Origin of the sequence: Mycobacterium sp. 1164985.4 (assembly GCF_001668575.1) — a bacterium.
Lineage (GTDB): Bacteria > Actinomycetota > Actinomycetes > Mycobacteriales > Mycobacteriaceae > Mycobacterium.
Genome location: NZ_LZMD01000046.1, coordinates 224,269 through 279,004 on the forward strand (window position 1 = coordinate 224,269; position 54,736 = coordinate 279,004).

A 54,736-nucleotide genomic window follows, 5' to 3' on the forward strand; every position below is an offset into this window, starting at 1 on the left:
CGCCCTGGTCGCGTGGAGTTCCGTCGCGCCGCGCGTGCGGTTCCACCCGGTGTGGAACGCCGCCCTGGGGGCCGTCCTCTACGCGCTCGTGCGTCCCCCGCTGGGGCTGCGACCTCCGGCCCTGTGGTCCGGCTTGCGCTACGGCCTCGCCGCTGCGGCTCCGATCGCGCTCGGAGTGGCCGTCGCGACGGCGATCCCGCCGGTACGACAGGGAATGGCCGCGCGTGACCTGCCCGACCATCCCCTGCGATGGATGGCGTGCGACATCCCGATCGGCACCGTCTGGCCCGAAGAGGTCGCCTACCGGGCGTTGTTGGGTCACGCCGCCGAGTCCGCGTTCCCGCCCGTCGGCGGACGGCTGCTGCAGTCGGTGGCGTTCGGCTTGTGGCACATCATGGACGCCCGCATCACCCGCAACCCGGTATTGGGCACGGTCGTGTTCACCGGTGTCGCAGGATGGATGTTCGGGTGGCTGCACGCGCGGTCGGGCAGCGTGATCGCACCGATGTTGGCGCACCTGGCCGCCAACGAAGCCGCGGCATTGGCGGCCCTGACCGTTCAGCGGCGCATAGAGTCCCAAGCATGAGCACATCCGGACGCGCCCATTCGCGAACTTTCGTCGTGACCGGTGCGGCATCGGGCATCGGCATGGCCACCGTGCAGCGGTTGCTGGCCGAGGGCGGCACCGTGATCGGTGCGGACGTGGCCGAGCCGCACGAGAACCCCGGCGACGGTTTCGAGTTCATCCGTACCGACGTCACCGACGAGGCCGCAGTGGGTTCGTTGTTCGCCGTCGTGGGTGGGCGCCTCGACGGTGTCGTACACGCTGCGGGGGTGGCGGGCGGCGGGCCGGTACACCTGCTCGACCGCGCCGAGTGGGACCGCGTCATCGGGGTCAACCTCACCGGGACGTTCCTGGTGGCCAAGGCCGCGCTGGCCAAGATGATCGAGCAGCCGCGGGTGGACGGTGAACGCGGGTCGATCGTCACCCTGGCCAGCATCGAGGGGCTGGAGGGCACGGCAGGAGGCAGCAGTTACAACGCGGCGAAGGGCGGCGTCGTGCTACTGACCAAGAACATCGCACTCGATTACGGTCCCAGCGGTATCCGGGCGAACGCCATCTGCCCCGGCTTCGTCGACACCCCGATGCTGCACAGCGTGATGGGTCTCGAGGGCATGGAAGGGCCGCTGCAGTCGATCACCGAGGAGCATGCGCTGCAGCGCCGCGGCAGGCCCGACGAGATCGCCTCGGTGGCAGCATTTCTCGTATCACCCGATGCGTCGTTCGTGACCGGCCAGGCGATCGCGGTCGACGGCGGCTACACCGCCGGACGCGACCACGGCGTGGTGAAGCTGTTCGGCTTCCCTGACTGAGGTGCTCACGGGTTGATCGTGAGCTCGCCGATCTGGCGGCCCCACACGTACTCGATGAACAGCGGCTGGCCGAATTCGAGGTGGTTGTACGGGGCGATGCTGGCGCCGGTGTCCATCACCAGATACGGCGCCGGATACAGGTCGCGGGTGATGTCCTGCCAGCACCCCGGTCGGCCCTCCGGCCCACCCGTCGCGTTGACCCGCGGCAGGTTGTCGGGGTAGATGTACGGATTGCCTGCGCCGGCCAGGATGCCGCCACCGCCGGTCAGCGAGAATCCGTTGCCCCCCAGGGTTTTCGCGACTTTGGGCTGCACCTCGGCGTACTTGCGGATCGAGCAGAGGATCGCGGGGCTGTGGTAGTCGAGAAGTTCCGAGGTCGGCACCAGGTCGGCGGCGCCGCGCACGAGGTACGGTCCGGCGCGTTCGAAGGTATCGGCCGCCTCGTCGGCGAAGCCGAGCGCCGCGATCAGGGCGGCGTCGAGTTCGGCCTGGTGTTCGTTCAACGTGCGCGCCGACGTCACCGCGTCGCGCAAGCCGTCGAACAGGTCGCCAGAGGCCTCGGCGTACATCTCGGCGAGATCGGCCAACAGGCGGGTGTCGGTGCGAAGCGGCTGCATGCGCGGGTTGAGATCGTCGAGGATCCGGTTGCCGTTGATGAGCGACTCGCCGAAGGCGTCGCCACCCACGCCGTTGAGCGCCGCCGCCGTCGCCGCCAACGTCTGGTTCAACTTGATCGGGTCCACCTTCTCGGCGAGCGCGATCACCGTCTCGAACACGGTGTTGAACTCCGTCGTCACCGCCGATACCTCGATGACATCACCCGGCGAGATATGATGGGGGGAAGCGTCTTTGGGTGACTCGAGCGAGATGTACTTGTTGCCGAACACCGTGGTGGCCCGAATCTCGGCCGTCACGTTCGCCGGAATGCGTTCCAGGTAGCGCGGATTGACGTCCAACGACAGCTGCGCCCGCTGACCGTCGGTGGTGTCGACGTGGGTGATTGCGCCGACGCGCCCGATCTCGACGCCGTTGTAGGTCACCTTCGCTCCCCGCTCGACGACGAGGCCTGCGCGAGGTGAAAGCAACAGCAGCTGCGTCTTACGGCTCAGGTCACCGCGGAACTGAAGGTAGAGAAGCGTCGCCGCCACCGTGGCGACGACCAGCAGCACCGCACCGGCCACCTTGTACGGCGGCTTGTTGCGGTCGACAAACACTTTGAGACAGTAGATTATGGCCACCACTCGAAGGGCCCGTACGGCCGATCCGGTGAAGACCCGTGCCGCGGTCGCGAAGCTGGTCGCATGGTTGCGCGACGAGTCTCAGGCTGAACCGTCACGCACCGAGGTCGCCGAAGCGGTGCGGTTGACCGCGCGCTCCCTCGCGGCGGTGGCGCCGGGCTCGAGCGTGGAGGTCCGTGTCCCGCCGTTCGTCGCTGTGCAGTGCATCGAGGGTCCGGCGCACCGCCGCGGTAACCCGCCCAACGTCGTGGAAACCGATCCGCGGACGTGGCTCTTATTGGCCACCGGCCTGACGACCATGACCGACGCCGCGGCGAGCGCAGCGCTGGTTCTGTCGGGCTCGCGCGCCGGCGAGATCGGCGACTGGCTGCCGCTCGTCGACCCGGGGCCGGCGCCGGTCATCGAAAGTACGGATAGTCCTGAACCCAGTTGAAGCCACGGGTGCGCAGGGGGAAGACGTTCAGATCCATCCGCTGCAACGACATGACGACCGGCCTGCCGTCGAGGCGACCGTCGAGACGCAGCTGGTCCTGGTTGAGCCGTTCGACGCTGAACGTGGCCGTCCCGGGCAGTTCGAGCTTGAGCGTCGTGTTGTCGAAAAGTGCTGGTGCCGAAACCAACTCGCCGTCCATCCGCTGATACGTCAGTATCTCGGGCTCGTCGAAAACCACGCGCTGCCACCCTAGCTCGTCGGTGATCATCGGTGCCCGCGGCTTTTTGTCGAGCCGGAACTCGGTGACCGACCAGATGCCGTACGCATCGTGCTTGGCGCGTCCACCGCCGTAGGACTGCCAGCCATGCCAGCTCAACATCACGCAACCGATCAGCACCCAGATTCCCAGCAGCGCCTGCACCTTCGCTGCGATCCGGTTGGCTCGTGGCGCATCGAACAACGACGGATATGTGACGGGCTCCACGCCCAGGAAGATTTCGTACGGGTAGGAACTGCCGACCTGAAGCCACAGCACCGAGGCGGGGCTGTGGTCACCGTACGGCTGTAGCAGGGCCGACAGCGACGGTGCCGGCATCTGCGTCGGGCCGCTTGGTCGCCACTGCCTGAGTCCACATGCACCACCGCGTCCACCCCGAACACGTGCCGGCCGACCCACTGTGCAATCGGCGCGGAAGGCGATGCGAGTGCCCAGGTGCCACGGGCGCCGCTCAGCGTCGTCGGTGTGCTGGAGGCTCCCGCATCCGCCAACGGCCCCCTTGGTCGCGGTCACGGTCTGTCCACCCATCGTTGGCTCGGATGTTCGAGCCGCCACGATAGGGGTTGGGTCCAGGGCCGGAAAGCGAATAACCCGGCGACGTCGGCAGCAGCGTGTCCCACGACACGCTCCGCGGCTTCGTTTCCGGTCGCCGATACCCGTAGACTCGTGGCATCAGCCGTCCTCCCCCCGGAGCAGCCATATCGTGACCGGCGAACAGACCGATCCAGAACCCCGCGAAGAGTGTGGCGTATTCGGCGTCTGGGCGCCGGGTGAAGAAGTCGCCAAGCTCACCTACTACGGCTTGTACGCCCTGCAGCACCGCGGACAAGAAGCGGCGGGTATCGCTGTGGCCGACGGATCGCAGGTCCTGGTCTTCAAGGATCTGGGCCTGGTCAGCCAGGTGTTCGACGAGCAGACACTGGCCGCGATGGAGGGCCACGTCGCGATCGGGCACTGCCGCTACTCCACCACCGGTTCGACAACCTGGGAGAACGCCCAGCCGGTGTTCCGCAACACCTCGGCCGGTACGGGCGTCGCGCTCGGGCACAACGGCAACCTCGTCAATGCGGCCGAACTGGCGGCCCGAGCGCGTGAGGCCGGACTGCTCGACACCCGTGGGGCTCCCGCGGCGACCACCGACTCCGACATCCTCGGCGCGCTGTTGGCCCACGGTGCAGCCGATTCGACGCTCGAGCAGGCAGCGCTGGAACTACTGCCCACCGTGCGCGGCGCGTTCTGCCTGACGTGGATGGACGAGAACACCCTGTACGCGGCCCGCGACCCGTACGGGGTGCGGCCGTTGGCGCTGGGGCGGTTGGACCGGGGCTGGGTCGTGGCGTCGGAGACCGCGGCGCTCGACATCGTCGGCGCCTCCTTCGTCCGCGACATCGAGCCCGGCGAGCTGCTCGCGATCGACGCGGACGGGGTGCGTTCCACCCGCTTCGCCAGCCCCGAGCCCAAAGGCTGCGTCTTCGAATACGTCTATCTCGCACGGCCGGACAGCACCCTGGCGGGCCGATCGGTACATGCGACGCGCGTCGACATCGGGCGGCGGCTGGCCAGGGAGATGCCGGTCGAGGCCGACCTCGTGATCGGCGTCCCGGAGTCGGGCACACCCGCCGCGGTGGGCTATGCGCAGGAGTCCGGAATTCCCTACGGCCAGGGCCTGATGAAGAACGCCTATGTCGGGCGCACGTTCATCCAGCCGTCGCAGACCATCCGCCAACTCGGCATCCGGCTCAAGCTCAACCCGCTCAAGGAAGTGATTCGCGGTAAGCGCCTGATCGTCGTCGACGACTCGATCGTGCGCGGCAATACCCAGCGCGCGCTGGTCCGGATGTTGCGGGAGGCCGGAGCGGTCGAGGTGCACGTCCGCATCGCATCCCCGCCCGTCAAGTGGCCGTGCTTCTACGGCATCGACTTCGCCACACCGGCGGAGCTCATCGCCAACGCCGTCGACGACGAGGACGAGATGCTCGAGGCGGTGCGTCACGCCATCGGCGCCGACACGCTCGGATACATCTCGAAGCAGGGCATGATCGCGGCCACCGAACAACCCGCGTCGCGCTTGTGCAGCGCGTGCTTCGACGGCAAGTACCCGATCGAGTTGCCAGGCGAATCGGCGTTGGGCAAGAACGTGATCGAGCACATGCTCTCGACCGCCGCCAAGAGCGGCATTCCGCTGCAGTCCGACAACGACAACGTCTCGGCGCTGCGCCGGCCCTGACTACCGCCCGACGTGCGCCCAGTGTGGGTCGGTCGGTAACGGACCCCGCTGCAACGCCCGCGCGACGGCGTCGCGGTAACCGGTGAGGCCGCCTGCCGGCGGGGCGATGACATCGTCGATGTCGTTGCCGGCCATCACTGCGTCGCATTCGAGCGACTCCACCAGCGGCCGCGCCAACCCCCCGGGCAGCGGTGTCACCAACCCGATCCACCAGCTCGCGATCGTCGGTGTGAGCCAAGGCAGTACGACCATGACGCGCCGTCGCCGCCCCGACACCTCGGCGTACACCTGCATGGCCTCGCCGTACTCCATCACGTCGGGGCCACCGATGTCCCAGGTGCGCGACGTCGGCACCGACGCCGTGGCGGCCTCCGCGAGATAGTGCAGAGCGTCGTCGATCGCGATCGGCTGGATTTTGTTGTGCACCCACTTCGGCGTGGTCATCGCCGGGAGGCGGTTGGTCAGGTGGCGGATCATCTCGAACGACGCCGAACCCGCGCCGATCACGATTCCGGCCTGCAGGACCACGGTCTCGATGCCCGACCCGATCAGGATCTCGCCGACCTCAGTGCGCGATTGCAGGTGCGGGGAGAGGTCGACTCCCGAGGGGTGCAGCCCGCCCAGGTACACCACGCGCTTGACGCCCGCGTCGCGGGCGGCTTCGACGACGTTGCGGGCCGAGCGCGCCTCCTCTTCGACGAAGTTCGGGGAGGTGCCCATCGAGTGCACGAGGTAGTAGACGACATCGATGTCGGCGAACGCCTTACGCAGCGAGTCGGTGTCGCCGAGATCGCCGCGTGTCACCTCGACGCGGTCGCGCCAGGGCACGCCGTCGAGTTTGTCGGGGTTGCGGGCCAGCGCGCGCACGGCGTGACCCCGGTCGAGCAGTGCGGGCACCAGACGTCCGCCGATGTAGCCGGTCGCTCCCGTCACCAAGCAGCGAATATGGTCAGTCACCCCGCCGGGATCACCGGTTTCGGTGTCAGGCAAACCCGCAACCGGGATCGGGCATGTCCACCGACAGCGGAGTGCCCGCCGGTTTGATGAAGAGCACCCACATCACCAACGGCGTGGGCCCGAGGTTGCGGCCGATGTGCACGTTGCCCGGCCCGCTGGCCTCGGTGATGGGCGCCCCGGGCGGATAGACGCCGTCGGGCGCGCAACCGGCCGCGGCGTCGTGGGTCAGCGTGCCCTCGCGGATCAGCCCGTACACCCGGCCGTCGTGATAGTGCCAGCCGGTGCTGCCGCCGGGGGCGATGGTGATCTCGCGGGTGACGTAGTCGACCCCGTCGACCGTCGACTCGGCAAGCGTCCTGGCCTCGACCCCAGACGACGGTGTCGCGGACGCGCTGGCCGATCCGAGCACCGCCAGCGCGAGCGCCGCGGACGCGCATATCGCCGTCGCGTCGCGGCGAACTGCTGTCATGAGCGGTCAGATTGTCACACTGCCGGGGCTCGCGCGACATCTCAGCTGGAGTGATACCTTCCGAGGCGGTTACCGCGGCGCGGCGAACACCGGTAGCCTTTACCGCGATGACCGAACGCGCCGAACCTGCCGGCATCTCCTACGCGTCGGCCGGGGTCGACATCGAAGCCGGTGACCGCGCCGTCGAACTCCTCAAACCGCTCGCCGAGAAGGCGACCAGGCCCGAGGTGCGCGGCGGCATCGGCGGATTTGCCGGACTGTTCGCGCTGCGCGGCGGCTACCGGGAGCCGGTGCTCGCCTCCTCCACCGACGGAGTCGGCACCAAGCTGGCCGTGGCGCAGGCCATGGACAAACACGACACGGTCGGGATCGACCTGGTCGCGATGGTGGTCGACGACCTCGTCGTCTGCGGCGCCGAACCGCTGTTCCTGCAGGACTACATCGCCGTCGGCCGCACGGTCCCCGAACGGATCAGCGAGCTCGTGGCCGGCATCGCCAACGGATGCCTTCAGGCCGGTTGCGCGCTGCTCGGCGGTGAGACGGCCGAACATCCCGGTCTGATGGCTCCAGACCACTACGACATCTCGGCCACGGGCGTCGGCGTGGTGGAGGCCGACGACGTGCTCGGCCCGGATCGGGTCAAACCCGGCGACGTGCTGATCGCGATGGCCTCGACCGGTTTGCACTCCAACGGCTACTCGCTGGCGCGGAAGGTGTTGCTGGAGATCGACCGGATGAACCTGGCAGGCCACGTCGAGGAGTTCGGCCGCACGCTGGGCGAGGAGTTATTGGAGCCGACCCGCATCTATGCCAAGGATTGCTTGGCGCTGGCGGCCGAGACGCAGGTGCGGACGTTCTGCCACGTCACCGGCGGCGGGTTGGCCGGCAACCTCGAACGCGTGGTCCCGCACGGCCTGGTCGCCGAGATCGACCGCGGCACGTGGACTCCCGCGCCCGTGTTCGCGATGATCGGGCAGCGTGGCCGGGTCGAGCGCGCAGAGATGGAGCGGACCTTCAACATGGGTGTCGGCATGGTCGCGGTGGTCGCACCCGAGGACACCGACCGCGCGTTGGCGATCCTGACCGCGCGCCACCTGAACTGCTGGACGCTGGGAACGGTCAAAAAGGGCGGTAAGGACGGCCCACGAGCCAGGCTCGTCGGGCAGCACCCGCGCTTCTAGAGGTCAGCGACGCCAGTCGTCCTCTTCGACCCAGTCGTCGGCCACCGCGTCGGTGCCCGCCAGGTCGTTATCGGAAGCGCCCGACAGCTCGCGCTGAAGCCGCTCGAAGTCGGTCTGCGGTGAGCTGTATTTGAGCTCACGAGCAACCTTGGTCTGCTTTGCCTTTGCCCGGCCGCGGCCCATGGGGGGACCCCCTCGCGCAATAACGGAGCGGCCCGATTAGCAGGCGGCTCCGATCTGATCTGTCTTTTATCGTCCTGCCAACACTTTACCGTGCCTGGCTGCGGTCTGCTGCCAGGCCCTCGGCGATCAGCGGGTTCCGCCCCGCAGCTGTTCGACCGCGCGACGCCCCGCACCTGCGACGTCAGGCGGTGGCATCGAATCGGCGTCGATACCGGCGGGCACGCCGTCAACGGTCAATTCGGTGTCCGCAGGCAGCCCGCGCTTGAGTAGCGCCAGCGCGATCGGCCCTTCGTCGACGTGGTCGACCACGGTGCCGAGGCGGCCGACCACCCGTCCGCCGGCGAGCACTTGGGCGCCGGTCGTCGGCCGGTCGGTCGATCCGTCGAGGTGCAGCAGGACCAGCATCCGGGGTGGTTTTCCCAGGTTGTGCACCCGCGCGACCGTCTCCTGGCCCCGGTAGCAGCCCTTGTCCAGGTGCACGGCGGGGCCGATCCAGCCCACCTCGTGCGGGATGGTCCGCTCATCGGTGTCCACGCCGAGGCGCGGTCGCACGGCGGCCACGCGGTGGGCTTCGTACGCCCAGACTCCGGCGGGCCGCACCGCGGCGTCAGTGAGCCGGCGCAGCCACGACTGCACCTGGTCGCGCGGAACGACGAGGTCGAGCTCGATCCCGTCGGTGTCGAGACGACGCACGAACCCGCCGTCGGGGAGCGCGACCGCGGTCCGTTCGGCCGGTAGCGAACCGATGCCGAGCGCCTCGAGCACGGCGGGCTCGCCCGACCGCGGCCCGACCAGCGACAGCACCGCCAGGTCTGCCGGTGTTACCGCGACATCGGACCAGAACACCATCTTGCGCAAGTAGGTCACCAGCGGCTCGCCGCGCGAGGGTTCGGTGTCGAGATAGGTGACGTCGCCGAGTTCTGTTTGTACCCAGTGATCTTCGACACGACCCTGCCCGTCGAGGCTGAGATTCTCGGTGACGGCGCCGTCGGGAAGCTCACTCACGTGCTGGGTGGTGAGGCTGTGCAGCCACGTCTTGCGGTCAGCGCCCGTCAACGTGAGGACGGCGCGATGGGAACGGTCCACGACGACGGCCTCGTCGGCGGCCGCCCGCTGTTCGCCGAGCGGGTCGCCGTAATGCCAGACTGCGCCGGCGTCGGGTCCGGTGTCGGGGGCAGGCACAGCAGTCCCAGAGGGTGTCACAGGTCAACTCTACGTTCGGCGCCCGGCGGCCCCGCGGCTACGCTTTGGGCCCATGGCTGGCGAACCCGGCGTCGTGGTGACGCTCGACGGGCAACTGCACGACCCGACGGCGCCCCTGCTACACGCCGACGACCTTGCGGCCGTCCGCGGCGACGGTGTCTTCGAGACGCTGTTGATCCGCGACGGGCGGCCATGCCTCCTCGAGGCGCACCTGTCCCGGCTCACGCAGTCCGCGCGGATGGTCGACCTCCCTGACCCCGACCTGCCGCGCTGGCGCTCGGCGGTGTCCGTCGCGGTGACGCAGTGGACCGCGACGACGCGGGAGGAAGGCGTGCTGCGGTTGGTCTACAGCCGCGGGCGGGAAAGCGGTTCGCCACCGACGGCGTTCGCCACGATCGGCGCACTGCCCGGGCGAGTGGGTGAAGTGCGTCGCAACGGCCTTGCGGCATTGACATTGGCGCGCGGGCTCTCCGCCGACGGCATCGACGCGATGCCGTGGCTGCTGGCCGGTGCGAAGACGTTGTCCTATGCGGTGAACATGGCCGCGCTGCGGCACGCCGAGCGAAACGGGGCCGGTGACGTGATCTTCGTCGGCTCCGACGGTTTCATCCTCGAAGGGCCGCGTTCGACGGTGGTGATCGCGGCGGAGTCCGAGCCGGGCGCGGGCGACATCGCGTTCTTCACCCCTCCGCCGTGGTTTCCGATCTTACGCGGCACCACGCAGCAGGCGCTGTTCGAGGTCGCCAGGGACAAAGGATACGACTGCGATTACCGAGCGCTGCGGCCGGCGGATCTGATTACCGCGCAAGGTGTTTGGTTGGTGTCGAGCATCACACTGGCTGCGCGGGTGCACACCCTCGACGGGAAGCCGCTGTCGGCGAGCCCGTTGGCGGCCGAGTTCTCCGAACTCGTCGACGCCGCGATCGTGTGTGATCGCTGAACGCTGAACCGCCGGCAATTCGGTTGTCGCCTCTTGCGCGCGCGAGTACCGTCGCTCGTACACAGGAGAGGAGGTGGTCCGAGATTTTGAGTGACTTATGGACTTGTGAGGTGGCTGCGAGCTAGCAGCGCCGGGGATGAGCTGACGGCTCTTCGCGTACTGCGCGCGCTGGCGAATTCCCCGCAGCCACCCGGCCCCCGAGCCCCTCGGTTTTGTCCGCCAGGAACACACGGCTCGGGGGCCGTTCCATGTCCGGTGGTCGATATCAAATGGCGGAATCGGTAGCGAACCGTTGCACGCCCGGACTGGCGCGTCACTGGTGCGCCGGGCGATGATGCGCCCCATGCGCATCGTCAGGAAGCTCGGCGTGCTGCTGGTCGCCCTCGCGACCGTGACGGCCTGCGCACCCACCGCCGAGCCCTACAGCGCGCCGCGCCCCCAGGACTGTCAGAGGGACAGGCTGGCGACCCTCTACAAGGGCGTGTTCACCTTCGGTACCGACCAGCCGGTGTACCCGCCGTGGTACATGGGCGACGACCCGGCCAGCGGCGAGGGGTTCGAATCCGCGCTTGCCTACGCCATCGCCGATCGGCTCGGCTACGCCCAGAGCGACGTGCGTTGGGTGCGGGTGCCGTTCAGTGAGGCCATCGCATCGGGCCCGAAGACGTTCGACGCCAACCTGAACCAGTTCTCCATCACCGAACAGCGCAGGGCCGCCGTCGACTTCACGACTCCCTACTTCGATGTGAACCAGGCCGTCGTCACCGTCAGGGACTCACCCGCGGCGGGGGCGAAAAGCCTGGATGACCTCAAGGCACTACGGCTGGGCGCGCAGGTCGGCAGCACCAGCCACACTGCGGCGTTGGCAGTCGGGGGACAGAAGACGGTCGAGGTGTACAACACGACCGGCGATGCGAAGCTCGCGCTGAGCACCGGCGAGATCGACGCGCTGGTCGCCGATTTACCGACGGCGTTCACGGTCGCCAGCGAGCTGCGCAACGGAATGATGGTCGGCCAGTTGCCTGCCGACAACGACGCCGCGGAGCAGTTCGGTGTGGTGCTCGCCAAGCGCAGCGGGCTCACGGCCTGTGTGTCCTCGGCCGTCGACGCGCTGCGCGATGACGGCACGTTGGCGCAGTTGCGCAGCGAGTGGTTGGCCGAGGCGGGCAAGGCCCCGCAGCTGGCTTAGCCGTCTAGCCGGCGGGGCCCGGAGCGAACGTGGCGCACGCCTGCATGGCCTCGTTCCAGACGCCGGGGTCGACACCGGCGGGCGGCCCGGCTGGACCGGGCGCGGCGGGGACGCCGTGGTCGGTCAGACACTGCGCCAGCGACCCGTGGCCGGACGGCGTCTCCGGCGCGGTGGGCTGGGCGGGGGCCTCGGTGGTGTTGGTGGTGGTCTGCGCCGGCGTTCCCGTCGCCGTGGTCGGCTCCTCGGCAGGCGGTTCGGACGAGCAACCCGCCAGGGTTGCGGCCGCGGCGAGTCCCGCGGCGAACACGATCGCGCGCATCAGCCGACGAACCTCGACAGTCGGGCGGACAGGTGGGGGACGAGGCCGCCGTCGGCGTCGACGCGTTCCTCGACGTAGGCGAGATCGCCACCCTCGATGATGCCGTACAGCCGTTTGGCGCCGCCGACCAGCATCCCGGACTTGCTGCGCGCCAACGCGTCGGTGACCAGCTCCCACGACGACTGGGTGAGGGGCCGGCCGTAGAACAGCTCGATGTATCCCGCGGAATGAGCCAGGAGCAGCTCGATGGCCTGCGACTCAGACGGGTCTGCGGGGTCGTTGACGAAGCGCCAGTAGCCCGACTCGCGCAGTGACGGCTGTTCGTAGTCGCCGGACTCGGTCAGCCGCCAGGAGCGAGCTTCCCAGATCAGGTAGTCCCCGCCGTCGTGCGAGACGACGATCTGTTGGCCGAAGCGGTAATCGCCGTCGCTTCCGCGGCCCTCGCCCTCACCGCGCCACACGCCGACCAGCGGCAGCAGGGCGAGCAGCGCGTCGTGGAGGTTCACCCCTTCGCGGAGATTGGCGGTATCGGCAGGTGCAGGCAGGTCGCCGAATACCGGAATGTTGCGCGCCGCGGTCGTTTTCGCGCGTTCAGCCGCGGCCGCTACAGCGTCGTCGCCGGATGTCACGACTCGTCGGTGATCAGCCGGTACAGCGCGTACAACGCGAACCAAGTGATCACCACGACGGCTGCCACCAGCAGGATCTCGTAGAACAACACCACGGCCACGAGTCTAGTCGGCCGCGGAACGCCGAGCGCACCAGCCTCTGCATGGCCTCACGCACGGCCTCATGCACCGAACGTGAGCTTGTGGGGGAGATGTGCGCGGATCATCGAGCACAAGCTCACGTTCGAGCCAGCGGGTCTCAGGCGACCTTGACGTCGACCTCGTGGATACCGGCACCGGACGGCGCGACGACGGCGTCGCCGTTGCCGACCTTCGACAGCGCGCGCAGCGTCCACGTGCCCGGCGCCGCGAAGAACCGGAAGTCGCCGGTGGCCGACGCGACCACCTCGGCGGTGAATTCGTCGGAGCTGTCCAGCAGGCGCACGAACGCGCCGCCGACGGCCTGGCCCGATCCGTCAAGGACGCGGCCGGTGATCACCGTCTCCTTCTCGAGGTCGACGCTGGCGGGCAACGTCAGGCCTTGTTTCGGTGCAGAGCACATATCAACTTCCCAACTCGATCGGGGCACCCACGAGGGAGCCGTATTCCGTCCAACTGCCGTCATAGTTCTTGACGTTCTTGTGTCCGAGCAGTTCCTGCAGCACGAACCAGGTGTGCGACGAGCGTTCTCCGATGCGGCAGTACGCGATGGTCTCCTTCTCGCCGTCGAGACCGGCCTCGGCGTACAGCTTCGCCAGATCCTCGTCCGACTTGAAGGTCCCGTCGTCGTTGGCCGCCTTGCTCCACGGAACGTTGATGGCGCCGGGGATGTGCCCGGGCCGCTGGCTCTGCTCCTGGGGGAGGTGGGCCGGCGCGAGGATCTTTCCGGAGAACTCGTCGGGGGAGCGCACGTCGACGAGGTTCTTGTTGTTGATCGCCGCGATCACCTCGTCGCGGAAGGCGCGGATGCTGTTGTCGGGCGCCTTGGCCGTGTAGCTGGTCGCGGGTCGCTTGACCTCGTCGGTCGACAGCGGGCGCCCGTCGAGCTCCCACTTCTTGCGGCCGCCGTCGAGCAGCTTCACGTCCTGATGCCCGTACAGCTTGAAGTACCAGTAGGCGTATGCGGCGAACCAGTTGTTGTTGCCGCCGTAGAGCACCACAGTGTCGTCGTTGCTGATGCCACGTTCGCTCAGCAGTTTCGAAAACTGTTGCTGGTCAACGAAATCACGACGGACCGGATCCTGCAGGTCAGTCTTCCAGTCGATCTTCACGGCGCCCTCGATGTGGCCGCCGTCGTAGGCGCTGGTGTCCTCGTCAACCTCGACGAACACGATGTTCGGCGCGTTGAGATTGCTCTCGGCCCAGTCGGCCGTGACCAGGACGTCGGAGCGTGCCATTGATCAAAGTCCTTTCGTTGCTTCGGTTTTGAAGTTTTATGCGGGTGAGGATGCGCGCGCGCCCTTGCGGAAGCGCGCGACGAGCGGATAGAGCTGGCAGCCCAGGCAGATGCCGAAGGCCGCGTTCAGGAAGGCCGCCACCAGCGCGAACGCGGTGGCGATCAGTCCAACGAGAGACAGGCCGGCCGCGAAGCCGACCACACCGAGCACCGCGAACACGAGGCCGACGAGCTGGGCGAACTGCAGGGGCGCCACCGGTTCCTTCTCGGTGACTGGCCCCAGGCGTGGGGCGATGAGGCGCGCGAAGATCAGGCCGTAGGGATGGGAGCGCGGACCGCGCCAGGCTCCGACGGCGAAGACCATGGCCTGCGCGCCCAGCACGACCGCCGCGGCGACCGGGCTCACCGGCCACACCAGCAGCGTCGCCACCAGGACGGCGGTTGTCAGCCAGGCGGCGAATCGTGGGCCGCGCACATCCACCTGGTCGGCCGTCTTGTTCTGGGTTCTCGACATATTTGTCGTTGACATTCATGTGCTCCTGTTGCGGTCATCGGGTCGGGCTGGGCTGAGAAAGGAAAGACCACAGGGGGCCGTTCCCGAGTGCGGCGCGAAGAAAAGGCGCGGCTACTCAGCAGCTACAACAACAACAGCAGCAACCCGCGACGCGGCACAGATCGACTGCGCGGCGCTTGGTGAGCATCGGCTCGAGGCGGGCGGACACGCCGGACAGCTTACCAATCGACACGGTGATCAAGCCAACAGCGGTTCCAGCGCCGAGCGCAGGTCAGCGGCCTTGGGAACGCCGTGGGTCCGGTAGCGGGGCCGACCGTCGCGGTCGAACACGATGGTCGTGGGAAGCGACAGCACCGAAAGCCGCCGCGCGGCTTGCGGGTTGGCGTCCATGTCGATCTCGACGTGCGCCACCGCGGGCAATTCCGCGCAGACCTCGTCGACAACCCTGCGCACCGCGCCGCAGGGGCCACACCACTCGGCGGAGAAGTGCACGACGGTCGGTCCGGTCGACGACAAGCCGAGATCGCTGGTGTCGACATTGGCCGCGTCCTCACTCGCCTTGAGCAGGCCTGATCGGAGCGCGAGCAGCCGACCGATCACGTACGCCACGCCCAGCGCGGCGACGAGCACAGTAATCACCAACACCCATGAAGAGCTCATGACAGGTGGAACTCATCCAGCGCGACGGATACTCCCTCGGCGATGCCTTCGATGATGATGTCGGAGCCGCGCGCACCCTGCGCCGTCGGCGCCAGCCGGAACGGCAGCTTCTGACCGGGCACGATCCCGGTGAACGCGGCCAGCACGGCGTCCCTCTTGTCCCCGGGAACCTCCTGGTCGGCGGTGCCGGGGCCGGTCAGGACGCCGGTGGCCGTCATCACCAGCGTCGTCTGCTCCGGCCCGGCCATCTCGAGGTCCACCGCGATACTCACCCTGTCGTGGAAATCGGCTTTGGCGGGCGTCCCGGTGAACACCACGCCCTTGTTACTGGAGATACCCGATTCCGTGGTGCCGCCGGTCGCGTCGTTGCTCTCCCGCGTCGGGGCCTCGACCAGCAGGTCCGGGATGTCCAGGTAGCGGCCCAGATGCGTCGAATCGACGATGATCCGACTCTCGGCCTTGCCGACCCGCAGCGTGGCGTCGGGCTGGACCAGCCACGAATCGCCGGGCAGGTCGATGTCGTGCAGGGTCGCTTCCAGCGAGGCCTTACCCACCACCCGGTTGTCGACGCCGTTAGCCCGGATCTCCACCTCGTCGTAGCGACTGTCTGCGGCCTGGGTGATGAACGGGAACCCGAGGATCGCCACCGAGGGATCGTTCTGCAGGTCAGCGGCGGTGCGCACGCTTCTGGCCAGCCTGTATTCGGCGTAGATCGCCGCGCCGAAGTCGGCCCCGACGGCGCAAACGGCCACCGCGAGCACCGTCGCCAACACCCCGATCAGCAGCTTGCGCACCCGCACATTCTGGCCCACGGCGGGGCCGTCGTACCGTTCGGCGCAGCTCTGGGGCGGGTTGCGGGTTATCGTTAGAAAACCATCGGCCCGGTAACGGGCGTATGTCGAGCATGAATCTGGGAAGTCACCGACCGACAAAGATGTCCAGGCGTGGTCCCTATGGCTGTTGGAGGGCCAGTTGGATCTACTGCTACTGACAGTCGACCCACACCCTGAGTCTGTGCTGCCATCGTTGTCGCTGCTCGCTCATACCGTGCGGACCGCGCCGACCGAGGTCTCGTCCCTTCTGGAGGCCGGTAGCGCCGACGTCGCGATCGTCGACGCCCGAACCGACCTCGCCGCGGCCCGCGGGCTGTGCCGGCTGCTGGGCACCACCGGAACCTCGGTCCCCGTGGTCGCCGTCGTCAACGAGGGCGGCCTGGTGGCCGTGAACGTCGAGTGGGGCCTCGACGAGATCCTGCTGCCCAGCACCGGGCCGGCCGAGATCGATGCGCGGCTGCGCCTACTCGTCGGCCGCCGCGGCGGGGTGGCGAACCAGGAGAACGTCGGCAAGATCAGCCTTGGCGAGCTGGTGATCGACGAGGGCACCTACACCGCGCGGCTTCGGGGCCGACCGCTGGACCTGACGTACAAGGAATTCGAGCTGCTCAAGTACCTCGCTCAGCACGCGGGCCGGGTGTTCACCCGCGCTCAGCTGCTGCAGGAGGTCTGGGGCTACGACTTCTTCGGCGGCACCCGCACCGTCGATGTGCACGTGCGACGGCTGCGCGCCAAGCTCGGTCCGGAGTACGAATCGCTGATCGGCACCGTGCGCAACGTCGGCTACAAAGCGGTCCGCCCGGCGCGCGGCCGGCCATCCGCCACGGACGCGGCGGCGGTGCCCGACGACATCGACAGCCCGGACTACGAGGCGCCCGACGGTATCGCCGAAGCGCTGGCCGACCCGCTGCGAAGTCCGTGACGGACCTTTCCTGGCGCACCGGACTGTCCGGCGACCAACAGCGTCGCATCCGCGAACTCATCGAAGCCGCCACAGCGGCCGACGGTGTCGCCCCGGTGGGCGAGCAGGTGCTGCGGGAGCTGGCCCACGACCGCACCCGCCATCTGGTTGCCCATGAGGACGGGGGCATCGTCGGCTATCTGAACCTCGCCGCCGACGAGGAGTCCGCGATGGCGGAGGCGGTGGTGCACCCGGGGTCCCGGCGACGCGGGATCGGTGCGGCGCTGGTGCGCGAGGGCCTCGCCCAGGGCGGCGACGACGCCAGGGTGTGGGCGCACGGCAACCTGGAGGCGGCGCGCGCCACCGCGGCCTCGCTCGGGCTGACCGTCGTGCGTGAACTGCTCCAGATGCGACGTCCCCTCACCGATCTGCCGCCGACGCCGGCGCCCGATGGTATCCGCGTCACGACCTATTCCGGTCCCGCCCACGACGCCGAGCTGCTGCGCGTCAACAACGCGGCCTTCGCCTGGCACCCCGAACAGGGTGGGTGGACAGACTCCGACATCGCCGAACGTCGGGGCGAGGCGTGGTTCGACCCCGAAGGGCTGTTCCTCGCGGTCGACGAGGACACCGGTGGACTGCTCGGATTCCACTGGACGAAGATCCACGGCCCCGATCTGGGCGAGGTCTACGTCGTGGGCGTCGATCCCGCGGCGCAGGGCCGTGGGCTGGGCGGCCTGCTGACCTTGACCGGCCTGCACCACCTCGCCGAGCGGCTGTCGTCGAGCTCGGCGCCCGTCGTGATGTTGTACGTGGAGGCCGACAACGCCGCAGCGGTGAAGACGTACCGCAAGCTCGGTTTCGAGGTCGCCTCCGTCGACGCCGCCTACGCGCGGAGTGCCCCGAGCTGACTGGGAAACCGCGGTGAACCAACTGAACGTGTTCACCGGTCGTTCACCTGTCATCCGCGATCCGTTGACCGGCGCCGCATACCTTGCCTGGAGTTCAGGCGCTCCGATGCGAAAGTGGGATCAGTGAACCTCAACCTCGGCAAGTCGACGTTTCTGACCACGTTGTCGGTGGGCGCGATCGCGGTGCTGACGCTGTCCGGGTGCGGAAGCGACAACAACGTCGCCGTGCCGTCCGGCGACGGCTCGGCGTCCGCGGAATGTGGTGGTAAGAACTCCGTCACCGCCGAGGGTTCGACGGCCCAGCAGAACGCGATCGGCGAGTTCAACAAGGTCTGGGGTCAGCGATGCCCGGGCAAGAACCTGTCGTACAACCCCACCGGTTCGGGCGCGGGCCGCGAGCAGTTCATCGCCGGTCAGGTCGACTTCGCCGGGTCGGACTCCGCACTCTCGGGTCAACAGATCCAGCAGGCCGCACAGCGGTGCGAGGGCAACCCGGCGTGGAACCTGCCGCTGGTGTTCGGTCCGGTCGCCCTGGCCTACAACCTCGAGGGCGTCGACACACTGGTGCTCAACGCCGACCTGCTCGCCAAGATCTACCAGGGGCAGATCACCAGATGGAACGACCCCGCGGTCGCGGCGCTCAACACCGGCACCCAGCTTCCCGATCTCGCCATCACGCCGATCTACCGCTCGGACTCCTCGGGCACCACCGACAACTTCCAGAAGTACCTCGCGGCCGCGGCGCCTCAGAGTTGGACCAAGGACGCCGGCAGCGAATTCCAGGGCGGCGCGGGTGAAGGCGCGCAGAAGTCCGCAGGAGTCATCCAGGCCGTGCAGGCCACCGACGGTGCGATCGGCTACGTGGAGAAGGGATTCGCCGATCAGGCCGCAATCCCGTTCGCCCAAATCGACAGCGGCGCAGGCGCGGTCGAGTTGACCGACGAGTCGGCCAGAAAGGCCATCGACGCCGCTGAATTCGCCGCAGCAGGCAACGACTTGGCGCTGAACCTGGATTCGTTGTACGGAACGAAGCAACCCGGTGCCTATCCGTTGGTGCTCGCCACATACGAAATCGTCTGCTCGAAGGGCTATGACCCCCAAACCTCCGCCGCCGTCAAATCGTTTCTCACCATTGCCGCGAACGACGGCCAGCAGAACCTCTCGTCGGCGGGTTATGTGCCGCTCCCGGACCGCTTCAAGCAACGACTCCTGACATCCATCCAGGCGATTGCCTAGTTTCATGGCGCGCCGGCGCGGATACGGTGAGGATGGGTCCTGGGACCGATGACCGATAGGCTCGAATTGACAATCCCCAATCCGTCCGACGCGGGATCGGGTGAAGCGCTCGCTTCCCCCTTTCCCGAGCCGACGCCGATCTCCATCAACCCGTCGAGGAACGCCAAAGAGCGTGTCGGCGACCGCATCTTCCGCGGGTTGGCGCAGGGCTCGGGTGCCTTCATCGTCGCTCTGATCGCGGCGATCGGGGCGTTCCTGCTGTGGCGCGCGATTCCGGCGCTGGCGCGCAACCAGGAGAACTTCTTCCTCTACGGCGGCACGTGGAAGACCACCGACACGTCGGCGATGCATTTCGGCATCCTCGACCTGCTGCAGGTGACCGTGTTCGTGTCGATCTTCGCGCTCATCCTGGCGATGCCTGTGGCGCTTGGCATCGCGATCTTCTTGACTCAGTACGCCCCGCGACGGGTCGCCGGACCGCTGGCCTACATGGTCGACCTGCTGGCAGCCGTCCCGTCGATCATCTACGGCGTGTGGGGTCTGTACGTCCTCGCCCCGGTGCTGAAGCCGATTGCGTTGTGGCTGAACGAGAATCTCGGTTGGCTCTTCCTGTTCAAGACGGGAACGGCCTCGGTGTCGGGTGGTGGCACGATCTTCACCGCGGGAATCGTGCTTGCGGTCATGATCCTGCCGATCATCACAGCCGTCACCCGTGAGGTGTTCGTTCAGACACCGCGAGGTCAGGTCGAGGCGGCACTCGCGTTGGGCGCCACTCGTTGGGAGGTGGTGCGCACGACCGTGCTGCCGTTCGGCATGTCCGGCTACATCAGCGGCGCCATGCTCGGCCTCGGCCGCGCGCTGGGTGAGACGATCGCGCTGCTGATCATTTTGCGCGGAACGCAGCAGGCGTTCGGATGGTCGCTGTTCGACGGCGGGTATACGTTCGCTAGCCTGATCGCCGCTACGGCAAGCGAATTCAACGACCAGTACAAGGCGGGCGCCTACATCGCGGCCGGCCTGGTGCTGTTCGTCCTGACGTTCGTGGTGAATTCGCTGGCGCGTGCCGCGGTGGCCGGGAAGGCGCAGAAATGACGTCGACGCTGGACCGTCCCGTCAAGGCGACCACCTTCCAAGGGGTGAGCCTACGGCGCAAGATGGCCGACAAACTCGCGACGGTTCTGGTCACGCTCAGCGTCCTCGTTGCGCTGGTGCCCTTGTTGTGGGTGCTGTACTCGGTGATCGTCAAGGGATTCCAAGCCCTGACGTCGCCGCAATGGTTCTGGCATTCACAAGCGGGCATGACGGCCTTTGCGGCCGGCGGCGGTGCGTACCACGCGATCGTGGGAACCCTGCTGCAGGGCCTGGTGTGCGCGGCGATCTCGATACCGATCGGAGTGTTCGTCGGGATCTACCTCGTCGAGTACGGCGGTGGTACGCGTTTCGGCAAGATCACGACGTTCATGGTCGACATCCTCACCGGCGTACCGTCGATCGTCGCCGCGCTGTTCATCTACGCGCTGTGGGTGGCGACGTTCGGGTTCCCCCGATCGGGCTTCGCGGTGTCGCTGGCCCTCGTGCTGCTGATGATTCCGGTCATCGTGCGCGCTACCGAGGAGATGCTGCGCATCGTCCCGATGGATCTGCGGGAGGCCAGCTATGCGCTCGGTGTGCCGAAGTGGAAAACCATTGTCCGCATTGTGATTCCGACGGCGTTGTCCGGCATCGTCACCGGGATCATGCTGGCGTTGGCGCGTGTCATGGGCGAAACGGCGCCGCTGCTGGTTTTGGTCGGTTACTCGCAGGCGATGAACTTCGACATGTTCGACGGCTTCATGGGTTCGCTGCCGGGCATGATGTACGACCAGACCTCGGCTGGTGCGGGCGCGAATCCCGTTCCCACCGACCGGCTATGGGGCGCCGCACTGACCCTGATCCTGCTGATCGCCGTGCTCAACGTCGGGGCGCGGTTTCTCGCGAAGATCTTCGCCCCCAAGAAGGTTTAGGAGCTTTCGATGGCCAAGCGCTTGGATCTCAAGGACGTCAACATCTTCTACGGTGCGTTCCACGCCGTGGCCGATGTATCGCTGGCGGTTCCGCCCCGCAACGTGACCGCCTTCATCGGTCCGTCAGGCTGCGGGAAGTCGACGGTTTTGCGGACGCTCAATCGCATGCACGAGGTCATTCCGGGCGCGCGAGTCGAGGGCTCGGTGTTACTCGACGGTGAAGACATCTACGGTGCGGGGGTGGATCCCGTCGGCGTGCGCAAGACCATCGGGATGGTCTTCCAGCGGCCGAATCCGTTCCCCACCATGTCGATTCGCGACAACGTGGTCGCCGGTCTCAAGCTGCAGGGTGTGCGCAACAAGAAGACGCTCGACGAGGTGGCTGAACGCTCGCTGCGCGGCGCCAACCTGTGGAAAGAGGTCAAGGACCGGCTCGACAAGCCCGGCGGCGGCCTCTCCGGTGGTCAGCAGCAGCGCCTCTGCATCGCCCGCGCGATCGCGGTACAACCCGATGTGCTGCTGATGGACGAGCCGTGCTCCGCGCTCGACCCGATCTCCACGCTGGCCATCGAGGACCTGATCGCGACCCTGAAGCAGGACTTCACGATCGTCATCGTCACCCACAACATGCAGCAGGCGGCGCGGGTCAGCGATCAGACGGCATTCTTCAACCTCGAGGCGACGGGAAAACCTGGTCGGCTCATCGAGATCGACGACACCGAGAAAATCTTCTCCAACCCGTCTCAGAAGGCCACGGAGGACTACATCTCCGGACGCTTCGGCTGAGGCTTTCACTCGCGCTGGGTCAGCGCGGCGCGGGGATGTCCTCCTCGGCGGGATGCTTGCCGGTGACCTGGAAGATCACCCGGCGAGCGACCTCGACCGCATGGTCGGCGAAGCGTTCGTAGAAGCGGCCGAGCAGCGTCACGTCGACCGCGGCGGCCACGCCGTGCTTCCACTCGCGGTCCATCAGGACGGTGAACAGGTGCCGATGTAGGTCGTCCATCGCGTCGTCCTCTTCGCCGATCCTGGCGGCCTTCTCCGGATCCCTGGTCACCAGCACTTCCTGCGCGCTGTTACCGAGTTCGACCGCGAGACGGCCCATTTCGGCGAAGTATCCGTTCACCTCTTCGGGCAGCGCGTGCTGCGGATGGCGCCGTCGCGCGATTTTAGCGACGTGCAATGCAAGCGCGCCCATTCTGTCGACATCGGCGACGATCTGGATCGAACCGACAATCGCCCGGAGGTCGCCCGCCACCGGCGCCTGCAGCGCGAGCAGGACGAACGCCGCCTCCTCGGCCCGTCCGCTCATCGCGGCGATCTGTTCGTGGTCGGTGATGACCTGTTCGGCCAACACCAAATCGGCCTGCAGCAGGGCCTGAGTCGCGCGCTCCATCGCCGCGCCCGCCAACCCGCACATCTCGCCGAGCTGGTTGGTCAAGGCCTCCAGCTGCTCGTGGTACGCAGTACGCATACATCCACCCTACGGGCATCGTCACCGAAACGGCATGAAGCGAGCGGTGAACGAAAGGTGAACCTCACCTGCCCAAACGCTGTGCTCGGCGGGCCTACTCGCAGGTGACGTCGGCGGCGTTGGTGACCGACAGGTCCTCCGGGAGTTCGGTCGGCGTGCTCTTGGTGCCGCGCACGACGTGTACTTGGACCGGGGATCCGCTCGGCTCGGGAGGCGTCACGTTGTGAAAGTCGCTACCCAAGACGACGCGGACGGTGTCGCCCATGCCCGAGATGCGCTCGATCTTGGCGTTGGCGAAGGAGGAGGCAACCGTCGCGGCCGCTTTTTCGTTGCCGGGCGAGAAGAACACCGTCGTCGAATCCAGCGGACCCGGGTAATCGTCGGGCGACGTGACGTTGAAGCCGTGGGTCTGCAGTTCGCTGGCTGCGGTCGCGGCGAGACCGTCCTCACCGGTGGAGTTCGAGACCTGGACCGTGATGTCGGCGGGGTCGGTGGTGATCGCGTCCACGAGCTCACCCGAGGGTGCCGAATCGTGGGTCGGCGCGGCCGACTCGGGCTCGGTGGTCGACGACTCGGGTGTGCCGGGCACGGGGGTGTTGTCGGCGTTCTTCTCCTCAGGCAGAGGATCATCGTTGATGATCGCGTCGAAGATCGCCCGGGTGTCGTCCTCGCGGAGGTGCTCATTGCCGTACTCGTCCATGTAGCCCGTCGTCGGCACCGTCAGGAACGTGATGCGGCCCGCCGCGATGCCCTGGACCGACTGGCCCAACGTCACCAGATCCTTGGTGTCCATGTTGTCGACGAAACTGTCGTTGATGAACATGTTGACCACGTTGTTGAGCTTCGACAGCGAGAAGAAGACTTCCTTGGAGATCATCGACCGCAGCAGCGACGACAAGAACAGCTGCTGGCGCTTGATGCGGCCGTAGTCGCCGTTGGTCTCGGTGGTCACCTGGCGGGCGCGCACATACTGAAGTGCGGTGTGCCCGTCGACGATCTGACGGCCCGCCTGGGGCAGCACCGTGCCGAGTTCGTAATCCTCCAGCGGGGTGGTGCTGCACACCTCGACGCCGCCGAGGGCGTCGACCATCTTCGAGAAACCTGCGAAATCGACTGCCATGAACCGGTTTATCGACAGCCCGGACATCTTCTGGATTACCTTGACCAGGCACTTGGGGCCGCCGACCGCATAGGCCGAGTTCAGCTTGTACTCGGTGTAGACCTCGTCGGCACCGTACATCGGCGAATCGGGGTCGGTGATCGGGCCGTAGTTGCCGGTCTGCGGGTCCCACGGTTCGCACTTCATCGGCTCGATGGCGAGGTCACGCGGAAACGACACGGCGACAACACGTTCGCGATTCGCAGGGATGTTGACCAGCATCACGGTGTCCGACCGCGCGCCCGCGGCATCGTCGGTGGTGCCCGCGCCCATGTCGCTGTTCTCGCCGATGCGGCTGTCGACGCCGACGATCAGGAAGTTCTCGTCACCGAACTGCGCGTTGGGGTCGAGGATGTCGCGGGAATCGGGGTCCAGCGCCGAGATCCGGTTCAGCATGTTGTTCTTGGCCGACTGCCACTGCCAGGCCCCGCCGGTCAGCGCGAGCGCCAACACGGCGATCAGCGCGGCGACCGCGCGCCCGGCGATCAGCGTTCTGCGCCGGCGACGCCGGGAGGGTGCAGGCTTGCGCACGGTCGTCGAGTGCGCGGCGGGCACCCGGCTCGGCCTGCGGATGAGCGCGAGGTCGGGCAGCTCCGCATCGGCGTGCGCGACCGGCAGAACCTCGGTGTCGAAGTCGTTGGCGGCGCCGTCGGCGGAGATCTCCGGCTCGTCAGGGAGCTCCGATTCGGCGAACGTCGCGTCGTCCGGAATTGCCGGGTCGTCCGGCACCGGTGGTTCGTCCGGCACCGCCGCAATGATCTCCGTGGGCGGTGCGGGCGGCTCTGGCGGCGGGACGGGTTCTGCGGGCTCGCGGCGGCGCCGTCGGCGCGGTTGCGGGGGTGCCGCGGTGTCGCCGTGCAGTTTGGCGATCAGGTCGGCGACGGTGACGCCGTCGGTGTGGTTACCGGTGGGCTCGGCCGCGGCCGGGTCCGACGGCTCGGGTTCGGCGGATCGGCGAGGGAACTGCGCACGCTCCCACGGGGCCGCTCCCGGAGCCCGGCGCTGGCTGCGGGTCAGCCACCGGTTGTCGTCCCCGCCCGTGGGGTCGGGAGGGCCAGGAGTGGCGTTATCGCCGTCACTCATGTTCCTAGCGGCCTCCGACTCTCAACACGTGCAGCTCAGGGGCGAACACGGCGCCGCGCGCCATTGCTACGGCACCTCGGTGACTCCGCGACGGGAGCGCATTGCAAACGAGACTCATATCGTACTGAGACATTCTCAGAGATGTGATGTCAGAGTCGTCTCAGGACGGAGACGACTGGGAGACGGCTGATAGACGGCCTAACCTCCGGAGTGCATGACCTCGGCACCCGCGGGCACCGTGCAGTCGTCCGGGTCGGCCAACCAGCCCTCCGGCAGCGCGACCGACGCCGCCGAGCCCTGGCGGCCACGCGGACCCGTTGCGGCCTCGGGAAACGGCACATCGGCGTCGAGCCTGCCGAGCAGCTCCTCGAGCTCGGTGAGGGACTTGACCAGCGCCAACGACCGGCGCAGGTCGGCGCCGGCGGGAAATCCGTGCAGATACCAGGCCACGTGCTTGCGCATGTCGCGCATGCCCTTGTCCTCGCCGAAGTGCGCGGCCAGCAGCTCACCGTGGCGCAGGATGATCGACGCCACCTCACCGAGCGTGGGCGGCTCCGGCGCGGTACTCCCGGTGAACGCCGCCGACAGTTCAGCGAACAACCAGGGTCGGCCGAGGCAGCCGCGACCGATGACCACGCCGTCGCACCCGGTGGCCGACATCATCGCCAACGCGTCGGAGGCCTCGAAGATGTCGCCGTTGCCCAGCACGGGCACGGCCGTCACATGCTCCTTGAGCGCTGCGATCTGCTCCCAGTCGGCCGTGCCGGAGTAGCGCTGGGCCGCTGTGCGGGCGTGCAAGGCGACCGCCGCGGCGCCTTCCTCGGCGGCGATCCGGCCGGCGTCGAGGTGGGTGCGGTGCTCGTCGTCGATGCCGATGCGGAACTTCACAGTCACGGGGATGTCCGTGCCTTCGGTGGCGCGTACCGCCGCGGCGACGATCTGGCCGAACAATCGGCGCTTGTATGGCAGGGCAGCACCCCCGCCACGCCGCGTCACCTTGGGCACCGGGCAGCCGAAGTTCATGTCGATGTGGTCGGCGAGCCCCTCGTCGACGATCATCTTCGCCGCGGCATAGGTGTTCTGCGGATCGACCGAGTACAGCTGAAGCGAACGCGGATTCTCGTCGGGCGCGAACGTCACCATGTGCATGGTCCCCGGATGACGCTCGACGAGCGCCCGCGCGGTGACCATTTCGCACACGTAGAGCCCGCTGACCGTGCCCGCGCGCGCCAACTCGAGTTCGCGGCACAGGGTACGGAACGCGACGTTGGTCACACCGGCCATCGGCGCCAGCACGACTGGGCTGCGGAGCCGTATCGGGCCGATCAGCAGTTCGCTCCTGTCGGCCAGGACCGTCATGAGGTCGAGGAGGCCAGGACCTTCTTCGCGGAAGCCTTCTCGGCCTTGCGTGCCTCGCGCTCGAGGCGACGCTGCTTGGATTCCTCGAACTTCTGCGAGGCCTCCTCAAGCTCCTCGACCAGCACGCCGAGGTCGTCGCGCATGCGCGCGGCCTCGCCGGTGAAGTCTTCGCGTTCGAAGATCCGCCACTTCTTCAGCACCGGCATCACCACATCGTCGAGGTGGATCCGGGGATCGTAGACGCCGCCGACGGCGATGATCACGGCCTTGCGGCGGAACTCAGGAACCGTGTACCCGGGCATCTTGAAGTTGCGCAGCACGCGGTGCAGCGAGTGCATCGCCTGGTCGGGCGCGATCTCGAAGCCGGCCTCGCTGACGTCGCGGTAGAAGATCATGTGCAGGTTCTCATCGGCCGAGACCCGCGCGAGCAGTTGATCGGCGACGGTCTCGTTGCACGCCTTACCCGTATTGCGGTGCGAAACGCGGGTGGCCAGCTCCTGGAAGGTCACGTAGATGACCGAGTCGAAGAGGCTCTCGGCGAAGAGGTCGCCCTGCTGGTTCTGGCCGGGCGAGAAGCCGCGGGTGACCTGTTCGATGCGCAGCTGCTCGAGCTGCACGGGATCGACCGCACGCGTCACGACGAGGTAGTCGCGCAGCGCAATGCCGTGTCGGTTCTCCTCGGCGGTCCACCGGTTGACCCACTGGCCCCAGGCGCCGTCCATGCCCATGTTCATCGCGATCTCGCGGTGATAGGACGGCAGGTTGTCCTCGGTCAGCAGGTTCTGGATCATCGCCACCTGCGCAACCTCGGACAGCTGCGACTGCTCGGGATGCCAGTCCTCGCCGCCCAGCGCGTAGTAGTTCTTGCCGTCCGACCACGGGATGTAATCGTGCGGGTTCCAGTCCTTGCGCATCGTCAGGTGCCGGTTGAGGTACTTCTCAACCACAGGTTCGAGCTCATGCAGCAGATGTAGGTCAGTCAAGTTCTCGTGCATTGATCCTTACTCCTTCTCGCGTGCGAGAGCCCACCCGGTTAGTTATCTGTACCCGTTGGTTGCACTCAATATATCTGTGTACCCCGGTGACATTCAAGTTCCGGCAACCGTGTCACATCAGCCCCATCAGACGCATCTGTCGTTGTAGTATCCCGTCGGGCAAACACCGACGCCCGAAATTCGGCATCACTGCAGACTCGGAGGACGGGCGTTGCTCACGTTTCGCCATCTTTTGGTAGGCGTCATCGCCGTGGCGGTAGCGGCGGGCGCCGCGCTCGTCGGCGCGGGTCAGGCGGGGGCGGTGCCCGACGTCGTCGACCGCCCCTATAAGGACGCCAAGAAAATCATCCAGCAGTACGGCGGCAACGCTGTCGTCGCGACACGGGTCGGCAGCAGCGCCGACGAAGGTGACTGCCTGGTGACGAACGCGTGGGACGCGGCCGTGCGCAGGCCCAACTCGCGTGGACGCCCCATCGCGAACAGCGATGTGATGGTTGCGCTGAACTGCAACGGCGCGCTGGCCGCGCCCGGGGTGCCGGGCAACTCGGCGATGAGCCCGGTGGGCCGGGACGCCAAGGCCCAACAGCAACGCCGGGAGGCCAAGGCCGCACGCGAAGCGGCCGCCCTGGAGGAGCAGGAGTTGACCGCTCCTGTGACACCGGACAACTGAGGGTTCGCCTCGAGGCTATCCGCCTTCCTCCGGTGGCGGTGTATACCGAACCGCAATAGACTGCGGCCAGCGTTTACACGGCGGTCATCGCCCGGACACGGAGGTTGGGGCACGTGAAGAGGGTCATCTCGATCGGCTGCATGTCGGTGATGAGCGTCGCGGCCACGTCGGCCGTTCTGCTGGGTTCGGGCATCGCCTCCGCCGCTCCGAGCGTGGTGGGTATGAAGTACTCCGACGCCCAGGAGGAGATCGAGAACGCCGGAGGCAAGGCGGTTGTCGCCGCTCGGGTGGGCGACAAGCTCGACCTCGGCGACTGCATTGTCACCAACATCTGGGACTCGTCCTTCCTGCGTATCGATCAGGCCGACTCGAGTGAGATGTCCGTCGCACTGAACTGCGCCGGCGAGTACGCGACCGCCACGAATCCCGGTGCGTCGGTGGCAGATCCGCTCGGCCGTGCGGCAAAGTCGAAGGCCGAAGAGGAAGCCGCGAACCAGGAACAGCAGGAACTGGAAAACCCGGTCACGCCCGACGAGTAACGCAGTCTTCATAACGCGCAACGATTTTCACTCGGCGTCAACGCTACCGCATCACCGCGTTCACATGACCCCGTGAGGGTGGCGTGGAATCCGTGCCGGGGTGGACGGCCGCACGCCGCACCCGTCCCGGCGCACACTCATGGAGGCGAGCAGAGCATGCGAATGCGAGTGCTGGGGGTCGGCGCTGCGGTGTCGATGGCGCTGTTGAATACGGCACTGATCACTACGGCGCTGTTGACTACCCCGAAGGCGACGGCCGCTCCCGACGTCGTCGGACAGACCTACTCCGATGCGGTGTCGGCCATCGAGGAGGAGGGCGGCATGGCGGTGGTGGCCGCCCGAGTGGGGGACAAGCTCGACCAGGGCGACTGCATCGTCACCAACGCCTGGGACGCGTCGTTTCTGCGCATCGACGCCTCCGGCAGCCAGGTTCATCTCGCGCTGAACTGTGCGGGCGGTTACGCGACGGCGACCAATCCTGGTGCGTCGGTTGCGAATCCGCTCGGGCGCGCCGCCAAGTCCAAGGCCGAAGAGGAAGCCGAGAACGAGGAAGTCGAGGAGCTGGAAGCGCCGGTCACGCCCGACGAGTAGGGCCGTTCAGTAGCTCGAGACCCGGCCGAGCAGCATCTCGACGCAGTAGTCGATGAAGTGCTCCCGCGTCACGGTCAGCCTGCCTTCGAGGTAGGCGATGAACAGCGCGGTCAGGGCGCCGATCAAGCCGGTGGCAGCCATCGCCGCCCGATCCGGATCGGTGATGTGGGTGAGCTTGCGGTGCAGCAGCTCGATGAAGCTGGGCATCCATTCGGCACCCGAGCGCGTCAGCACCGGCTCGCTGGTCGGCGCGAGCAGCAACACCCTGCCTCGTGTCGGGTCGTCGACCATCAGGGCCACGAATCGTTCGACGGCGTCGCGTGGTGTCTGCGCAGAAGACAGCGTCTCCATCGCTTTGGCGCACACATCGTCGTAGACCGCGCGGACGAACTCGTCGCGATCGGCGAAGCTTTCGTAGAAGTAGCGCTCGGTCAACCCGGCCGCCCGGCATACGGCGCGGACGGTGAGGGACGGGCCCCCGGCGGCGCCGAGAAGCCCTACCCCTGCGGCGATGAGTTCGTCGCGGCGGAGCACCTGACGGTCCTGCAGCGGCACGCCGGACCATCGGCCCCGTCTTTGACCGGACGGCACAACCCTCCTAAGCTCGGCATGACAACGCCCGTAGTCAGAATCTGATCCAGCCGGACGGAAGTACACCAGTGACTCAAGATACGTCGGAATCATGCCCCGTGTCCTGGGAGCACCCCTCGCCCGCCGAGCAGGGGGCAGCGTCAGGAATGGCGGCCGGCTGTCCGGTGACGTCCGGCGGATACGACGCGCCCCCGCTGCCGCTTGGGCCCGACTCTCTGACGTGGACGTACTTCGGCCAGTGGACCGGCCTGTTCCAGGGCACGTGGGCCGGATCGATGCAGAACATGCACCCGCAGCTGGGTGCCGCCGTCAAGGAGCACTCGATCTTCTTCATGGAGCGCATCCCGCGGCTCCTGCGCTCGATCTACCCCATCGGCGGGGTGGTCTTCGATGGTGACCGCGCACCGAAGACGGGTGCGGAGGTCCGTGATTACCACATCGGCATCAAGGGCACCGACGAGCGCGGCCGGCGATACAGCGCGCTCAATCCCGACGTCTTCTACTGGGCCCACGCGACCTTCTTCAAGTCGACCCTGCTGGCGGCCGAGAAGTTCGGCGGCGGGCTGACCGAGGACCAGAAGCGCCAGCTGTTCGACGAGCACATCACCTGGTACCGGATGTACGGGATGAGCATGCGTCCGGTGCCCAAGACGTGGGAGGAATTCCAGGAATACTGGGATCACATGTGCCGCAACGTCTTGGAGAACAACTGGGCGGCCCGCGAGGTGATGGATCTTTCGACCATGCCCAAGCACCCCTCGTTGAAGTGGATCCCGGATCCGTTGTGGCAGTTGAATTTGACGGTGATGCAGCGCTTTCTGACATTCATGACCGTGGCGCTCTACGACCCGCCGGTGCGGGAGCTGATGGGCTACACCTGGTCACCGCGGCAGGAGTGGCTGCACCGCCGCTTCTGCGACGTCGTCACGTTCGCCACCAAGGTACTGCCGAAGCGGTGGCTGATGCACCCGCGCAAGCGTTCGGCGATGGATCGCGCGACGGGTCGACTGCCCGCCGACACGCCGCTGGTCGAGACGCCGGCACGCAACCTGCCACCGGTCGAGTACCGCGGGCAGCCCCAGTTCTATTGCCCGCAGGTGTAGTTCGGCGTCCGATCACCGACACCAGGTGCGGTGGTCGTCGCGCAGGAACCCGGCGCAATCGGCCGCCCTCGCCTTGGGGAACACGACGTAGGGCGGTTCACCCGAACCGGTGAAGTAGTAGTAGTTGCGGTCGTCCTGACCGTAGACCCACCAGTCGCCCGAACCGTCGTTCATCTGTATGGGCGTGAAGCGCCACGGCGACGATTCCGCGGGAATGTCATACGCCGGCTCCGTCACGACGAACCAGGCATTGGATGCGATCGGCGTTGCGGCGATGACGACGATGCCCGCCGCAACCACCAGCGCCGGCAGGATACTGATCAATCGGACACGGCGACGTGTCATGGCGAAAACTTACCTCGGTGCCCCCACCAGGGCTCGAACCTGGGACCTGCGGATTAAAAGTCCGTAGCTCTACCAACTGAGCTATAGGGGCGCGATGCACAGAATACTGGGTGCCGTTGGGCGACCTCGTTTGAGGATTCGGGCATCGGTACCCTAAGCTACTGAAGCTCCCAACGTCATCGCGTTGCGAGTACCCCGGAGAGATTCGGCTGGCCCCCTTCGTCTAGCGGCCTAGGACGCCGCCCTTTCAAGGCGGTAGCGCGGGTTCGAATCCCGTAGGGGGTACACGCAGCGACCCGTACGATGGGACGCACAGCAAGGCCCTGTGGCGCAGTTGGTTAGCGCGCCGCCCTGTCACGGCGGAGGTCGCGGGTTCAAGTCCCGTCAGGGTCGCCATTGCGGCGAGGCATCTGGGTTACGCCCGACCGGTGCCTTCCGGGCCAGGTAGCTCAGTTGGTACGAGCGTCCGCCTGAAAAGCGGAAGGTCGCCGGTTCGATCCCGGCCCTGGCCACCACGGCGTCTCGTCGACGCCCTCCTTCCCACAGAACGCGACCGGCGGCTCCGGTCTCCCGAAGCCGCCGGCTTTCCGACATCATGCCGCCGCGCTCATACGGGTTGCGGCACGCTCACCTTCCCCCCGCCGGTGGGCACGACATCGACCGGAGCCTGGTCGGCAACCGGAACCGTTTCGTCCCTCCCCGCGGTCCGCCTCGCCAGGGCTGCCGACAGGCCCGCGGCCAGCGCCAGGACGGCCAGCGCCGCGACACCGGCCACCGCCGAGACCGTCCAGGCCCCGTTCAGCAGGAATATCGCCGGCACCGTGCAGGTCGGGATCCCGAGCAGGATCAGCACCCAGCCGGTGAAGTGACCGAGGTCGAAGGACCGAACTCGGGTAATCCCGAGACCCAGCAACACGAAAAACAGCGTCCACATGATCGCCCACGTGGCCCAGATGACCGCGAAGACGGGGTCGGTGCCGATGTTCTTGACGGCGTAGAACGCCGCTATCGCGGCGACGAACACGCTGTACCAACCGAACCCCTGCGGCTCCAGATCGAAGATCTGTATGAGTCCGAACCACAGATAGGTGAATCCGAACAGCAGGCTGGGCCACGTCCCGTTCACGATGCCGGCGTCGCCGCCCGCCTGGACCAGGACCAGCGTGGGCAGGATGACCTGCGCCGACCCGACGAAAAGGTTGAGCGGCGCGGCGCTTCTGGGCCTGACGATCCCGATGGAGACCAGGCCGTTGACGAACAGAACGACGCCGACGAGGAGCAGACCCACGTGTCCCATCAGCGGCTCACCCACTCCACGAACTGGTCCGACGAGATCACCGGCGCGAAGAAGTCGTTGATGCGCTGAAAGGCCGCCGGCTCCTGGTCGGGGCGCACGGCGCCGGTCGCGTCGCCGACGATGATCGGCAGCAACCCGTGGTCGCGCGCCGCCCGGGCGTTGCCCTCGATGCACCAGTCGAGGTGGATGCCGGTGATGACGACGACCTCGACCTTCTGCCGAATCAGCGCGCCCGGCAGGTCGGTGCCGACGAACGCGGTCTGCAGCGCCTTCTCGTAGAGCTCGTTGTCACCCGGCTCGACAAGCTCGCGCAACTCGTCGACAAGCGCGTTGTCCCAGGCGATCTGCTCCGGCGTCGCGTCGATGTGGCCGGTCCAGCTCTCATACTGGACGCGGTCGAAGTCGGTTTGCGGATAGTCCTGCCGGAACACCGAGAAGCCGATCCAGTTGAACGACACGAAGTTCGGCGCGCTGCGCGCCGCCTTGACCGCCTTCACCGTGGCCTCGAGGCTTCCGCGCAGGGCATGGCCTTCGGCGTATTGCACGCCGCCCGGCTTGTAGAGCGAATTGGACTGGCTCACGGACAGGAAAGCGGCGGGCCGGCTCAAGATCTCGCGAAAGTCGAGCTTCTGCCACTGCTTGGCAAGCGGCGGGATGGAACCGACGTTGGTCGGCGGGAAATTCGTGGGATCGAGTTCGACCGGTTCCAGGGGAGTCGGCCGCGACGGGGCGTTGATGGTGGCGGTCAATCTCGTGACTTTCTTCTCGGGGGACAGGTGTTTCGGGGCGGCGGTGAAATGTCCACGGCCGCCTGTGTTTACACGGAGGAAACGTGTACGACCGAAGCGTCCCACGGGGTCAACGCCGGAGAGACACTTAGAATCGGCGCGAGTCCATCGCACTAGGGGGCGACACCGCGCAACGATTGTGCCGCCAAGCCACCCTTGTCTTCTGCGGTACCAGCGCGTACCGTACATCGGTACCTCGGTGTACCAGGAAGGCGGTTCATGGCCGAAGCGACGACCGACCCGGTGCGGCTCCCGCCCGGACCCCGGCTACCGAAGGCGGCGGTCGGGCTTGGATTCCTCGCCGGCCGGCACCGCGCCCTTACGGCGATCGGTCGCAGGTACGGAGGCGCGTTCAGCGTGGACCTGCCCATCTTCGGCGATGCGGTCGTGATCAGCGACCGGGACCTGATCAGGGAGTTGTTCACGACGAACAGCGACCTCGTGGCACGGGCCTCGAACCTCGGTACCGTGCTCGGACCCGGGTCGACCTTCAGCCTCGACGGCGCCGCACACCGCGAGCGCCGCAAGCTGCTCGTGCCACCGTTCCACGGCAAGCGGATGGCCGGATACGAAGCGATCGTCGAACGGGAGGTGATGCGCGAGATCGCCACATGGCCAGAGGGCCGCGAGTTCGAGTCGCTGCAGCCGATGATGCGTATCACCTTGAACGCGATCCTGCGCACCGTGTTCGGCGCCGAGGGCGGCGCATTGGACGAACTGCGCGAACTGCTTCCGCCGATGGTTCCGCTGGCGTCGAGGCTGGCGGTGCTGCCCAAGGCCTTGCGGCGCGATCTCGGGCCGCGGAGCCCGTGGGGCCGCGTCCAGCGGTCGCGGCGACGCTACGACGACATCATCACCACCCTGATCGCCGAGGCGCGCGCGGACGTCGCCCTCGCGGACCGCACCGACATCCTGGCCCTGCTGTTGGCGGCCCGCTACGAGGACGGCTCTCCGATCGCCGACGCCCACGTCGCCGACGAGCTGCTCACCCTGCTGGCGGCCGGGCACGAGACGACGGCGACGACGCTGGCGTGGGCGATCGAGCGGCTGCGCAGGCATCCCCGGTTGCTGTCGCGGTTGACCGCTGAGATCGACGCCGGGGGAAGCGAGTTGACGCAGGCCACGGTGTGGGAGGTGCAGCGAGTTCGGCCGGTCGTCGAGGCGACGATCCGGGTGACCCGCGAACGGCTGCGCTTGGGACAGTGGGTCGTCCCGAAGGGGCACACCGTCATCGTCAGCATCGGGATGGCGCATCAGTCACCGCGCCACTTCACCGATCCCGACACGTTCAACCCCGACCGCTTCCTGGGGACGAGCCCCGACACCTACACCTGGATCCCTTACGGTGGCGGAATTCGCCGCTGTATCGGCGCCGCGTTCGCGAACATGGAGATGAACGTGACGCTGCGAACCCTGCTGCGAGAGTTCGAATTCGGCACCACCACCGCCGCGGGGGAGGGTCGGCACTCACGCGGGGTGGCCACCGCCCCCGCACGCGGCGGTCGCGCCGTCGTGTTCCGGCGGACCTGGGCTCGCGACGCAAGTGATACACAACGGGCGATCGCCCCTGAGCGCTCGACAACGAAGGAGTCAGTGTGAGCAAGCAGCGCAGAGTCATCAGCGGCCGGACCGCGGTCATCACAGGCGCGGCATCCGGTATCGGACGCGCACTGGCGCAGCGGCTTTCGTCGTACAGCTGCCCAGTCGCCATCGCCGACGTCAACGAACAGGGGCTCAAGGAGACCGAGGCGTCGCTGCGGGGTCCCGCGCTGCTACGGGTGCTCGACGTCAGCGACGCCGATGCACAGCGCGACTTCGCCGCCGAAGTGCGCGAGTGGGCGCCGCAGCCGATCGGAGCGGTGTTCAACAACGCCGGCGTCGCGCTCGGCTCCACCGTCCTCGACGCCGTCGTCGAGGACGACGACTGGTTGTGGAACATCAACTTCCATGGTGTGGTGAACGGCACCAGGGCGTTCCTGCCTATCCTCGTCGAACAGGACGAGGGCGTGATCGTCAACACCTCCAGCGTCTTCGGCCTCGTCGGCATGCCCGGCCAAAGCGCTTACTGTTCGGCGAAGTTCGCGGTGCGCGGGTTCACGGACTCGCTACGCCAGGAGTTGCGGGGGACCGGTGTGTCGGCCGTCAACGTGCACCCCGGCGGGGTGAACACCAACATCGTGCGCAACGGCCGATTCCGCGAGGAGCCGGGCGGGCCGACCAAGGAGCAGGTGGCCAAGGAGTTCGCCGCGATGACGCGAACCCAGCCCGACAAGGCGGCGGAGATCATCCACCGTGGTGTGGAGGCGGGCAAGGCGCGAATCCTCGTCGGACCGGACGCCTACATGTTCGACGCCCTCGCGCGGATCACACCGTCGCGCTACTTCGATGCGCTCGAGCGCGTGGAGACCTTTCTGCGCAAGCGCGCCGCCAACAGCTAAGCGGTCTCCTGCGCGTACTTCAGCAGTCCCGGATCGTGCGCGCACAACAGCAACAAATCGGGATCGCCGCGGCGGTACAACTCGGTGAGCCGAGCATGGTTGTCGCGCACCTGTTTCCGGTCGAAGGCGGCGACCTTTTCGAACGCGCTCAGCACCGGCGGAATCCGGGGTGGGCCGCCGATGGTGTCGGGATGGTAGAAGGCGTCACCGCAGTGCAGAAGCCACCGGTGCCCCGCGTCGACCGCGACGCAGGCGTGTCCGCGGGTGTGGCCGGGCAGCGATATCAGCGCGATGCCCGGCGACACCTCGGTCAGTTCCTTGGCCGCCGCGAACCCGCGCCACTTCTCGCCGTCGGGGGTGTGCTCGACGATCTTGGGTACGTGTTCCCACTGGGCCGAGCGGAACCGGAAGCGTTCGGCCCGCGTGGGCGGATGCATCGCGCCGAGCACTTCTGCTGCGGTGCAGTGGATTTCGGCATCGGGGAAGTCGGAGAGCCCGCCGATGTGATCGACGTCGAAATGCGTGACCACGATGTGGCGGACGTCCTCGCGGTGAAAACCCAACCGCTCCACCTGGCGGACCGCGGTCTCGTCTCGGTCGAAGAACGGCCGGAAGAAGCGACGGGTGGGGCCTGTCCGGCTCGCCGGATCGTCACAGTCCGCCAACCCGTACCCGCTGTCGACGAGCACCAGACCGTTGTCGGTCTCGATGAGCAGCACATGGCAGACGAGGACGGGCACCCCCCATGGATGCATCGACCCGCAGTTGAGGTGGTGCACCTTCACGAAGCGCCTCCGGTGAGTAGCTCCGTGCGACCGATCTGCGACACCAGGCTCGCCGAGTCGAAGTAGATGCGCTCGTTGACGATGCGGTCGTCGTCGAAGAAGAACACCGCGGCCACCGGCACGCGGAATGCCTTACCCGTGGGGGGCAATCCGTAGAACTCGCCGAGATTGGTTCCCAGCAAGTCGAATTCGACGATGACCGAGTCGTCGGCGACGTGGAACCGGACGTTGTCGTGGCGTTGATCCGGGAACGCGGTGCGCGTGCTGCGGTAGTAGGCCATCACCTCGTCGTCGCCGTCGAAGATTTGGCCGGTGGCCATGATCTCGTAGTGGGGACGTCCGCCGGACTCGTTCTTGAACGTCGCGAGGGTGGCGTCGAACTCCTTGGTGACCTCGGTGTCCATGTGCACACGGATCACGTCGAGTCGGCGTTGGCGCAGCGCGTCGGTGATCATGCACGCACTGTACGGCCGCCGGGGTTGTCAGGCTGGCGACTTGACCTCCGCGAGGGTCTGCTGATGCCGGTGCTGCCGCTCGATCGTCGCGAGGTAGAACGCCCACGCGAACGCCGAACTCGCGAACAGGATGAAGCCCAGATACAGCCACGCGTGCTTCACACCGCGCCTGCGGCCGTCCACGAGCAACCAAGCGGGGAACAACAGCAGGCTCATGATCGTGTAGTCCTGGCTGGCCGAGCTGGCGGCCGGATTGTCATAGCCCAGCGCGATGAACTCCGACCAACTGCCCGGCCCCCAGACGAAGTTGTGCAACCCGCCGTGCGGGGCGTACTCGGCGACGAACTGGTTGTTGAAGTAGTAGCCGAGAATGACCGACGCGACGCCCGCAACGTAGTAGAACAACTCGAGCTTGGTGACTCGGGGTCCTGAGGAGTAGCGCGCGAAGATCGCGGGGTTCGCCTTGACGATCACGGCCAGCGTGGCGAACCCGAGTACGAGGTGGATGATCAACGAAACCATGTCCGGAGTTTCTCATCACCGAGCCCAGTTTTGTCAATATTGACACAACTGATGTCAGGTACGTTCAACCACATGCCCCGTCCGGCCCAGACCGCACGCAGCGAGCGCACCCGCGAAGCGCTTCGGAAGGCGGCGGTCGTACGGTTCCTCGCGCAGGGCGTGGAGGAGACGTCGGCCGAGCAGATCGCCGCCGACGCCGGCGTTTCGTTGCGCACCTTCTACCGCCACTTCGCGTCCAAGCACGATCTCCTTTTCGCCGATTACGCCGGGCTGGACTGGTTCCGCTCGGCACTGGCCGCCCGTGATTTGAGCGAGTCGATCATCGACTCGGTGCACGGGGCAATCATGGCCCGCCCGTATGACGACTGGGCCGTCGCGCAGACCGCGGCACTGCGGGCGCAGGAACTCGAACCCGGCCGGGTGGTGCGGCACATGCGCCAGGTCGAGGCCGACTTCGCCGAGGCGATCGCGGACCATCTCGCCGAGGGCCTTGCTTCGAACGCCGCCATCGACGAGCGAATGCGGATCACGGTCACCGCCCGGTGTATCGCCGCCGCCGTATTCGGGGCGATGGAGGTCTGGATGCTCGGTAACGAGCGCTCACTTCCGGAGTTGTCGCGGCTCACCGGAGAGGCTCTGCGCGCGTTGTCCGGTGGCATCACCGGCTGAGTTTTGTCATTATTGACAAAACTTTCCGCCCATGCCAGCCTCAGCGAATGACTGACTTCGACGCCATCGTGATCGGTGCCGGGCACAACGGGTTGACGGCGGCCACGCTGTTGCAGAAGGCAGGCCTGCGCACCCTATGTCTGGACACGAAGCTCTATGCCGGGGGCATGGCCTCCACCGTCGAGCTGTTCGACGGGTTCCAGTTCGAGATCGCCGGCTCGGTGCAGATCCCCACCTCGGCGGTGGTCAGCCGAGAACTCGGGCTCGACACCCTGCCGACCGTGGACCTCGACGTGATGTCGGTGTCGCTGCGCGGCGTGGGCGACGAACCCTTGGTCTACTACACCGATCCGGTGAAACTGCTGACCCACATCAACGAGGTGCACGGCGCCGAAGCAGTCAATGGCATGGCCGGCCTGATGGCGTGGTGCCAGGCGCCCACGCGCGCGTTGGGCCGTTTCGACGCCGGCCGGCCGCCCAAGACGCTCGACGAGATGTATGCCTGCGCGACAAACGAATTCGAACGCTCGGCCATCACCGACCTACTGTTCGGATCGGTCACCGATGTGCTCGACCGCTTTCTGCCGGACAAGGAGAAGAACGGCGCGCTGCGCGGCATGCTATCGCTGCTGGCCTGCAACACCACCTACCGCGGACCGGCCACCCCGGGCACGGCCGCCGCTCTGGCGTACGGGTTCGCTGTTCCCGACGAGAACGCGTTGCTGGTCAAGAAACTGCGCGGAGGTATCGGAGCCCTCACATCGCATCTGTGCGACGGCTTCACCGCGAACGGTGGCGAACTGCGGTTGCGGAGCAAGGTCGTCGAGGTGACGGTCGCGGACGGCCGAGTGACCGGCGTGCGGCTCGAGGACGGCACCTCGCTGTCGGCCCCGATCGTCGTCTCCGGCGTCGCGCCCGACCTCACAGTCAACGGTCTCGTCGACTCCAACGCGGTGCCCGCCGATGTGCGGGATCGCTTCTCGCGCATGGACCACCGGGGCAGCTATTTGCAGATGCACTTCGCGCTCGACGGAGTCCCCGAGTTCGCAGCGCCTTACGAACTGCTCAACGACCCCGCAATGCAGTCCAACATCGGCATCTTCAGCACGCCCGAGGAACTCCAACAACAGTGGAAGGACGCCCGGCGCGGGATCGTGCCCACCGATCCGTCGATCGCCCTGCAGATCCCTTCGGTCAACGATCCGGGCCTGGCGCCGCCCGGTAAGCACGCGGCGTCGGCGTTCTCACTGTGGTTTCCCATCGAGGAGGGCGAGCAGGGCTACGGCGAGATGAAAGCCGAGATGGGCAAGCGGGTCATCGAGAAGATCACCCGGCTGGCGCCCAACTTCGAAAGCCTCATCCTGCGCCACACCACCTTCACGCCCAAACACATGGGCACGATGTTCGGAGCGCCCGGCGGCGACTACTGCCACGGATTGATCCACCCCGACCAGATAGGTCCGAACCGACCCGGGCCCAAAGGCTATGTCGATCAACCGATTCCGATCGACGGCCTGTACCTGGCCAGCGCCGGCTGCCATGGCGGGCCCGGCATCACGTTCATCCCCGGTTACAACGCGGCCAAGCAGGCGCTGTCCGACATGTCCTGAATCCGTTTCCCCACCCCTCGCACCGGGAATGCGGCGGGCATGGGAATCACGGTGGCGGTGACAGGGCCGACGGGCGAGATCGGCAAGTCGGCGGTGCAGGCACTCGAGGACGTCGCCGAGGTCGACGAGATCCTCGGGATGGCGCGGCGGCCGTTCGACCCGGCCGAGCACGGCTGGACGAAAACGACGTACCTGCAGGGCGACATCCTCGACCGTGAGGCCGTCGACGCGCTGGTCGGGCGCGCCGACGTCGTGGTCCACCTGGCCTTCATCATCATGGGCTCGCGGGAGGAGAGCGCGCGCATCAACCTGGCGGGCACCCGCAATGTCTTCGAGGCGACGGTGGCCGCGGAGCGCCCGCGGCGGCTGGTGTACACGTCATCGGTCGCCGCCTATGGATATCACTCCGACAATCCGGTTCCGATCACCGAGGACGTGCCACCGCGGGGCTCGCCCGAGCACTACTACTCCGAGCAGAAGGCCGAGTGCGAGGCGGCGCTTGCCGACATCGTGGGGGGCTCGTCGCTCGAGGTATACGTGCTGCGGCCCTGCATCGTCGCGGGCCCGAAGGCGCCCGCACTGGCCGACAACATGCCGTGGACCCGGCTGCCCGGACCGGTCAAGCGTCTCTCCGACGCCGTCCCGCTGTTGAAGACACCCGTTCCGGATCCCGGCATCCCGTTGCAGTTGGTCCATCACGACGACGTGGCGACCGCGATCGCGTTGGCTGTGACAACATCGGCGCCGCCGGGTGCGTTCAACATCGCCGGCGACGGGCTGATTTCGCTGTCGGACGTGGCCCGCGAACTCGGCGCCCGAGGCGTGCGCGTGCCAAAGGTCGCGGCGACCGTGGCGTCGGAAGTCGTCGCCCGGTTGCCGTTCGTCCCGTCGGCGCTCGAGTGGTTGCACGTCGGCCGCACCTCGGTGGTCATGGACACCACCAAGGCAAAGACTCAGCTCGGCTGGGAGCCGAAATACACTGCTGCGCAGACACTACGGGAGTTGGCGCACTCCCTGCGCTGAATTACTGCGTGGGATCCCCGGTGTCGGCGGGGCCGCTCGGGGTCGCGCCTCCCTCATCCGACCAGTCCACGCCTTCCTGTTCGGAGTCGTCGGTGCCCCTGGCGGGGTCGCTCTGCACGTCGTCGTCGGCGTTCGCGGGCCCCGCGTCGGTACCGGCGGTGCCGGGATTGTCCTTCTTGTCGTCACTCACAGCGGCTGGATACCCGCTGGACATCAAATTCAGTCGCGGCGCCCCCGCAGCTGGGCCATCCAATCGACGGGGACCCTGCCGCGCGGGCCGGGCGCGGTCTGGCCCTCGGGACGGGACTGGGGCGGGGCGAGCGGCGGGCCGTCGTAGTACTCGCTCGTGGCGTAATTCCAGAACCAGTCCTCACCCGGTTCGAACGACCGGATGATCGGATGGCCGGTTTCGCGCCAGTGTGCCGACGCATGGCGCGCCAAGGAGTCGTCGCAGCACCCGATATGACCGCATGCCGCGCATCGGCGCAGATGGACCCACCACCCGTTCACTGCGTCGCATTCAGCGCATCCGGTACCACTGGGCGGCACCGACGGGTCCACTGCAGTGTCCACAGCCGGTGAGCCTACCGATCGCGGCGAATCTCGCTGGCAAGACAAAGACTCAGCTAGATCCGATCTCGATGAAGGAAACCAAAGCCATTGGTGCGACCAGCGAATCCTGCATGTTGACGAGTAAGTTTGCCCGCCCACCCCCGTTGACAGCTAACACACCGTCTCTTAGCGTCCCGCGCAGTCTGACGACGACGGGGATGGCGACATGAAATGTGTACCGGAGCGCTCGCGCGCGGCGATGATGCCGCTCCCGTCGTCATGTGCGCCCGACTCTCGACCGACGAGGTGATCCGGTGCAGCAGTTGGTCGGTCGCCGATCATGACGGGGCCGGCCTGGTCCAGGCCAGCCGTCGCCATGGGCGACTTCGTGGTGCTGGCGGGCGAGACATTCGCGGCGATGTTTCGCACGCCGTTCGCCTGGCGTGAGTTGATCGACCAGATCTGGTTCGTCGCGCGGGTGTCGATCGTGCCCACCCTCGTGCTGTCGATCCCCTACACGGTGTTGATCGTGTTCACCCTCAACATCGTGCTGATCGAGGTCGGGGCGGGTGACCTCTCCGGGGCCGGCGCTGCGCTGGCGTCGGTGACCCAGGTGGGTCCGGTTGTCACGGCGATCGTCGTGTCCGGTGCCGGATCCACCGCCATGTGCGCCGATCTGGGCGCCAGGACCATCCGGGAGGAGATCGACGCGATGAAGGTGATCGGCGTCAATCCCGTTCAGGCGCTGGTGGTTCCGCGCGTCATCGCCGCGACATTTGTTGCGCTGATGCTGTATTCGGTGGTGGCGGTCGTGGGTCTGATAGGTAGTTACTTCTTTGTGGTCTTCATTCAGCACGTCACTCCCGGTGCGTTCGTCGCGGGAATGACGTTGTTGACCGGCCTGCCGCAGGTGATCGTCTCGCTCGTCAAGGCGCTGCTGTTCGGCCTCTCGGCGGGCCTCATCGCCTGCTACAAGGGTCTGCACGTCGGCGGCGGACCGACGGCGGTCGGCACCGCGGTCAACGAGACCGTCGTCTTCGCGTTCATGGCGCTGTTCTTGATCAACATCCTGGCCACTGCATTCGGTGTGAAGGTCGCGCCGTGAGCGAGGTCGTGAGCGGGCCGCCGGCGGCGAGGACGACCGAGGCCGTGACCAATTCACTCACCAGGGTCGTCGACACCGCGCGCAGGCTCGGGGAGCAGACCGCGTTCTACGGCCAGGCGCTGGCGTCGACCCCCGACTCCATACGGCGTTATCCGACCATGGTGCTGCGCCAGATTGCCGGCATGGGGATCGGAACCGGCGCGCTCGCCGTCATCGGCGGCACGGTGGTCATCATCGGGTTCCTCACCCTGTCCACGGGAGCGCTGATCGCGGTTCAGGGTTACAACACGCTGTCCAACGTTGGCATCGAAGCCCTCACCGGATTTCTGGGCGCCTTTCTCAACGTCCGGTTCATTGCGCCCGCGACGGCGGGAGTGGCGCTTGCCGCGACCATCGGGGCGGGAGCCACCGCCCAGATCGGCGCCATGCGGATCAACGAAGAGATCGACGCCCTCGAGGTGATGGGCATCCGGGTCATCACGTATCTGGCCTCCACCCGCATCGTCGCCGGCGTGGTCGCGGTCATCCCCATCTACACCGTCGCCGTGCTGATGTCGTTCCTGGCCACCCGCTTTGGAACGACCGTGATCTACGGCCAGTCCGCGGGGGTATACGACCATTACTTCTCGACGTTCCTGCATCCGACCGATTTGCTGTGGTCCTTCGTCGAGGCGGTGACGATGGCGGCAGCGGTCATGGCCGTCCACACCTACTACGGCTACACCGTGACCGGCGGACCGGCCGGGGTCGGTGAGGCCGTCGGCCGCGCGGTGCGCATGTCGATCACCGCCGGTGTCTTCATCCTGCTGACCATCACGCTGTCGGTGTACGGGCAGTCCGGCAACTTCCACCTGTCTGGGTGATGCCATGAGCGACAGCAGGATCAATTCATCACGCCGCGGCGAGGTCGACCCGATCTGGTGGGCGCCCGTGCTGTTCCTCGTTGCCGCGGCCCTGATCGCGATGACCGCCCTGTTGTTCTCCGGCTCGTTGCGTCGATCGGTGCCGCTGACTTTGATCTCCGACCGGGCCGGCCTGGTGATGGAGGACGGCGCGAAGGTAAAACTGCGCGGTGTTCAGATCGGCGAGGTTCGCACAATTGGCGTCGAGACCATGTCGGATAGTGACGCCTCGAGGCTGGCTCTCAAGATCGACCCCGGCCCGTTCGCCTTGCTGCCGAGCAACGTCGAAGCGCAGATCAAGGCCAGCACCGCGTTCGGCGCGAAGTACGTCGAGCTCTCCATCCCTTCCGATGCGAGCACCGATCCCCTGAAGCCGGGTTCGGTTCTGCGCTCGCGCAACGTCACCGTCGAGGTCAACACGGTGTTCGAGAACCTGCAATCGGTGGTGCAGTCCATCGATCCGGCCAAGCTGAACGCGGTGCTGCTCGCGGTGGCCGAATCCCTGCGGGGTAAGGGCGACGTCATCGGACAGGCTGTCAGCGACTCCAACAACGTCCTGCTGGCGGTGAACCCGCGGATGGACACGGTCCGGCAGGACTGGCAGCTGTTCGGGAAGACGGCTCGGGCGTATTCCGACGCCGCACAGGACATCCTGTCCATCCTCGATTCCTTCACCACCACCAGCGCCACGATCTCGTCGCGCGCGGACGCGCTGGACCAGTTGCTGTTGTCGGCCGTCGGATTCTCCCGATCCGGCATCGACACGGTCGGTGCGAACGAGCCCGCCCTGGTCCGGGCCGTCAACGTCATGGCCCCGACCACCGCCCTGCTCGAGAAGTACTCGCCGACGTACACCTGCCTGTTCATGGGCGCCCAATGGTTCCTCGAGAACGGCGGACGAGACGCATTGGGCGGCAACGGGAAGTCGGTGATCATGGACGCCGCGCTCCTCGCGGGCGATGACCCCTACCGCTATCCGGACCACCTTCCCCGGGTCAACGCCAAAGGTGGACCCGGCGGCAAACCGAGCTGCGGTTCCCTGCCCGACGTCGGCAAGAACTACCCGGTGAAATATCTCGTCACCGATACCGGATTCGGCACGGGTCTGGACGTACGGCCCAATCCCGGAATCGGATTCCCGGGTTTCGCCAACTACTTCCCGGTGACCAAGGCGATTCCCGAACCGCCGCGGATCCGCTATCCCGGGGGACCGGCACCGGGCCCGCTTCCGGCTTACCCGGGCGAACCGCCCTACGGAGCACCGCATTTCGCGCCCGACGGGTCGCCGTTGCTCTATCCGCCTGCCGGTCCACCGGTGCCCGCGGCCCCTCCTCCGGGGGGACAGCCATGAGGCGCAGACGAACCGGGCAGGTGCTCACGCGGGTGGTGTTGTTCACGGCGATGTGCCTCGCGTTCATGTTCGTCCTGACGACGGTCTTCGGTCAGTTCCGCTTCGATTCACGGGCCACCTACAGCGCGGCGTTCACCAATGTGTCCGGGCTCAAAGGCGGCAACTTCGTGCGCATCGCGGGGGTCGAGGTCGGCAAGGTCAAAAAGATGACCCTGCACAAGGACGGCACGGTCACCGTCGAGTTCGCGATCGACAAGGGGCTCACACTGACCGAGGGCACCAAGGCCGCGGTGCGCTACGAGAACCTGATCGGCGACCGGTACCTTTCGCTCGAGCAGGGTGTCGGCTCGGTGCGCAAACTCCACCCCGGCCAAACGATTCCGCTCGCGCGCACCTCACCCGCACTGGACATCGATGCACTGCTCGGAGGCTTCCGGCCGTTGTTCCGTGCGTTGGATCCCGATCAGGTCAACGCGCTGTCCGGCGAGCTGCTCCGGGTGTTCCAGGGCCAAGGCGGCACGATCGCGTCGGTGTTGGCGCACACCTCGACGCTGACGTCGACACTGGCCGGCCGCGACGAGCTCATCGGTCAAGTCATCGACAACCTGAACACCGTGCTCGGTACGTTCGCGGCCCGCGACGACCAGTTCTCCGCAGGGCTGGACAAACTCTCGCAGCTCGCCGAGGGGCTCGCTTCGCGCAAGGCCGACATCACAACCGGGACGGCCTACATCAACGCCGCGGCCGGGACGGTGGCCGACCTGCTGACCGAGGCCCGGCAGCCGATCAAGGACACCGTCACCGAGGCCGACCGGTTCGCCGCGCAGGTACTTTCCGACCACGAATACTTCGACGACTTACTCAAGACCCTACCGGACGCCTACCAGGTCCTCGCGAGACAGGGTCTCTACGGCGACTACTTCGGCTTCTACCTGTGCGACGCGATCTTGAAGGTCAACGGAAAGGGCGGCGAACCGGTGTTCGTCAAGCTCGTCGGACAAAGTACCGGACGGTGTGAGGCCAAATGAGTCGAATCGTATTGCGGCGTCCAAGATTCAAGCCACTCGCCGAACGCAACAGGCTGGCCGTCGGTTCGGTCGGCATCTCCGTCGTCGTCGCCATGGTGGTCGCCGCCTTCTTCTACGACCGGATCCCCCTCGTCAATGGCACTTCGGACTACGCCGCCTACTTCGCGGAGGCCGGTGGCATCAAGCCCGGCAGCGACGTGCGCGTCTCGGGCCTTTCGGTCGGCAGAGTCTCCGGCGTCCGGCTGGAGGGCACCAAGGTCGTGGTGGACTTCACGGTGCGCACCGGCGTCGAGCTGGGCGACCGGACCGAGGCAGCCATCAAGACCGAGACCGTGCTCGGCAACAAGATGCTGGAGATCACCCCCCGCGGGGATGGCGAGCTGTCCGGCGTCATTCCCCTCGACCGCACCACGTCCCCCTACGACCTGCCAACGGCGCTCGGCGATCTCACGACGACCATCAGCGCGCTGGACACCACCCAGCTGTCCTCGGCGCTGACCACGCTGGCCGACACGTTCTCCGACACCCCGCCCGAGCTGAGGGCGGCGCTCGAGGGTGTCGCCCAATTCTCCGACACGCTCAACACCCGCGACGCGCAGTTGCGACACCTACTGGCCGACGCCAACAAGGTGACCGCCGTGCTCGGCAAACGCAGCGACCAGATCGCCGGCCTGGCTGTCAACGCCAATGCACTGCTGCACGAGGTTTTGTCCCAACGCGACTCGGTCGACGCGTTGATGACCAACATCACCGCTGTGTCCCAACAGCTCTCGGGCCTCGTGGACGACAACCGCTCGCAGCTCAAGCCCGCGGTCGATAAACTCAACGGTGTCCTGACGATCCTGGACAACCGCAAGGCCGAACTGCGGCGCGTGCTCTATCTGTTGCGCAGGTATGCGATGTCGTTCGGCGAAGTGCTCGGCGCCGGACCATTCTTCAAGGCATCAGTGGTCAACCTCGCACCCGGCCAATTCGCCCAGCCGTTCATCGATGCCGCGTTCTCCGACCTCGGGCTGGACCCGAACGTGTTGTTGCCGTCGGAGCTCGTCGACCCCGGCGCCGGGCAACCCGGCACGCCGGCGCTACCGGCGCCGTTCCCCCGGACCGGCCAGGGAGGCGACCCTCGGATGACGGTGCCGGACGCGATCACCGGAAATCAGGACCCGAACCTGCCCGCCCAGTTTCCGGGGCGCTACCCGTATCGGGAGCCGCTGCCCGCACCGCCGCCCGGCGGACCACCACCCGGCCCGCCCGCCGCGGGTCCCGCGCCCGGTGAACTTCCTGCGCCGACGGTCGGTCCGCCGGTACCCGAACAGGGCGCGGGCTGATGACGATGCAGCCGGGCGCGCTGCGCGCCATCCGGATCGCAACCGCGGCAGTGCTTTCCGTGGTGCTCGTCGTTGCGGTCACGGTAGTGGCCACCCCGTGGTGGGATCGGGTGGCAAGGGACACCTTCATCGCTTACTTCGCCAACGCGAACGGCCTCTACACCGGCGACGAGGTCCGCATCCTCGGCGTCGAAGTCGGTACGGTCGAGGCGATCGACCCGGAGCCGGACCGCACCAAGGTCACGTTCTCGGTCGACAATAAATACCCGGTGCCCGCCGACGCCCGTGCCGCGATCCTGTCGCCCTCCTTGGTCAGCGCGCGGGCCATCCAGCTGGTCCCCGCCTACGACGGAGGACCGAGACTTGCCGCGGGAGCGACCATTCCGCAAACCCGGACCGCCGTGCCCGTCGAGTGGGACGACTTCCGTCAACAGCTGGAGAAGCTCACCGAGTCACTGCAGCCCACGACGCCGGGCGGTGTCAGCGCCGTCGGCGAGTTCGTCAACGCCGCAGCGGACAACCTGCGAGGCAACGGCGCCACCGCGCGCGACACCGTGCTCAAGTTGTCGCAAGCTGTGTCGGCGCTGGGGGACCACAGCACCGACATCTTCAGCACCGTGCGCAATCTGCAGTTGTTGGTGTCGGCGCTCTCGTCGAGCAGTGATCTGCTCGCACAGTTCAACACCAACCTCGCCGACATCACCACCGTGCTGTCCAATACCCCCGACGAGGTCGCCGACGCGACCAAGGGACTCGACGCGGCGGTGGCGGATCTGCGGGGATTCGTCGCCGAGAACCGCGAAGGGCTCGGCGTGACGTTCGACCGCCTCGCCTCGATCACCACCGCCCTCAACGACAGCCGACAGGACGTCAAGCAGGTGTTGCACATCACGCCGACGGTCTTCCAAAACTTCATGAACATCTATCAACCGGCCCAGAGTTCGGTGACCGGCATCCTCGCCCCGGTCAACTTCGCCAACACCGTCCAATTCATCTGCAGCGCAATCGAAGCGGCGGCTCGTCAGGGATTCGAACACTCGGCGAAGCTGTGCATGCAGTATCTGGCGCCGATCATCAAGAATCGTCAGTACAACTTCCCCCCGCTGGGCGTCAATCCGTTCGTCGGGGCCTCGGCGCGCCCCAACGAGATCACCTACAGCGAAGACCGGCTCGACCCCAATCTACCGCCGCTGCAGGCTGCCGCCGCCACCCGCAGCCCGCCAACACGAACACACACAGCAGCGTCGATACCGCGGCCCGTGCGTGCCTCACGGCGTCCCGTCCGGCGGAATCATCATGCCGGGCAGGCCCAGGCTCGGATCGGTTGGCGTGGCGGGGGCTGAACTCGCTGCCGTTGCCGGGAACGGAGGGGGGTGGCCCCGGTTCCTACACCATCCAGGCGCAATTACCCGATGTCGTTGTCATTCAACAGAACACGCGGGTGCGGGTGGCCGACGTCAACGTCGGCAATGTGACCAGGATCGAGGTCCAGGACTGGCATGCGCTGGTGACCATGCGCATCGACGGCGATGTCCACCTACCGGCGAACAGCACCGCCAAGGTCGGCACCACCAGCCTGCTGGGTTCGATGCACATCGAGCTGGCCCCACCGACCGATGAGCCGCCGCGCGGCGAGCTCAAGGACGGCTCGGTGATATCGCTGTCGTCGGCCGCTACATACCCGACGACCGAGCAGACGCTGGCCGCCGTTTCGGTCCTGCTCAACGGTGGCGGACTCGGCCAGTTGCAGGAGATCAACCAGACGTTCGCCCGGGCACTCGCGGGCCGGGAAAGCGAGATGCGCAGCTTGCTGACCCAACTCGACATCTTCATCGGCCGACTCAACGAGCAGACCGACGACATCATCACGGCCACCGAGAACCTCAATGCGCTGGCGGGGCAGGTCGCGGCGAAGAACGAGGCTGTCGACAAGGCGCTGATCACCATTCCGCAAGCCATTGCGGTGCTGGCGGCTTCGCGCGAGAAACTGGCCAACGCGATCGACGCGCTCGGTCAGTTCAGCGCGATCACAACCTCGACGGTCAAGCAGACCAGGGAGTCGCTGGTCGGGAACCTGCGCAGCATCGCCCCCGTCCTGCGGGAACTTGCCGACGCCGGCCCGGCGCTGACCAGGGGCCTGGACTTTCTGTCCACCTATCCATGGGTGAAAAGCACCGTCCCGAACTGGTTTCGCGGCGACTTCGCCAACATCACGCTCGTCATCGACCTGACCCTGAGCCGCATCGACGCCGGCGTGTTCACCGGAACCAGGTGGGAGGGTGACCTCACCGAACTCGAACTTCAGTGGGGCCGCACGATCGGCCAGAAGCCCAGCCCGTATACCGCGGGCAACCCGTTGGTGGTCCCGTACCGGTGGGGAGCCTACTGACATGGTGCGGTTACCACGCACGACGTGGATCCAGCTGGCTATCCTCGCGGCCGTCACGGTGATCGCATGCAGCATCATGTCTTTCACCTTCGTCAAGGTTCCCGCTCTGCTCGGCATCGGTCGATACAACGTGACGCTCGACCTGCCGTCGTCGGGCGGTCTGCATCCGTCGTCGGTCGTGACCTACCGGGGCTCGGAGATCGGCCGCGTGACGTCCGTGGACGTGACTCGGGACGGTGTCCGGGCGGTGCTGAAACTCGACTCGTCCACCAAGGTGCCCGCCGACGTTTCGGCGGAGGTTCACAGCCGCTCGGCCGTCGGCGAGCAGTTCGTGGAGTTGACACCGACCCCGGGCACCGACGCCGCGACGGCCCTCGCGCTGCGCGACGGAAGCGTGATCCCCTCGGGGCGGGTGCGGGTTCCACCGGACATCGCCAACCTGCTCGATGCCACCAACACTGCGCTGCAGGCGATTCCACAGGACAATCTGCGCACGGTCGTCGACGAGGCGGCCACCGCGGTCGCGGGCCTGGGGCCGGAGCTGTCACGCATCGTCGACGGATCGACCGCGTTGGCGATCGACGCCGGCAAGACCGTCGGCCCCATCACCACCCTGATCGACCAGTCGCCACCAGTTCTCGATTCGCAAGTGCGGACCGCGGATTCGATCCAGGTATGGGCCAGTCGGATGGCGTCGATCACGGGACAGTTGAAGGCGCAGGATGTGGCGTTCGCGGGTCTGCTCGAGTTGGGCGGACCCACGCTGGAGGAGGGCCGCGCGGTGTTCGACCGCATCGCATCCCCATTGCCCTTGCTGCTGGCCAACATGGTGAGCCTGGGCGACATCGCGATCGCCTACCGCAACGACATCGAGCAACTGCTGGTCTTGTTTCCGCAAGGCACCGCGGTCATGTCGGCGATCATCCTCCCGAACGCCAATACCAAACAGGACTACAAGGGCATCTATCTCGACTTCAACCTCAACCTGAACCTGCCGCCGCCGTGCAACACCGGCTTCCTGCCGGTGCGCCAACAACGATCGCCGTCCGAGCAAGACGCCCCGGAGCGCCCGGCGGGCGACCTCTACTGCCGCGTACCGCAGGATTCCGACCTCAATGTCCGCGGTGTGCGCAACATCCCGTGTGAGACGGTTTCGGGTAAGCGGGCCCCGACGATCGAGATGTGCGAGAGCGACGAGCAGTACGTCCCGCTCAACGAGGGCTACAGCTGGAAGGGCGATCCCAACGCGACGCTCAGCGGTCAGGGTGTCCCGCAGTACGCGCCCGGACAGGACCCGCGTGCGCCTGCGCCGATCGCGGCGGTGCCCTATGACCCCTCGACCGGCGAGTACATCGGCCCCGACGGCCGTCTCTATACGCAGGCCGACCTCGCGCCTCCGCAGAACAAGACGTGGCAGTCGATGCTGGTGCCGCCGGGCTAGCGGGCCATCGTCGAATTCCGCGCGCTCCAATCGGTGGAGACGAACCGGTGCCGAATCAGCCACTCGTCGCCGACCCGCGCGAACACATCGCGGTAGCGGCCGTAGTGGTCGAGGCCGATCTCGGTGAACACCGTGAAGTAGCAGGAGACCCGCGCCTCGTCGGGCGTCACCTCGGTGAACCGGATGTTGGTCACGTTGTGGCGCACGATGCGCTTGACGTTGGACTTGGATGCGGCCGCGTTCGGCGCTGCGACGGCACCGCCCAGATAGCCGACGATCGCCGCACGGCCCCGCACCGGCTCGGTTCCCCGTACCTCGAGGACCCCGTCGTCACAGAACGCGGCGGCGAGTTCGGGAAGGCGCATCGCGTCACCCGACCAGTTGTACTGCGCGAGGGTGTCCCTTACGCGTTCCCGAGCGCAAAGCTCCCAAAGCTCCATGCGGACAACCGTAACGGGGCTAGGGTCGCGCCATGGCTACCAGCGATTCCCGCGAGGTCGTGATCGACGCGAGCCCGGCCGAGATCCTCGACGTCATCGCCGACGTCGAATCGGCGCCGGATTGGTCGCCCCAGCACCAGGGGGCCGAGGTACTCGACAGGGACGCCAACGGCCGGCCCGGCCGCGTGCGGCTGAAGTTGAAGACCATGGGCATCACCGACGAGCAGGTCGTGCAGTACACCTGGGGTGACAACACGGCCGGCTGGACGCTGATCGAATCCAGTCAGCTCAAAACCCAGAGCGCGTCGTACACGCTCACCCCCGACGGCGACAAGACCAAGGTCCGGTTCGAGATCACGGTCGACCCCGCCGTACCGATCCCGGGCTTCGTGTTGAAACGCGCCATGAAAGGCGGGCTGGAGGCCGCCACCGACGGCCTGCGCAAGCAGGTCCACAAGGTCAAGCGCGGCTGACCCGTTTCGGAACGCGCGGGGCTGGCAATCACTCCGGCATGGCTGTCACCGAAACTCGCGAAGTCCTCATCGAGGCCACTCCTCAGGAGATCCTCGACGTGCTGACCGACCTCGAGTCGCTGACCGATTGGTCGTCGGCCCATCAGAAGGTCGAGGTCCTCGAACGCGACGACGAGGGGCGGCCTAGCAAGTCACGTCAGATCGTCAAGATCGTCGGCGTCTCCGACGAACAGGTGCTCAACTACACCGTGCACGACGACGGGGTGAGCTGGACGTTGGAGAGCTCGAAACAGCAACGCGCACAGAGCGGTCGCTACACGTTGACCCCCGACGGCGACTCGACGAAGGTCCATTTCGAGCTGATGGTCGACCCGCTGGTGCCGCTGCCCGGCTTCCTGATCAAGAAGGGCGCCAAGGGATTGATGGAGACCGCTACCGACGGGCTGCGCAAACGGGTGAAGCAGGTCAAGGGCCGTCAATAGACTGCTGATCGAGTTCGTCGGGTTCGGCGATCGTCAGCACGGCGTCCACGATGTAGGGGTCGGCCTGCAGTTGCGTCTCCAACCGCCGCAGCGTCTCGGCGACCCGCGACTCGACCGCGTCGCCTCGAAGGTCGACGCTGGCCACCAGGAACAGCTGCTTCGGACCGACGAAGACCAAGCGCACGAACCGCACCGCGGCCACATCGGGTAACCCTCGGATCCTATCGATCGCGGCCTCTCGCACCCGCGGACTCGCCGGCTCGCCGACCAGGAAACGCCGGTTGCGGTCGATCAGGATCAGCGCGATCACGCCCAGCAGCAACCCGACCAGGATCGACCCGATCGCATCCCACGCGGCGTCACCCGTCAGCTGATGCAACCCGATTCCCGCTGCGGCGATGAGGATTCCGATCAGTGCCGCTGCATCCTCGGCGAACACCGCCCGCGTCGTCGGATCCGACGTGTCGAGAACGTGGTCGAGAAGGTCCTTGTCATAGCGATGCGCCTCGGCCCGCAGCTGTCGCACCGCCTGAATGAGCGAGACCGATTCCAGGGCGAATGCGACCGCCAGCACGATGTAGGCGACCAGGTAGTTCTCGGGTCCCGACTCCCCGTGCCGCAGTTCGGTGACGCCGTGCCACACCGACAGGGAACCACCGACGACGAACAACCCCACCGCGGCCAACAACGACCACACGTATGCCTCCCGGCCGTAGCCGAACGGCCGTTCGGCGTCCGGCGGTCGCCGGCTGCGGCGGTTCGCGACGGCGAGCAGGCCCTGGTTGCCCGAGTCGGCCCACGAGTGCGCGGCTTCGGCGGTCATCGACGCCGACCCCGTGATCACGGCGGCCACGGTCTTGGCGACGGCGACGGCGAGGTTGGCGCCGAACGCGATCAAGACGGTCAGCGTGCTCTCGCCGGAGGTCGCTTCGGTCGGGTCCTGTGTCTCGGCCATCTGACTAGTGTGCGACTCATGGCTACAGCGGGACCCCTCGCGGGGGTGAAGGTCATCGAGCTCGGCGGTATCGGCCCCGGACCTCACGCCGGGATGGTGCTGGCCGATCTCGGCGCCGACGTGGTTCGCGTGCGCCGACCCGGCGGCCTGCAGATGCCGCCGGAGAACATCGACCTGCTACACCGCGGTAAGCGCGTCGTCGACCTCGATCTGAAGAGGGAGCCCGCCGCGCTGTTCGGGCTCATCGCCAAGGCCGACGTTCTGATCGACGCGTTCCGGCCCGGCACGTGCGAACGACTCGGCATCGGGCCCGACGACTGCGCGGCGGTGAACCCGCGACTGATCTTCGCCCGCATCACCGGCTGGGGCCAGCATGGCCCACTGGCGCAGACCGTGGGCCACGACATCAACTACCTCTCGCATACCGGCGCGCTGTCGGCCATCGGATCCGCGACCGGCCGCCGGTGGTGCCGCTGAATCTGGTCGCCGACTTCGGTGGTGGCTCGATGTTCGTGCTGCTGGGCATCGTGGCCGCGCTGTACGAACGGGAACGCTCCGGACAGGGTCAGGTGATCGACGCGGCGATGGTCGACGGCGTATCCGTGCTGGCGCAGATCGCGTGGACAATGAAGTCGACGGGCACGCTGCGCGACGAACGCGAGTCGTTCCTGCTCGACGGCAGCGCACCGTTCTACCGCACGTATGAGACCGCCGACGGCAAGTACATGGCCGTCGGCGCAATCGAACCGCAGTTCTACGCGCAACTGGTTGCCGGGCTCGGTCTCGACGCCGACGAACTCCCACCGCAAATGGACCGCGAGGCGTTCCCGGAAATGCGCGAATTGTTCGCCGAGCGGTTTGCGCGCAAGACCCGCGACGAGTGGACCGCGATCTTCGCGGGCACCGACGCGTGCGTCACGCCGGTGTTGACCTGGAGTGAGTCCGTGCAGAGCGAGCACCTGCGAGCACGGTCAACACTGGTGCAGGCCAACGGTGTCGACCAGGCGGCACCGGCACCACGGTTCTCCAGGACCCCGGCCGGACCCATCGGCGCACCGCCGCAAGCTGCGACTTCGCTAATCGATATTGATTGGTAATAAGTATTTGCTGGAAAGGGCTATGCACTAGGCAGTCGAGTTAGCTACGATTTGCCGCATGGCCGTGCAGGCATCGAGGGAAGTGGTCTTCGAGGCGCCCAAAGACGTGATCATGGATGCACTCGCCGACATCGACGCCGTGCCCACGTGGTCGCCCGTGCACAAACGCGCCGAGGTGCTCGATCGTCATCCCGACGGCCGCCCGCACCACGTCAAGGCAACCTTCAAAATCATGGGTGTGACCGACAAGGAGCTGCTCGAATATCACTGGGGTGATGACTGGGTGGTCTGGGACGCCAAGGCGACGATGCAGCAGCGCGGACAGCACGGCGAGTACAACCTCACCCCGATCGGCGAGGACCGCACCCGCGTCCGCTTCGACATCATCATCGACCTCGCGGCACCGATTCCGGAGTTCCTGTTGCGTCGCGCCAAGAAGATGGTGCTCGACGTCGCGACCGAGAACCTGCGGCGCCGGGTGATGGCCGATGACAACGCTTCTGATCGGGCGAAGTAGGACGGAATAACTCTCGGCCGAGTGCCGGTTGCGTCTGACATGGCCACCGGAATCGTGCTCTTCGCAAACCCGAACGCCGACAACATCGTCGACGACCTCATCGCTCAAGCGCGACGGGCGCACGATCT

General features: G+C 66.9%; 63 protein-coding genes, 4 tRNA genes and 1 pseudogene (2 of these 68 running past the window's edge). 38 read left to right on the forward strand and 30 right to left on the reverse strand.

Going from position 1 to position 54,736, the window contains the following annotated elements; all coding sequences use genetic code 11:
- A protein-coding gene (locus A5650_RS07460; RefSeq protein WP_067288292.1) for an Rv0804 family intramembrane glutamic endopeptidase crosses the window boundary here: on the forward strand, positions 1-586 show its 3' portion. Its footprint begins 38 nt before the window's first position; 586 of the gene's 624 nt are visible here — the last part of the coding sequence; the start codon falls outside the window, past its left edge; the stop codon is at positions 584-586.
- On the forward strand, positions 583-1,374 hold the full coding sequence (locus A5650_RS07465) for an SDR family NAD(P)-dependent oxidoreductase (RefSeq protein WP_067288297.1): 792 nt from the start codon (positions 583-585) through the stop codon (positions 1,372-1,374). The genes A5650_RS07460 and A5650_RS07465 overlap by 4 nt, the downstream gene beginning before the upstream one ends.
- A gap of 5 nt (positions 1,375-1,379) precedes the next feature.
- Here the strand turns inward: A5650_RS07465 and A5650_RS07470 are convergent, their stop codons facing one another.
- Positions 1,380-2,588, reverse strand: coding sequence for an MCE family protein (locus tag A5650_RS07470; RefSeq protein ID WP_067288522.1), 1,209 nt, complete (start codon positions 2,586-2,588; stop codon positions 1,380-1,382).
- Between the two features lie 16 nt (positions 2,589-2,604).
- Between A5650_RS07470 and A5650_RS07475 the strand changes: the two genes are divergently transcribed.
- Positions 2,605-3,045: a sterol carrier family protein gene (locus A5650_RS07475; protein WP_067288301.1), complete on the forward strand. Its 441-nt coding sequence runs from the start codon at positions 2,605-2,607 to the stop codon at positions 3,043-3,045.
- On the opposite strand, the gene A5650_RS07480 is transcribed toward A5650_RS07475, so the two are convergent.
- Entirely contained in the window at positions 3,011-3,640 is a 630-nt protein-coding gene (locus A5650_RS07480; protein ID WP_067288313.1) for a hypothetical protein, read from the reverse strand. The two genes, A5650_RS07475 and A5650_RS07480, sit on opposite strands and share 35 nt — an antisense overlap.
- A 385-nt stretch (positions 3,641-4,025) precedes the next feature.
- Between A5650_RS07480 and purF the strand changes: the two genes are divergently transcribed.
- Complete coding sequence (gene purF / locus A5650_RS07485) at positions 4,026-5,549, forward strand: amidophosphoribosyltransferase (protein WP_067288316.1); 1,524 nt, start codon at positions 4,026-4,028, stop codon at positions 5,547-5,549.
- On the opposite strand, the gene A5650_RS07490 is transcribed toward purF, so the two are convergent.
- Positions 5,550-6,506, reverse strand: a complete 957-nt coding sequence (locus tag A5650_RS07490; RefSeq protein ID WP_067288322.1) for an NAD(P)H-binding protein — start codon at positions 6,504-6,506, stop codon at positions 5,550-5,552.
- 25 nt (positions 6,507-6,531) lie between these two features.
- The gene (locus tag A5650_RS07495; RefSeq protein ID WP_067288324.1) at positions 6,532-6,975 is read right to left on the reverse strand and encodes a cupin domain-containing protein; all 444 of its coding nucleotides are present in this window, start codon (positions 6,973-6,975) and stop codon (positions 6,532-6,534) included.
- Between the two features lie 107 nt (positions 6,976-7,082).
- Here A5650_RS07495 and purM point away from each other — a divergent pair, with 107 nt between their 5' ends.
- Positions 7,083-8,156, forward strand: a complete 1,074-nt coding sequence (purM, locus tag A5650_RS07500; protein WP_067288326.1) for a phosphoribosylformylglycinamidine cyclo-ligase — start codon at positions 7,083-7,085, stop codon at positions 8,154-8,156.
- Positions 8,157-8,159: 3 nt separating this feature from the next.
- On the opposite strand, the gene A5650_RS07505 is transcribed toward purM, so the two are convergent.
- Both A5650_RS07505 and ygfZ read right to left on the reverse strand, forming a co-directional pair.
- On the reverse strand, positions 8,160-8,339 hold the full coding sequence (locus A5650_RS07505) for a DUF3073 domain-containing protein (protein ID WP_067288331.1): 180 nt from the start codon (positions 8,337-8,339) through the stop codon (positions 8,160-8,162).
- 126 nt (positions 8,340-8,465) lie between these two features.
- A complete protein-coding gene (gene ygfZ / locus A5650_RS07510) occupies positions 8,466-9,542 on the reverse strand; it encodes a CAF17-like 4Fe-4S cluster assembly/insertion protein YgfZ (protein ID WP_067288336.1) in 1,077 nt (358 codons plus the stop codon).
- Between the two features lie 52 nt (positions 9,543-9,594).
- Between ygfZ and A5650_RS07515 the strand changes: the two genes are divergently transcribed.
- Together A5650_RS07515 and A5650_RS07520 are read left to right on the forward strand one after the other, a co-directional pair.
- Positions 9,595-10,482, forward strand: coding sequence for an aminodeoxychorismate lyase (locus tag A5650_RS07515; protein WP_067288337.1), 888 nt, complete (start codon positions 9,595-9,597; stop codon positions 10,480-10,482).
- Positions 10,483-10,825: 343 nt separating this feature from the next.
- Positions 10,826-11,671, forward strand: coding sequence for an ABC transporter substrate-binding protein (locus A5650_RS07520; protein WP_082950650.1), 846 nt, complete (start codon positions 10,826-10,828; stop codon positions 11,669-11,671).
- 4 nt (positions 11,672-11,675) lie between these two features.
- Here the strand turns inward: A5650_RS07520 and A5650_RS07525 are convergent, their stop codons facing one another.
- The 8 genes from A5650_RS07525 to lmeA form a co-directional block, all read right to left on the reverse strand.
- Complete coding sequence (locus A5650_RS07525) at positions 11,676-11,990, reverse strand: hypothetical protein (protein ID WP_067288338.1); 315 nt, start codon at positions 11,988-11,990, stop codon at positions 11,676-11,678.
- Positions 11,990-12,619, reverse strand: a complete 630-nt coding sequence (locus A5650_RS07530; RefSeq protein WP_067288339.1) for a heme-binding beta-barrel domain-containing protein — start codon at positions 12,617-12,619, stop codon at positions 11,990-11,992. Before A5650_RS07530 ends, A5650_RS07525 begins: the two co-directional genes overlap by 1 nt.
- A gap of 238 nt (positions 12,620-12,857) precedes the next feature.
- Positions 12,858-13,160, reverse strand: coding sequence for a DUF1416 domain-containing protein (locus A5650_RS07535; RefSeq protein WP_067288341.1), 303 nt, complete (start codon positions 13,158-13,160; stop codon positions 12,858-12,860).
- A gap of 1 nt (position 13,161) precedes the next feature.
- Positions 13,162-13,995, reverse strand: a complete 834-nt coding sequence (locus tag A5650_RS07540; RefSeq protein WP_067288345.1) for a sulfurtransferase — start codon at positions 13,993-13,995, stop codon at positions 13,162-13,164.
- A gap of 36 nt (positions 13,996-14,031) precedes the next feature.
- Positions 14,032-14,508 (reverse strand): DUF4395 domain-containing protein, encoded by a 477-nt coding sequence (locus A5650_RS07545; protein WP_502687052.1) that lies wholly within the window; start codon positions 14,506-14,508, stop codon positions 14,032-14,034.
- A gap of 115 nt (positions 14,509-14,623) precedes the next feature.
- Positions 14,624-14,740, reverse strand: a complete 117-nt coding sequence (locus A5650_RS27590) for an Ms5788A family Cys-rich leader peptide (RefSeq protein ID WP_353615182.1) — start codon at positions 14,738-14,740, stop codon at positions 14,624-14,626.
- 5 nt (positions 14,741-14,745) lie between these two features.
- Positions 14,746-15,168, reverse strand: a complete 423-nt coding sequence (locus A5650_RS07550) for a thioredoxin family protein (RefSeq protein WP_067288349.1) — start codon at positions 15,166-15,168, stop codon at positions 14,746-14,748.
- Positions 15,165-15,962: a mannan chain length control protein LmeA gene (gene lmeA / locus A5650_RS07555; RefSeq protein ID WP_067288526.1), complete on the reverse strand. Its 798-nt coding sequence runs from the start codon at positions 15,960-15,962 to the stop codon at positions 15,165-15,167. Before lmeA ends, A5650_RS07550 begins: the two co-directional genes overlap by 4 nt.
- A 178-nt stretch (positions 15,963-16,140) precedes the next feature.
- Here lmeA and A5650_RS07560 point away from each other — a divergent pair, with 178 nt between their 5' ends.
- The 6 genes from A5650_RS07560 to pstB all read left to right on the forward strand — a co-directional run bounded on the left by A5650_RS07560 (position 16,141) and on the right by pstB (position 21,838).
- A complete protein-coding gene (locus tag A5650_RS07560) occupies positions 16,141-16,923 on the forward strand; it encodes a winged helix-turn-helix transcriptional regulator (protein WP_067288531.1) in 783 nt (260 codons plus the stop codon).
- On the forward strand, positions 16,920-17,813 hold the full coding sequence (gene mshD / locus A5650_RS07565) for a mycothiol synthase (RefSeq protein ID WP_067288351.1): 894 nt from the start codon (positions 16,920-16,922) through the stop codon (positions 17,811-17,813). Before A5650_RS07560 ends, mshD begins: the two co-directional genes overlap by 4 nt.
- A gap of 114 nt (positions 17,814-17,927) precedes the next feature.
- Positions 17,928-19,049, forward strand: coding sequence for a phosphate ABC transporter substrate-binding protein PstS (gene pstS / locus A5650_RS07570; protein ID WP_067288358.1), 1,122 nt, complete (start codon positions 17,928-17,930; stop codon positions 19,047-19,049).
- Between the two features lie 48 nt (positions 19,050-19,097).
- The gene (gene pstC, locus A5650_RS07575; RefSeq protein WP_067288359.1) at positions 19,098-20,141 is read left to right on the forward strand and encodes a phosphate ABC transporter permease subunit PstC; all 1,044 of its coding nucleotides are present in this window, start codon (positions 19,098-19,100) and stop codon (positions 20,139-20,141) included.
- Complete coding sequence (gene pstA / locus A5650_RS07580) at positions 20,138-21,052, forward strand: phosphate ABC transporter permease PstA (RefSeq protein WP_067288361.1); 915 nt, start codon at positions 20,138-20,140, stop codon at positions 21,050-21,052. Before pstC ends, pstA begins: the two co-directional genes overlap by 4 nt.
- A 9-nt stretch (positions 21,053-21,061) precedes the next feature.
- On the forward strand, positions 21,062-21,838 hold the full coding sequence (gene pstB, locus A5650_RS07585) for a phosphate ABC transporter ATP-binding protein PstB (RefSeq protein ID WP_067080844.1): 777 nt from the start codon (positions 21,062-21,064) through the stop codon (positions 21,836-21,838).
- 19 nt (positions 21,839-21,857) lie between these two features.
- Here pstB and phoU read toward each other — a convergent pair whose 3' ends face one another.
- The 4 genes from phoU to A5650_RS07605 all read right to left on the reverse strand — a co-directional run bounded on the left by phoU (position 21,858) and on the right by A5650_RS07605 (position 27,122).
- The gene (gene phoU / locus A5650_RS07590) at positions 21,858-22,526 is read right to left on the reverse strand and encodes a phosphate signaling complex protein PhoU (RefSeq protein WP_067288363.1); all 669 of its coding nucleotides are present in this window, start codon (positions 22,524-22,526) and stop codon (positions 21,858-21,860) included.
- A 94-nt stretch (positions 22,527-22,620) separates the two neighbouring features.
- A complete protein-coding gene (locus A5650_RS07595) occupies positions 22,621-24,768 on the reverse strand; it encodes an LCP family protein (RefSeq protein WP_067288367.1) in 2,148 nt (715 codons plus the stop codon).
- Between the two features lie 198 nt (positions 24,769-24,966).
- Positions 24,967-26,127 carry a tRNA dihydrouridine synthase DusB gene (gene dusB, locus A5650_RS07600; protein WP_082950644.1) on the reverse strand — a complete coding sequence of 387 codons (1,161 nt, stop codon included), beginning with the start codon at positions 26,125-26,127 and terminating at the stop codon, positions 24,967-24,969.
- Complete coding sequence (locus tag A5650_RS07605; protein WP_067288369.1) at positions 26,124-27,122, reverse strand: acyl-ACP desaturase; 999 nt, start codon at positions 27,120-27,122, stop codon at positions 26,124-26,126. Before A5650_RS07605 ends, dusB begins: the two co-directional genes overlap by 4 nt.
- A gap of 211 nt (positions 27,123-27,333) precedes the next feature.
- On the opposite strand from A5650_RS07605, the gene A5650_RS07610 reads away from it, so the two are divergent.
- The 3 genes from A5650_RS07610 to A5650_RS07620 all read left to right on the forward strand — a co-directional run bounded on the left by A5650_RS07610 (position 27,334) and on the right by A5650_RS07620 (position 28,922).
- Complete coding sequence (locus A5650_RS07610; protein ID WP_231992559.1) at positions 27,334-27,792, forward strand: PASTA domain-containing protein; 459 nt, start codon at positions 27,334-27,336, stop codon at positions 27,790-27,792.
- Positions 27,793-27,905: 113 nt separating this feature from the next.
- Positions 27,906-28,331, forward strand: a complete 426-nt coding sequence (locus A5650_RS07615) for a hypothetical protein (RefSeq protein WP_231992560.1) — start codon at positions 27,906-27,908, stop codon at positions 28,329-28,331.
- A gap of 156 nt (positions 28,332-28,487) precedes the next feature.
- Entirely contained in the window at positions 28,488-28,922 is a 435-nt protein-coding gene (locus A5650_RS07620) for a hypothetical protein (protein ID WP_231992561.1), read from the forward strand.
- Positions 28,923-28,928: 6 nt separating this feature from the next.
- Here the strand turns inward: A5650_RS07620 and A5650_RS07625 are convergent, their stop codons facing one another.
- Positions 28,929-29,513 (reverse strand): TetR/AcrR family transcriptional regulator, encoded by a 585-nt coding sequence (locus A5650_RS07625; RefSeq protein ID WP_067288379.1) that lies wholly within the window; start codon positions 29,511-29,513, stop codon positions 28,929-28,931.
- A gap of 68 nt (positions 29,514-29,581) precedes the next feature.
- On the opposite strand from A5650_RS07625, the gene A5650_RS07630 reads away from it, so the two are divergent.
- Positions 29,582-30,616 (forward strand): oxygenase MpaB family protein, encoded by a 1,035-nt coding sequence (locus A5650_RS07630; protein ID WP_067288382.1) that lies wholly within the window; start codon positions 29,582-29,584, stop codon positions 30,614-30,616.
- A 12-nt stretch (positions 30,617-30,628) separates the two neighbouring features.
- Here A5650_RS07630 and A5650_RS07635 read toward each other — a convergent pair whose 3' ends face one another.
- A complete protein-coding gene (locus A5650_RS07635; protein WP_067288385.1) occupies positions 30,629-30,961 on the reverse strand; it encodes a hypothetical protein in 333 nt (110 codons plus the stop codon).
- A gap of 18 nt (positions 30,962-30,979) precedes the next feature.
- Positions 30,980-31,052 (reverse strand) — tRNA-Lys (locus A5650_RS07640).
- Positions 31,053-31,173: 121 nt separating this feature from the next.
- Between A5650_RS07640 and A5650_RS07645 the strand changes: the two genes are divergently transcribed.
- The 3 genes from A5650_RS07645 (at position 31,174) to A5650_RS07655 (ending at position 31,476) form a co-directional block, all read left to right on the forward strand.
- Positions 31,174-31,246 (forward strand) — tRNA-Glu (locus A5650_RS07645).
- 34 nt (positions 31,247-31,280) lie between these two features.
- Positions 31,281-31,357 (forward strand) — tRNA-Asp (locus A5650_RS07650).
- 42 nt (positions 31,358-31,399) lie between these two features.
- Positions 31,400-31,476 (forward strand) — tRNA-Phe (locus A5650_RS07655).
- 92 nt (positions 31,477-31,568) lie between these two features.
- Here A5650_RS07655 and A5650_RS07660 read toward each other — a convergent pair.
- Together A5650_RS07660 and A5650_RS07665 are read right to left on the reverse strand one after the other, a co-directional pair.
- Positions 31,569-32,258, reverse strand: coding sequence for an AmiS/UreI family transporter (locus tag A5650_RS07660; RefSeq protein WP_067288536.1), 690 nt, complete (start codon positions 32,256-32,258; stop codon positions 31,569-31,571).
- Positions 32,258-33,007 (reverse strand): cysteine hydrolase family protein, encoded by a 750-nt coding sequence (locus A5650_RS07665; RefSeq protein ID WP_067288387.1) that lies wholly within the window; start codon positions 33,005-33,007, stop codon positions 32,258-32,260. Before A5650_RS07665 ends, A5650_RS07660 begins: the two co-directional genes overlap by 1 nt.
- A gap of 258 nt (positions 33,008-33,265) precedes the next feature.
- Between A5650_RS07665 and A5650_RS07670 the strand changes: the two genes are divergently transcribed.
- Both A5650_RS07670 and A5650_RS07675 read left to right on the forward strand, forming a co-directional pair.
- Complete coding sequence (locus tag A5650_RS07670) at positions 33,266-34,645, forward strand: cytochrome P450 (RefSeq protein WP_067288390.1); 1,380 nt, start codon at positions 33,266-33,268, stop codon at positions 34,643-34,645.
- Positions 34,642-35,484, forward strand: a complete 843-nt coding sequence (locus A5650_RS07675; protein WP_067288393.1) for an SDR family NAD(P)-dependent oxidoreductase — start codon at positions 34,642-34,644, stop codon at positions 35,482-35,484. Before A5650_RS07670 ends, A5650_RS07675 begins: the two co-directional genes overlap by 4 nt.
- Here the strand turns inward: A5650_RS07675 and A5650_RS07680 are convergent.
- From A5650_RS07680 to A5650_RS07690, 3 genes are read right to left on the reverse strand one after another with little or no spacing between them, the layout of a single operon-like run.
- On the reverse strand, positions 35,481-36,269 hold the full coding sequence (locus A5650_RS07680) for an MBL fold metallo-hydrolase (RefSeq protein ID WP_067288398.1): 789 nt from the start codon (positions 36,267-36,269) through the stop codon (positions 35,481-35,483). The two genes, A5650_RS07675 and A5650_RS07680, sit on opposite strands and share 4 nt — an antisense overlap.
- Positions 36,266-36,724, reverse strand: coding sequence for an ester cyclase (locus tag A5650_RS07685; RefSeq protein WP_067288401.1), 459 nt, complete (start codon positions 36,722-36,724; stop codon positions 36,266-36,268). The genes A5650_RS07680 and A5650_RS07685 overlap by 4 nt, the downstream gene beginning before the upstream one ends.
- Before the next feature lie 27 nt (positions 36,725-36,751).
- Entirely contained in the window at positions 36,752-37,246 is a 495-nt protein-coding gene (locus A5650_RS07690) for a DUF2834 domain-containing protein (protein WP_067080902.1), read from the reverse strand.
- A gap of 72 nt (positions 37,247-37,318) precedes the next feature.
- Between A5650_RS07690 and A5650_RS07695 the strand changes: the two genes are divergently transcribed.
- From A5650_RS07695 to A5650_RS07705, 3 genes are read left to right on the forward strand one after another with little or no spacing between them, the layout of a single operon-like run.
- Positions 37,319-37,915 (forward strand): TetR/AcrR family transcriptional regulator, encoded by a 597-nt coding sequence (locus tag A5650_RS07695; protein WP_067288541.1) that lies wholly within the window; start codon positions 37,319-37,321, stop codon positions 37,913-37,915.
- Between the two features lie 47 nt (positions 37,916-37,962).
- Positions 37,963-39,525, forward strand: coding sequence for a phytoene desaturase family protein (locus A5650_RS07700; protein WP_067288405.1), 1,563 nt, complete (start codon positions 37,963-37,965; stop codon positions 39,523-39,525).
- 39 nt (positions 39,526-39,564) lie between these two features.
- Positions 39,565-40,548, forward strand: a complete 984-nt coding sequence (locus tag A5650_RS07705) for an NAD-dependent epimerase/dehydratase family protein (RefSeq protein WP_067288407.1) — start codon at positions 39,565-39,567, stop codon at positions 40,546-40,548.
- Between the two features lies 1 nt (position 40,549).
- Here A5650_RS07705 and A5650_RS07710 read toward each other — a convergent pair whose 3' ends face one another.
- Positions 40,550-40,738 carry a hypothetical protein gene (locus A5650_RS07710; RefSeq protein ID WP_231992562.1) on the reverse strand — a complete coding sequence of 63 codons (189 nt, stop codon included), beginning with the start codon at positions 40,736-40,738 and terminating at the stop codon, positions 40,550-40,552.
- 29 nt (positions 40,739-40,767) lie between these two features.
- Positions 40,768-41,121: a UBP-type zinc finger domain-containing protein gene (locus A5650_RS07715; RefSeq protein ID WP_067288409.1), complete on the reverse strand. Its 354-nt coding sequence runs from the start codon at positions 41,119-41,121 to the stop codon at positions 40,768-40,770.
- Between the two features lie 319 nt (positions 41,122-41,440).
- Here A5650_RS07715 and A5650_RS07720 point away from each other — a divergent pair, with 319 nt between their 5' ends.
- From A5650_RS07720 to A5650_RS07755, 8 genes are read left to right on the forward strand one after another with little or no spacing between them, the layout of a single operon-like run.
- A complete protein-coding gene (locus A5650_RS07720) occupies positions 41,441-42,205 on the forward strand; it encodes an MlaE family ABC transporter permease (RefSeq protein WP_067288411.1) in 765 nt (254 codons plus the stop codon).
- A gap of 44 nt (positions 42,206-42,249) precedes the next feature.
- The gene (locus A5650_RS07725; RefSeq protein ID WP_067288545.1) at positions 42,250-43,068 is read left to right on the forward strand and encodes an ABC transporter permease; all 819 of its coding nucleotides are present in this window, start codon (positions 42,250-42,252) and stop codon (positions 43,066-43,068) included.
- Positions 43,069-43,072: 4 nt separating this feature from the next.
- Complete coding sequence (locus A5650_RS07730; protein WP_067288412.1) at positions 43,073-44,458, forward strand: MCE family protein; 1,386 nt, start codon at positions 43,073-43,075, stop codon at positions 44,456-44,458.
- Positions 44,455-45,486 (forward strand): MCE family protein, encoded by a 1,032-nt coding sequence (locus A5650_RS07735; protein ID WP_067288414.1) that lies wholly within the window; start codon positions 44,455-44,457, stop codon positions 45,484-45,486. The genes A5650_RS07730 and A5650_RS07735 overlap by 4 nt, the downstream gene beginning before the upstream one ends.
- The gene (locus A5650_RS07740; RefSeq protein ID WP_067288416.1) at positions 45,483-46,814 is read left to right on the forward strand and encodes an MCE family protein; all 1,332 of its coding nucleotides are present in this window, start codon (positions 45,483-45,485) and stop codon (positions 46,812-46,814) included. Before A5650_RS07735 ends, A5650_RS07740 begins: the two co-directional genes overlap by 4 nt.
- Positions 46,814-48,157, forward strand: a complete 1,344-nt coding sequence (locus A5650_RS07745; protein WP_082950645.1) for an MCE family protein — start codon at positions 46,814-46,816, stop codon at positions 48,155-48,157. The genes A5650_RS07740 and A5650_RS07745 overlap by 1 nt, the downstream gene beginning before the upstream one ends.
- Positions 48,139-49,203, forward strand: coding sequence for an MCE family protein (locus A5650_RS07750; RefSeq protein WP_067288418.1), 1,065 nt, complete (start codon positions 48,139-48,141; stop codon positions 49,201-49,203). Before A5650_RS07745 ends, A5650_RS07750 begins: the two co-directional genes overlap by 19 nt.
- Before the next feature lies 1 nt (position 49,204).
- Positions 49,205-50,644 (forward strand): MCE family protein, encoded by a 1,440-nt coding sequence (locus A5650_RS07755; protein ID WP_067288420.1) that lies wholly within the window; start codon positions 49,205-49,207, stop codon positions 50,642-50,644.
- Here A5650_RS07755 and A5650_RS07760 read toward each other — a convergent pair.
- Positions 50,641-51,084 carry a nuclear transport factor 2 family protein gene (locus A5650_RS07760; protein ID WP_067288424.1) on the reverse strand — a complete coding sequence of 148 codons (444 nt, stop codon included), beginning with the start codon at positions 51,082-51,084 and terminating at the stop codon, positions 50,641-50,643. The two genes, A5650_RS07755 and A5650_RS07760, sit on opposite strands and share 4 nt — an antisense overlap.
- 32 nt (positions 51,085-51,116) lie before the next feature.
- On the opposite strand from A5650_RS07760, the gene A5650_RS07765 reads away from it, so the two are divergent.
- Together A5650_RS07765 and A5650_RS07770 are read left to right on the forward strand one after the other, a co-directional pair.
- Positions 51,117-51,557, forward strand: a complete 441-nt coding sequence (locus A5650_RS07765; protein ID WP_067288425.1) for an SRPBCC family protein — start codon at positions 51,117-51,119, stop codon at positions 51,555-51,557.
- Between the two features lie 38 nt (positions 51,558-51,595).
- Complete coding sequence (locus A5650_RS07770; RefSeq protein ID WP_067288426.1) at positions 51,596-52,039, forward strand: SRPBCC family protein; 444 nt, start codon at positions 51,596-51,598, stop codon at positions 52,037-52,039.
- On the opposite strand, the gene A5650_RS07775 is transcribed toward A5650_RS07770, so the two are convergent.
- Positions 52,023-52,994 (reverse strand): cation diffusion facilitator family transporter, encoded by a 972-nt coding sequence (locus A5650_RS07775; RefSeq protein WP_067288427.1) that lies wholly within the window; start codon positions 52,992-52,994, stop codon positions 52,023-52,025. The genes A5650_RS07770 and A5650_RS07775 overlap by 17 nt on opposite strands.
- A gap of 18 nt (positions 52,995-53,012) precedes the next feature.
- On the opposite strand from A5650_RS07775, the pseudogene A5650_RS07780 reads away from it, so the two are divergent.
- From A5650_RS07780 to A5650_RS07790, 3 genes and pseudogenes are all read left to right on the forward strand, one after another.
- Positions 53,013-54,091, forward strand: a pseudogene (locus tag A5650_RS07780) (CaiB/BaiF CoA transferase family protein).
- Positions 54,092-54,149: 58 nt separating this feature from the next.
- The gene (locus tag A5650_RS07785; protein WP_067288429.1) at positions 54,150-54,608 is read left to right on the forward strand and encodes an SRPBCC family protein; all 459 of its coding nucleotides are present in this window, start codon (positions 54,150-54,152) and stop codon (positions 54,606-54,608) included.
- 39 nt (positions 54,609-54,647) lie between these two features.
- On the forward strand, positions 54,648-54,736 hold the beginning of the coding sequence (locus A5650_RS07790) for an LLM class F420-dependent oxidoreductase (protein ID WP_067288431.1). It continues 829 nt past the right edge of the window; only the first 89 of its 918 coding nucleotides appear in the window; the start codon lies at positions 54,648-54,650; the stop codon falls past the right edge of the window.

Bases quoted from the DNA above. Each gene is read 5' to 3' on its own strand.
- A5650_RS07770 (WP_067288426.1), top strand. From the start codon at position 51,596: ATGGCTGTCACCGAAACTCGCGAAGTCCTCATCGAGGCCACTCCTCAG.
- purM (WP_067288326.1), top strand. From the start codon at position 7,083: ATGACCGAACGCGCCGAACCTGCCGGCATCTCCTACGCGTCGGCCGGG.
- A5650_RS07735 (WP_067288414.1), top strand. From the start codon at position 44,455: ATGAGGCGCAGACGAACCGGGCAGGTGCTCACGCGGGTGGTGTTGTTC.
- A5650_RS07605 (WP_067288369.1), bottom strand. From the start codon at position 27,122: ATGCACGAGAACTTGACTGACCTACATCTGCTGCATGAGCTCGAACCT.
- A5650_RS07515 (WP_067288337.1), top strand. From the start codon at position 9,595: ATGGCTGGCGAACCCGGCGTCGTGGTGACGCTCGACGGGCAACTGCAC.
- A5650_RS07465 (WP_067288297.1), top strand. From the start codon at position 583: ATGAGCACATCCGGACGCGCCCATTCGCGAACTTTCGTCGTGACCGGT.
- A5650_RS07505 (WP_067288331.1), bottom strand. From the start codon at position 8,339: ATGGGCCGCGGCCGGGCAAAGGCAAAGCAGACCAAGGTTGCTCGTGAG.
- A5650_RS07495 (WP_067288324.1), bottom strand. From the start codon at position 6,975: ATGACAGCAGTTCGCCGCGACGCGACGGCGATATGCGCGTCCGCGGCG.
- A5650_RS07730 (WP_067288412.1), top strand. From the start codon at position 43,073: ATGAGCGACAGCAGGATCAATTCATCACGCCGCGGCGAGGTCGACCCG.
- A5650_RS07545 (WP_502687052.1), bottom strand. From the start codon at position 14,508: ATGTCGAGAACCCAGAACAAGACGGCCGACCAGGTGGATGTGCGCGGC.
- pstB (WP_067080844.1), top strand. From the start codon at position 21,062: ATGGCCAAGCGCTTGGATCTCAAGGACGTCAACATCTTCTACGGTGCG.
- A5650_RS07720 (WP_067288411.1), top strand. From the start codon at position 41,441: ATGACGGGGCCGGCCTGGTCCAGGCCAGCCGTCGCCATGGGCGACTTC.
- A5650_RS07695 (WP_067288541.1), top strand. From the start codon at position 37,319: ATGCCCCGTCCGGCCCAGACCGCACGCAGCGAGCGCACCCGCGAAGCG.
- A5650_RS07745 (WP_082950645.1), top strand. From the start codon at position 46,814: ATGACGATGCAGCCGGGCGCGCTGCGCGCCATCCGGATCGCAACCGCG.
- A5650_RS07480 (WP_067288313.1), bottom strand. From the start codon at position 3,640: ATGCCGGCACCGTCGCTGTCGGCCCTGCTACAGCCGTACGGTGACCAC.
- pstC (WP_067288359.1), top strand. From the start codon at position 19,098: ATGACCGATAGGCTCGAATTGACAATCCCCAATCCGTCCGACGCGGGA.
- A5650_RS07635 (WP_067288385.1), bottom strand. From the start codon at position 30,961: ATGACACGTCGCCGTGTCCGATTGATCAGTATCCTGCCGGCGCTGGTG.
- A5650_RS07475 (WP_067288301.1), top strand. From the start codon at position 2,605: ATGGCCACCACTCGAAGGGCCCGTACGGCCGATCCGGTGAAGACCCGT.
- A5650_RS07550 (WP_067288349.1), bottom strand. From the start codon at position 15,168: ATGAGCTCTTCATGGGTGTTGGTGATTACTGTGCTCGTCGCCGCGCTG.
- A5650_RS07705 (WP_067288407.1), top strand. From the start codon at position 39,565: ATGGGAATCACGGTGGCGGTGACAGGGCCGACGGGCGAGATCGGCAAG.
- A5650_RS07765 (WP_067288425.1), top strand. From the start codon at position 51,117: ATGGCTACCAGCGATTCCCGCGAGGTCGTGATCGACGCGAGCCCGGCC.
- A5650_RS07520 (WP_082950650.1), top strand. From the start codon at position 10,826: ATGCGCATCGTCAGGAAGCTCGGCGTGCTGCTGGTCGCCCTCGCGACC.
- A5650_RS07595 (WP_067288367.1), bottom strand. From the start codon at position 24,768: ATGAGTGACGGCGATAACGCCACTCCTGGCCCTCCCGACCCCACGGGC.
- A5650_RS07660 (WP_067288536.1), bottom strand. From the start codon at position 32,258: ATGGGACACGTGGGTCTGCTCCTCGTCGGCGTCGTTCTGTTCGTCAAC.
- A5650_RS07620 (WP_231992561.1), top strand. From the start codon at position 28,488: ATGCGAATGCGAGTGCTGGGGGTCGGCGCTGCGGTGTCGATGGCGCTG.
- A5650_RS07740 (WP_067288416.1), top strand. From the start codon at position 45,483: ATGAGTCGAATCGTATTGCGGCGTCCAAGATTCAAGCCACTCGCCGAA.
- A5650_RS07540 (WP_067288345.1), bottom strand. From the start codon at position 13,995: ATGGCACGCTCCGACGTCCTGGTCACGGCCGACTGGGCCGAGAGCAAT.
- pstA (WP_067288361.1), top strand. From the start codon at position 20,138: ATGACGTCGACGCTGGACCGTCCCGTCAAGGCGACCACCTTCCAAGGG.
- A5650_RS07700 (WP_067288405.1), top strand. From the start codon at position 37,963: ATGACTGACTTCGACGCCATCGTGATCGGTGCCGGGCACAACGGGTTG.
- A5650_RS07690 (WP_067080902.1), bottom strand. From the start codon at position 37,246: ATGGTTTCGTTGATCATCCACCTCGTACTCGGGTTCGCCACGCTGGCC.
- phoU (WP_067288363.1), bottom strand. From the start codon at position 22,526: ATGCGTACTGCGTACCACGAGCAGCTGGAGGCCTTGACCAACCAGCTC.
- A5650_RS07535 (WP_067288341.1), bottom strand. From the start codon at position 13,160: ATGTGCTCTGCACCGAAACAAGGCCTGACGTTGCCCGCCAGCGTCGAC.
- dusB (WP_082950644.1), bottom strand. From the start codon at position 26,127: ATGACGGTCCTGGCCGACAGGAGCGAACTGCTGATCGGCCCGATACGG.
- A5650_RS07775 (WP_067288427.1), bottom strand. From the start codon at position 52,994: ATGGCCGAGACACAGGACCCGACCGAAGCGACCTCCGGCGAGAGCACG.
- A5650_RS07670 (WP_067288390.1), top strand. From the start codon at position 33,266: ATGGCCGAAGCGACGACCGACCCGGTGCGGCTCCCGCCCGGACCCCGG.
- A5650_RS07760 (WP_067288424.1), bottom strand. From the start codon at position 51,084: ATGGAGCTTTGGGAGCTTTGCGCTCGGGAACGCGTAAGGGACACCCTC.
- A5650_RS07685 (WP_067288401.1), bottom strand. From the start codon at position 36,724: ATGATCACCGACGCGCTGCGCCAACGCCGACTCGACGTGATCCGTGTG.
- A5650_RS07525 (WP_067288338.1), bottom strand. From the start codon at position 11,990: ATGCGCGCGATCGTGTTCGCCGCGGGACTCGCCGCGGCCGCAACCCTG.
- A5650_RS07785 (WP_067288429.1), top strand. From the start codon at position 54,150: ATGGCCGTGCAGGCATCGAGGGAAGTGGTCTTCGAGGCGCCCAAAGAC.
- A5650_RS07755 (WP_067288420.1), top strand. From the start codon at position 49,205: ATGGTGCGGTTACCACGCACGACGTGGATCCAGCTGGCTATCCTCGCG.